This window comes from Nocardia jiangsuensis, assembly GCF_042650385.1.
In the GTDB taxonomy this organism is placed as follows: domain Bacteria; phylum Actinomycetota; class Actinomycetes; order Mycobacteriales; family Mycobacteriaceae; genus Nocardia; species Nocardia jiangsuensis.
The window spans coordinates 154,998-209,881 of record NZ_JBHSAX010000003.1; the positions used below are offsets into that span (position 1 = coordinate 154,998).

57 protein-coding genes and 1 pseudogene (1 of these 58 only partly in view) are annotated in these 54,884 nt (G+C 73.0%); 22 read left to right on the forward strand and 36 right to left on the reverse strand.

Annotated elements, in window-relative coordinates:
* Positions 1–15: 15 nt before the first annotated feature.
* Positions 16–603, reverse strand: coding sequence for a DUF3558 family protein (locus ACFO0B_RS02565; protein WP_378610639.1), 588 nt, complete (start codon positions 601–603; stop codon positions 16–18).
* A 116-nt stretch (positions 604–719) separates the two neighbouring features.
* Between ACFO0B_RS02565 and ACFO0B_RS02570 the strand changes: the two genes are divergently transcribed.
* The gene (locus ACFO0B_RS02570) at positions 720–920 is read left to right on the forward strand and encodes a hypothetical protein (RefSeq protein ID WP_378610640.1); all 201 of its coding nucleotides are present in this window, start codon (positions 720–722) and stop codon (positions 918–920) included.
* A 3-nt stretch (positions 921–923) separates the two neighbouring features.
* Here ACFO0B_RS02570 and ACFO0B_RS02575 read toward each other — a convergent pair whose 3' ends face one another.
* Positions 924–2,012 (reverse strand): GGDEF domain-containing protein, encoded by a 1,089-nt coding sequence (locus tag ACFO0B_RS02575; RefSeq protein ID WP_378610641.1) that lies wholly within the window; start codon positions 2,010–2,012, stop codon positions 924–926.
* Positions 2,013–2,151: 139 nt separating this feature from the next.
* On the reverse strand, positions 2,152–2,730 hold the full coding sequence (locus ACFO0B_RS02580) for a dihydrofolate reductase family protein (RefSeq protein WP_378610642.1): 579 nt from the start codon (positions 2,728–2,730) through the stop codon (positions 2,152–2,154).
* 227 nt (positions 2,731–2,957) lie between these two features.
* Between ACFO0B_RS02580 and ACFO0B_RS02585 the strand changes: the two genes are divergently transcribed.
* Positions 2,958–3,446 (forward strand): putative immunity protein, encoded by a 489-nt coding sequence (locus ACFO0B_RS02585; RefSeq protein ID WP_378610643.1) that lies wholly within the window; start codon positions 2,958–2,960, stop codon positions 3,444–3,446.
* A 27-nt stretch (positions 3,447–3,473) separates the two neighbouring features.
* Here the strand turns inward: ACFO0B_RS02585 and ACFO0B_RS02590 are convergent, their stop codons facing one another.
* The gene (locus ACFO0B_RS02590) at positions 3,474–3,899 is read right to left on the reverse strand and encodes a tautomerase family protein (RefSeq protein WP_378610644.1); all 426 of its coding nucleotides are present in this window, start codon (positions 3,897–3,899) and stop codon (positions 3,474–3,476) included.
* Positions 3,900–3,957: 58 nt separating this feature from the next.
* Here ACFO0B_RS02590 and ACFO0B_RS02595 point away from each other — a divergent pair, with 58 nt between their 5' ends.
* The 4 genes from ACFO0B_RS02595 to ACFO0B_RS02610 all read left to right on the forward strand — a co-directional run bounded on the left by ACFO0B_RS02595 (position 3,958) and on the right by ACFO0B_RS02610 (position 8,890).
* The gene (locus ACFO0B_RS02595) at positions 3,958–4,554 is read left to right on the forward strand and encodes a TetR/AcrR family transcriptional regulator (RefSeq protein ID WP_378610645.1); all 597 of its coding nucleotides are present in this window, start codon (positions 3,958–3,960) and stop codon (positions 4,552–4,554) included.
* A 14-nt stretch (positions 4,555–4,568) separates the two neighbouring features.
* Positions 4,569–5,756, forward strand: a complete 1,188-nt coding sequence (locus tag ACFO0B_RS02600; RefSeq protein WP_378610646.1) for a hypothetical protein — start codon at positions 4,569–4,571, stop codon at positions 5,754–5,756.
* A 276-nt stretch (positions 5,757–6,032) separates the two neighbouring features.
* A complete protein-coding gene (locus ACFO0B_RS02605; protein ID WP_378610647.1) occupies positions 6,033–7,703 on the forward strand; it encodes a three-helix bundle dimerization domain-containing protein in 1,671 nt (556 codons plus the stop codon).
* Between the two features lie 17 nt (positions 7,704–7,720).
* Positions 7,721–8,890: a DUF418 domain-containing protein gene (locus tag ACFO0B_RS02610; protein ID WP_378610648.1), complete on the forward strand. Its 1,170-nt coding sequence runs from the start codon at positions 7,721–7,723 to the stop codon at positions 8,888–8,890.
* 155 nt (positions 8,891–9,045) lie between these two features.
* Here ACFO0B_RS02610 and nuoN read toward each other — a convergent pair whose 3' ends face one another.
* The 14 genes from nuoN to ACFO0B_RS02680 form a co-directional block, all read right to left on the reverse strand.
* Positions 9,046–10,668, reverse strand: a complete 1,623-nt coding sequence (gene nuoN, locus ACFO0B_RS02615; RefSeq protein WP_378610649.1) for an NADH-quinone oxidoreductase subunit NuoN — start codon at positions 10,666–10,668, stop codon at positions 9,046–9,048.
* Positions 10,665–12,269: an NADH-quinone oxidoreductase subunit M gene (locus tag ACFO0B_RS02620; protein ID WP_378610650.1), complete on the reverse strand. Its 1,605-nt coding sequence runs from the start codon at positions 12,267–12,269 to the stop codon at positions 10,665–10,667. Before ACFO0B_RS02620 ends, nuoN begins: the two co-directional genes overlap by 4 nt.
* The gene (gene nuoL / locus ACFO0B_RS02625; protein WP_378610651.1) at positions 12,266–14,152 is read right to left on the reverse strand and encodes an NADH-quinone oxidoreductase subunit L; all 1,887 of its coding nucleotides are present in this window, start codon (positions 14,150–14,152) and stop codon (positions 12,266–12,268) included. Before nuoL ends, ACFO0B_RS02620 begins: the two co-directional genes overlap by 4 nt.
* A gap of 1 nt (position 14,153) precedes the next feature.
* Positions 14,154–14,453 carry an NADH-quinone oxidoreductase subunit NuoK gene (gene nuoK, locus ACFO0B_RS02630; RefSeq protein ID WP_233018424.1) on the reverse strand — a complete coding sequence of 100 codons (300 nt, stop codon included), beginning with the start codon at positions 14,451–14,453 and terminating at the stop codon, positions 14,154–14,156.
* Positions 14,450–15,235: an NADH-quinone oxidoreductase subunit J gene (locus tag ACFO0B_RS02635; protein WP_378610652.1), complete on the reverse strand. Its 786-nt coding sequence runs from the start codon at positions 15,233–15,235 to the stop codon at positions 14,450–14,452. The genes nuoK and ACFO0B_RS02635 overlap by 4 nt, the downstream gene beginning before the upstream one ends.
* Positions 15,236–15,326: 91 nt before the next feature.
* Positions 15,327–17,192 carry an NADH-quinone oxidoreductase subunit NuoH gene (nuoH, locus tag ACFO0B_RS02640; protein ID WP_378610653.1) on the reverse strand — a complete coding sequence of 622 codons (1,866 nt, stop codon included), beginning with the start codon at positions 17,190–17,192 and terminating at the stop codon, positions 15,327–15,329.
* Between the two features lie 34 nt (positions 17,193–17,226).
* On the reverse strand, positions 17,227–19,662 hold the full coding sequence (locus tag ACFO0B_RS02645; protein ID WP_378610654.1) for an NADH-quinone oxidoreductase subunit G: 2,436 nt from the start codon (positions 19,660–19,662) through the stop codon (positions 17,227–17,229).
* Positions 19,659–21,023: an NADH-quinone oxidoreductase subunit NuoF gene (gene nuoF, locus ACFO0B_RS02650; protein WP_378610655.1), complete on the reverse strand. Its 1,365-nt coding sequence runs from the start codon at positions 21,021–21,023 to the stop codon at positions 19,659–19,661. The genes ACFO0B_RS02645 and nuoF overlap by 4 nt, the downstream gene beginning before the upstream one ends.
* Before the next feature lie 34 nt (positions 21,024–21,057).
* Positions 21,058–21,774, reverse strand: a complete 717-nt coding sequence (nuoE, locus tag ACFO0B_RS02655; RefSeq protein ID WP_378610656.1) for an NADH-quinone oxidoreductase subunit NuoE — start codon at positions 21,772–21,774, stop codon at positions 21,058–21,060.
* A complete protein-coding gene (gene nuoD, locus ACFO0B_RS02660) occupies positions 21,771–23,048 on the reverse strand; it encodes an NADH dehydrogenase (quinone) subunit D (protein ID WP_378610860.1) in 1,278 nt (425 codons plus the stop codon). The genes nuoE and nuoD overlap by 4 nt, the downstream gene beginning before the upstream one ends.
* 59 nt (positions 23,049–23,107) lie before the next feature.
* Positions 23,108–23,815, reverse strand: coding sequence for an NADH-quinone oxidoreductase subunit C (locus ACFO0B_RS02665; RefSeq protein WP_378610861.1), 708 nt, complete (start codon positions 23,813–23,815; stop codon positions 23,108–23,110).
* A 242-nt stretch (positions 23,816–24,057) separates the two neighbouring features.
* Positions 24,058–24,612 carry a NuoB/complex I 20 kDa subunit family protein gene (locus ACFO0B_RS02670; RefSeq protein ID WP_378610657.1) on the reverse strand — a complete coding sequence of 185 codons (555 nt, stop codon included), beginning with the start codon at positions 24,610–24,612 and terminating at the stop codon, positions 24,058–24,060.
* A 29-nt stretch (positions 24,613–24,641) separates the two neighbouring features.
* Positions 24,642–25,022, reverse strand: a complete 381-nt coding sequence (locus ACFO0B_RS02675) for an NADH-quinone oxidoreductase subunit A (RefSeq protein ID WP_378610658.1) — start codon at positions 25,020–25,022, stop codon at positions 24,642–24,644.
* 500 nt (positions 25,023–25,522) lie between these two features.
* The gene (locus tag ACFO0B_RS02680) at positions 25,523–25,858 is read right to left on the reverse strand and encodes a hypothetical protein (RefSeq protein WP_378610659.1); all 336 of its coding nucleotides are present in this window, start codon (positions 25,856–25,858) and stop codon (positions 25,523–25,525) included.
* Positions 25,859–26,074: 216 nt separating this feature from the next.
* On the opposite strand from ACFO0B_RS02680, the gene ACFO0B_RS02685 reads away from it, so the two are divergent.
* On the forward strand, positions 26,075–27,331 hold the full coding sequence (locus ACFO0B_RS02685) for an FHA domain-containing protein (RefSeq protein WP_378610660.1): 1,257 nt from the start codon (positions 26,075–26,077) through the stop codon (positions 27,329–27,331).
* Positions 27,332–27,433: 102 nt separating this feature from the next.
* A complete protein-coding gene (locus ACFO0B_RS02690) occupies positions 27,434–28,600 on the forward strand; it encodes a thiolase family protein (RefSeq protein WP_378610661.1) in 1,167 nt (388 codons plus the stop codon).
* Here the strand turns inward: ACFO0B_RS02690 and ACFO0B_RS02695 are convergent.
* Positions 28,597–29,562 (reverse strand): helix-turn-helix domain-containing protein, encoded by a 966-nt coding sequence (locus ACFO0B_RS02695; protein WP_378610662.1) that lies wholly within the window; start codon positions 29,560–29,562, stop codon positions 28,597–28,599. The two genes, ACFO0B_RS02690 and ACFO0B_RS02695, sit on opposite strands and share 4 nt — an antisense overlap.
* Positions 29,563–29,733: 171 nt before the next feature.
* Positions 29,734–30,981, reverse strand: coding sequence for a DNA polymerase IV (gene dinB, locus ACFO0B_RS02700; protein WP_378610663.1), 1,248 nt, complete (start codon positions 30,979–30,981; stop codon positions 29,734–29,736).
* 106 nt (positions 30,982–31,087) lie between these two features.
* Here dinB and ACFO0B_RS02705 point away from each other — a divergent pair, with 106 nt between their 5' ends.
* From ACFO0B_RS02705 to ACFO0B_RS02720, 4 genes are all read left to right on the forward strand, one after another.
* Positions 31,088–31,468, forward strand: a complete 381-nt coding sequence (locus ACFO0B_RS02705) for a BlaI/MecI/CopY family transcriptional regulator (protein WP_378610664.1) — start codon at positions 31,088–31,090, stop codon at positions 31,466–31,468.
* A complete protein-coding gene (locus ACFO0B_RS02710) occupies positions 31,465–32,580 on the forward strand; it encodes a winged helix DNA-binding domain-containing protein (protein ID WP_378610665.1) in 1,116 nt (371 codons plus the stop codon). The genes ACFO0B_RS02705 and ACFO0B_RS02710 overlap by 4 nt, the downstream gene beginning before the upstream one ends.
* A gap of 72 nt (positions 32,581–32,652) precedes the next feature.
* The gene (locus ACFO0B_RS02715) at positions 32,653–33,717 is read left to right on the forward strand and encodes an aminotransferase class V-fold PLP-dependent enzyme (protein ID WP_378610666.1); all 1,065 of its coding nucleotides are present in this window, start codon (positions 32,653–32,655) and stop codon (positions 33,715–33,717) included.
* A gap of 9 nt (positions 33,718–33,726) precedes the next feature.
* Positions 33,727–34,116 (forward strand): NUDIX hydrolase, encoded by a 390-nt coding sequence (locus ACFO0B_RS02720; protein ID WP_378610667.1) that lies wholly within the window; start codon positions 33,727–33,729, stop codon positions 34,114–34,116.
* Here the strand turns inward: ACFO0B_RS02720 and ACFO0B_RS02725 are convergent.
* The 4 genes from ACFO0B_RS02725 to ACFO0B_RS02740 are packed head-to-tail and all read right to left on the reverse strand — an operon-like array spanning position 34,113 to position 37,967.
* Complete coding sequence (locus tag ACFO0B_RS02725) at positions 34,113–34,724, reverse strand: GTP-binding protein (protein ID WP_378610668.1); 612 nt, start codon at positions 34,722–34,724, stop codon at positions 34,113–34,115. The two genes, ACFO0B_RS02720 and ACFO0B_RS02725, sit on opposite strands and share 4 nt — an antisense overlap.
* On the reverse strand, positions 34,705–35,079 hold the full coding sequence (locus ACFO0B_RS02730) for a DUF742 domain-containing protein (protein WP_378610669.1): 375 nt from the start codon (positions 35,077–35,079) through the stop codon (positions 34,705–34,707). The genes ACFO0B_RS02725 and ACFO0B_RS02730 overlap by 20 nt, the downstream gene beginning before the upstream one ends.
* Positions 35,080–35,086: 7 nt before the next feature.
* Positions 35,087–35,494 carry a roadblock/LC7 domain-containing protein gene (locus tag ACFO0B_RS02735; RefSeq protein WP_067651593.1) on the reverse strand — a complete coding sequence of 136 codons (408 nt, stop codon included), beginning with the start codon at positions 35,492–35,494 and terminating at the stop codon, positions 35,087–35,089.
* 1 nt (position 35,495) lies between these two features.
* Complete coding sequence (locus ACFO0B_RS02740) at positions 35,496–37,967, reverse strand: nitrate- and nitrite sensing domain-containing protein (protein WP_378610670.1); 2,472 nt, start codon at positions 37,965–37,967, stop codon at positions 35,496–35,498.
* A gap of 170 nt (positions 37,968–38,137) precedes the next feature.
* On the opposite strand from ACFO0B_RS02740, the gene ACFO0B_RS02745 reads away from it, so the two are divergent.
* A complete protein-coding gene (locus ACFO0B_RS02745) occupies positions 38,138–39,691 on the forward strand; it encodes a succinic semialdehyde dehydrogenase (protein WP_378610671.1) in 1,554 nt (517 codons plus the stop codon).
* Here the strand turns inward: ACFO0B_RS02745 and ACFO0B_RS02750 are convergent.
* The 3 genes from ACFO0B_RS02750 to ACFO0B_RS02760 are packed head-to-tail and all read right to left on the reverse strand — an operon-like array spanning position 39,688 to position 41,798.
* Positions 39,688–40,005, reverse strand: coding sequence for a hypothetical protein (locus ACFO0B_RS02750; protein ID WP_378610672.1), 318 nt, complete (start codon positions 40,003–40,005; stop codon positions 39,688–39,690). The two genes, ACFO0B_RS02745 and ACFO0B_RS02750, sit on opposite strands and share 4 nt — an antisense overlap.
* Before the next feature lie 9 nt (positions 40,006–40,014).
* A complete protein-coding gene (locus ACFO0B_RS02755; protein WP_378610673.1) occupies positions 40,015–41,166 on the reverse strand; it encodes an alkaline phosphatase family protein in 1,152 nt (383 codons plus the stop codon).
* 14 nt (positions 41,167–41,180) lie between these two features.
* Positions 41,181–41,798: a TetR/AcrR family transcriptional regulator gene (locus tag ACFO0B_RS02760; RefSeq protein WP_378610674.1), complete on the reverse strand. Its 618-nt coding sequence runs from the start codon at positions 41,796–41,798 to the stop codon at positions 41,181–41,183.
* Between the two features lie 93 nt (positions 41,799–41,891).
* Here ACFO0B_RS02760 and ACFO0B_RS02765 point away from each other — a divergent pair, with 93 nt between their 5' ends.
* Both ACFO0B_RS02765 and ACFO0B_RS02770 read left to right on the forward strand, forming a co-directional pair.
* The gene (locus tag ACFO0B_RS02765) at positions 41,892–42,896 is read left to right on the forward strand and encodes an SDR family oxidoreductase (RefSeq protein ID WP_378610675.1); all 1,005 of its coding nucleotides are present in this window, start codon (positions 41,892–41,894) and stop codon (positions 42,894–42,896) included.
* Complete coding sequence (locus ACFO0B_RS02770) at positions 42,893–43,078, forward strand: hypothetical protein (protein ID WP_378610676.1); 186 nt, start codon at positions 42,893–42,895, stop codon at positions 43,076–43,078. The genes ACFO0B_RS02765 and ACFO0B_RS02770 overlap by 4 nt, the downstream gene beginning before the upstream one ends.
* Positions 43,079–43,388: 310 nt before the next feature.
* Here ACFO0B_RS02770 and ACFO0B_RS02775 read toward each other — a convergent pair whose 3' ends face one another.
* The 3 genes from ACFO0B_RS02775 to ACFO0B_RS02785 all read right to left on the reverse strand — a co-directional run bounded on the left by ACFO0B_RS02775 (position 43,389) and on the right by ACFO0B_RS02785 (position 44,865).
* Entirely contained in the window at positions 43,389–43,895 is a 507-nt protein-coding gene (locus tag ACFO0B_RS02775; protein ID WP_378610677.1) for a class I SAM-dependent methyltransferase, read from the reverse strand.
* Positions 43,896–44,122: 227 nt separating this feature from the next.
* Positions 44,123–44,389 (reverse strand): helix-turn-helix domain-containing protein, encoded by a 267-nt coding sequence (locus tag ACFO0B_RS02780; RefSeq protein WP_378610678.1) that lies wholly within the window; start codon positions 44,387–44,389, stop codon positions 44,123–44,125.
* Positions 44,308–44,865, reverse strand: a complete 558-nt coding sequence (locus ACFO0B_RS02785; protein WP_378610679.1) for a hypothetical protein — start codon at positions 44,863–44,865, stop codon at positions 44,308–44,310. Before ACFO0B_RS02785 ends, ACFO0B_RS02780 begins: the two co-directional genes overlap by 82 nt.
* 200 nt (positions 44,866–45,065) lie before the next feature.
* Here ACFO0B_RS02785 and ACFO0B_RS02790 point away from each other — a divergent pair.
* A pseudogene (locus tag ACFO0B_RS02790) lies at positions 45,066–45,404 on the forward strand (O-methyltransferase); the annotation flags it as partial.
* Positions 45,405–45,614: 210 nt separating this feature from the next.
* Here the strand turns inward: ACFO0B_RS02790 and ACFO0B_RS02795 are convergent.
* Positions 45,615–46,493: an NmrA family NAD(P)-binding protein gene (locus tag ACFO0B_RS02795; RefSeq protein WP_378610680.1), complete on the reverse strand. Its 879-nt coding sequence runs from the start codon at positions 46,491–46,493 to the stop codon at positions 45,615–45,617.
* 212 nt (positions 46,494–46,705) lie between these two features.
* Between ACFO0B_RS02795 and ACFO0B_RS02800 the strand changes: the two genes are divergently transcribed.
* Positions 46,706–47,017 carry a hypothetical protein gene (locus tag ACFO0B_RS02800; RefSeq protein ID WP_378610681.1) on the forward strand — a complete coding sequence of 104 codons (312 nt, stop codon included), beginning with the start codon at positions 46,706–46,708 and terminating at the stop codon, positions 47,015–47,017.
* Between the two features lie 355 nt (positions 47,018–47,372).
* Positions 47,373–48,125: an alanine racemase gene (locus ACFO0B_RS02805; RefSeq protein ID WP_378610862.1), complete on the forward strand. Its 753-nt coding sequence runs from the start codon at positions 47,373–47,375 to the stop codon at positions 48,123–48,125.
* A gap of 106 nt (positions 48,126–48,231) precedes the next feature.
* Here ACFO0B_RS02805 and ACFO0B_RS02810 read toward each other — a convergent pair whose 3' ends face one another.
* The 3 genes from ACFO0B_RS02810 to ACFO0B_RS02820 are packed head-to-tail and all read right to left on the reverse strand — an operon-like array spanning position 48,232 to position 50,769.
* Positions 48,232–49,149 carry an NAD(P)H-dependent flavin oxidoreductase gene (locus tag ACFO0B_RS02810; RefSeq protein ID WP_378610682.1) on the reverse strand — a complete coding sequence of 306 codons (918 nt, stop codon included), beginning with the start codon at positions 49,147–49,149 and terminating at the stop codon, positions 48,232–48,234.
* Positions 49,150–49,165: 16 nt separating this feature from the next.
* Positions 49,166–50,044: a GNAT family N-acetyltransferase gene (locus ACFO0B_RS02815; RefSeq protein ID WP_378610683.1), complete on the reverse strand. Its 879-nt coding sequence runs from the start codon at positions 50,042–50,044 to the stop codon at positions 49,166–49,168.
* A 41-nt stretch (positions 50,045–50,085) separates the two neighbouring features.
* Positions 50,086–50,769 (reverse strand): GNAT family N-acetyltransferase, encoded by a 684-nt coding sequence (locus ACFO0B_RS02820; RefSeq protein WP_378610684.1) that lies wholly within the window; start codon positions 50,767–50,769, stop codon positions 50,086–50,088.
* A 190-nt stretch (positions 50,770–50,959) separates the two neighbouring features.
* Here ACFO0B_RS02820 and msrB point away from each other — a divergent pair, with 190 nt between their 5' ends.
* From msrB to ACFO0B_RS02835, 3 genes are all read left to right on the forward strand, one after another.
* The gene (gene msrB, locus ACFO0B_RS02825; RefSeq protein WP_378610685.1) at positions 50,960–51,415 is read left to right on the forward strand and encodes a peptide-methionine (R)-S-oxide reductase MsrB; all 456 of its coding nucleotides are present in this window, start codon (positions 50,960–50,962) and stop codon (positions 51,413–51,415) included.
* Positions 51,412–51,921: a peptide-methionine (S)-S-oxide reductase MsrA gene (msrA, locus tag ACFO0B_RS02830; protein WP_378610686.1), complete on the forward strand. Its 510-nt coding sequence runs from the start codon at positions 51,412–51,414 to the stop codon at positions 51,919–51,921. The genes msrB and msrA overlap by 4 nt, the downstream gene beginning before the upstream one ends.
* Positions 51,922–52,184: 263 nt before the next feature.
* Positions 52,185–52,727 carry a YaeQ family protein gene (locus tag ACFO0B_RS02835; RefSeq protein WP_378610687.1) on the forward strand — a complete coding sequence of 181 codons (543 nt, stop codon included), beginning with the start codon at positions 52,185–52,187 and terminating at the stop codon, positions 52,725–52,727.
* 145 nt (positions 52,728–52,872) lie between these two features.
* On the opposite strand, the gene ACFO0B_RS02840 is transcribed toward ACFO0B_RS02835, so the two are convergent.
* Both ACFO0B_RS02840 and ACFO0B_RS02845 read right to left on the reverse strand, forming a co-directional pair.
* Positions 52,873–53,313, reverse strand: a complete 441-nt coding sequence (locus ACFO0B_RS02840; protein ID WP_378610688.1) for a nitroreductase family deazaflavin-dependent oxidoreductase — start codon at positions 53,311–53,313, stop codon at positions 52,873–52,875.
* Positions 53,310–53,891 (reverse strand): PadR family transcriptional regulator, encoded by a 582-nt coding sequence (locus ACFO0B_RS02845; protein ID WP_378610689.1) that lies wholly within the window; start codon positions 53,889–53,891, stop codon positions 53,310–53,312. Before ACFO0B_RS02845 ends, ACFO0B_RS02840 begins: the two co-directional genes overlap by 4 nt.
* 179 nt (positions 53,892–54,070) lie before the next feature.
* Here ACFO0B_RS02845 and ACFO0B_RS02850 point away from each other — a divergent pair, with 179 nt between their 5' ends.
* On the forward strand, positions 54,071–54,884 hold the 5' end (the start) of the coding sequence (locus ACFO0B_RS02850) for a cutinase family protein (protein WP_378610690.1). It continues 842 nt past the right edge of the window; 814 of the gene's 1,656 nt are visible here — the first part of the coding sequence; it begins with the start codon at positions 54,071–54,073; the stop codon falls past the right edge of the window.

Below are 54,884 nucleotides of genomic sequence, written 5' to 3' on the forward strand. Positions count from 1 at the left end.
CCCGCGCCGCGGTGCTCAGCGCAGGCGGGCGCTGATGCCGGTCGCGACGGCGATCGTCTCGGCGCAGACATCCCAGTCCACGCCGGTGGCGATGCCGGAGGCGACGATGCCGAGCGCGAACGACCCACCCGACGGGACGGCGACCTCCACCGAGCAGCCGCCGATCCGGCCGTCCGGGCGCGTCTCCGGTTCGAGCACGGCGCGCCGGTCGGCGATGGTGATCGAGGACTCCGCCGGGCCGGGCGCGCGGCGCGCCGGATCGGTGGAATCGGTCGGGCGCGGGGTGAAGCCGATGGTGAACCGGCCCGTCGGGGAGCTCTGCACCGAGAACCAGGCGCAGCGCGGCAGCGACCGCGGCGGGGTGTCGGCGCGGGTCGCGCCGGGGTCGAGGACGAACCGGGCCAGGTCGGCGTCGTCGAGGACCGCGCACGGGTGCTGGGTCAGGTCGGCGACGGTCCACGGTGCGGGCGGCGGCTGCGCGGTGGAGCGGGCGGGCGGCGCTGACACGGGCGGGGTGGATTCGGAGGTGCCGGTCGTGCAGCCCGTCAGCAGTGTGCCTGCCAGCAATGCCGCGAGCGCCCCGCCCCTGGCCCGTTCGTGCATCGTCGCCCTCCGTGCGTCGCCCGGTTACCGCTGCTTCCCGACCATAGACGAACCCGGTGCGGCCCGATCCGCGTCGGCGGCTGATGAGCGCCGTGAGCACACGTTATTGTGGCGCTGTGGAATTCGGTGCCGGCGACGTCGTCTACTTCCCGCGGGGACCGTTCGGCGGCGTCTGCGGCGTCGTGCGCGAGGTCGACGTCCGCCGCGCCCGCCTGCGCCTCGAACTGCACGAAGGCGTCGTGCACCGCGAGGGCGGCGTGCTGCGCGGCCGCAGGCACAGCCTGACCGCCGAGTTCGACGAGGTCGAACTGCTCTGAATCTCAGTGCCGGTGCTCCGGCGGCAGTGTGAGCTCGTCGACGACCACGTGGTTCCCGCCCGCCTGCTTGGCCCGGTACATGGCGGCATCGGCGGCGTGCAGCAGCCGCTCGGGAGTCGGGCGCGGACAGTCCGGGCAGGCGGCGGTGTCGAAGACCGCCACCCCGACGCTGGCGGTCACCTCCACCTCGGTCGAGCCCGGCTCGGCCACCGCGCGGCACAACCGCTCGGCCTCGGCGCGCGCGGCGACCGCGCCGAGCGGGACGGCGACGACGAACTCCTCGCCGCCGGTCCGCGCCACCACCGCTGGCGTCCCCGCCGCCTCGTGCAGCCTGCGCGCGGTGCTGACCAGCACGGTGTCGCCGACCCGGTGCCCCCAGGTGTCGTTGACCTCCTTGAACCGGTCGATGTCGAAGGCGATCACGCAGACGGCGGGGTAGCCGCGCATCAGCCGGGGGAGCCGGATCTCCAGACCGCGGCGGTTGAGCAGTTCGGTGAGCGGATCCGACAATGACTCGGTGCGCAGCAGCCAGTACAGGATCTGCAGCGCGGGCAGCACGCTCACCACAGCCGCGATCAGCAGCAACCCGACAGCGAGCGCCAACCGCACGTCGTGCCCGCCGGTCGCGATCCGCACCGAGAACACGATCACCGACAGCAGCGACCACGCGGTGTGCACCGCCAGCGCCCGCGCACTGTGGAAGAACCCCAGGTAACTGCCGGTGACCACGAGCAGCACCGCACCCATCGCCCCGAACAGCCGATCCGGCACCTGCAGGAACTCCACGGTGAACAGCACGTCCGCGATCCCGATCAGCACCAGCGACTCGGTGCTCCCCGGCCACGGCAGCAACCACCAGCGCAGCGCCCACAGCAGTCCGGCCCCCACCCCGACCGTCGAGGTGACCACCGGATGCGCCGGCCCGATCGGCGTGCCCGCGATCACCGCCCCCATCACCGCGATCGACAGCCCGGCGAGCCCGACCAGCAGCCGGAGCGGGCCCAGCGCCGACCGCGCCGCCAGGGTGTCCACCAGCCACGCGTAGTCGACCGGATCGTTCCACCAGGCCAGCAGCGTCTTGCCGTCGTTCATCCAGCCACCCTCGGTCCGACCGCGCCGTCCACCGTCCCCGTGCCGAGCGTCGGAGTCCAGCGACTCCCGTCAGCTCATGCGCAGCAGTCTAGGCCGGACCCCGGTGATCCGGATCGGACATGGCCCGACGACACCGGAGTCAGCCGTGCCGGGAGGGGCGATAGACGAGCTCCTGGATCCGGCCGTCGAAGGTGCGGCTCTCCAGCAGCTCGAGGTCGAAGTCGGCGACGCCCTCGAAGATCCGCTCGGCCCCGGTCCGCCCGGAGAGTACCGGGAAGATCGTCACCTGGACCCGGTCGATCAGCCCCGCCGCCAGCAGCGACCGGTTCAGCGACAGGCTGCCGTGCGAGCGCAGCGGCACCGCGGACTCCGCTTTGAGCTCGGCCACGACCCGCACGGCGTCGCCCCGGACCAGGGTGGCGTCCGGCCAGTCGCCGGTACCGGGCAGGGTCGTCGAGACCACCGTGGTCGGCATGCTGCGCATGCGGGCGTTCACCGGGTCCAGCTCGGCCGGGTCGATCGGGCCGAGCAGCGCCACGAACTGCCGGAAGGTGTTCGCGCCGAGCACCATGCGCTGGTCCGCGCCGAGCACGGTCGCGCGGTGGGCCAGGAACTCCGGGCCCTCCTTGCTCCAGTAACCGCCCCAGTCGCCGTGCTCGTCGTAGGAGGCGAAGCCGTCCAGGGTGGAGTAGACGTCGAAGGTGTAGGTGGCGGTCATGCGGCGCTCCTCGGATCCGGCGGGCTCGGGGTTCGCCGGTGCAGACGGGGTCCCGGCGCGAAACTCATCGCGGCGCGGCGGACCGCGTGGCGCAGCCGGTCGAGGTAGCCGCACGGCTCGGGGTCGTCGAGCGCGCGCGGCACCCACGGTCGAAGGTCCGCGCCCCATTTTCCCCGCTCGCGCGCACCGAACCGTCAACCAGCCGTTCAACGATACGGTCGAACCACATGGACCTCGACGAACTCCGCGCCGTCACCGCCTACGCCGTCACCTGCGCCGAACCCGCCCTCACCCGCTACGAACACCACCGCCCCGGCGACCCCCGCCCCCGCCTGGCCGTCGAGGCGGCCCGCGCATTCGCCGAGGGCGGGCCCCGCACCAGGCAGCTCCGGGACGCGGCCTGGGCGGCACAGCGGGCCTACCGGGAAGCCCGCGACACCGGACAGCCCGCCGCGAGCGAAGCCGCCCGAGCCGCCGTGGCGGCGGCGAGCGCCGCCTACCTGCACCCGATCGCGAAAGCCACCCAGGTCTGGCACATCCTCGGCGCGGCCGCCTTCGCCGCGCACGCCGCCGAACTCGACGGCTCCGAAGAACCACCGGCCGTCGCACCCGCCCCGGCGGTGATCACCGTGCTGCGCCGCTACCCGCCCGCCCCGCCCGGACGCGGCCGCGCGGGCGCGCTGCTCCGCGAACTGGATCGCAGGCTGCGGCCCTGACCGGCCGCACCCGGCGAACCCGGCCGGTCAGGCGCGCTGCTGGGCAGCCGCCGCCTTCAGATCCGCGTAGCGGATGACGGTCCCCGCCGCGCCCCAGGTGCCCTCCGGCTGCTCGCGCACCAGCACCCACACCCGCGGCGCGTCATCGGCGGGCAACCCCGCCGCGGCCAGCACATCGGCGGTGGCCTGCTGGACCAGCCCCGCCCGGCGGCGATCCGAGAGCGCGCCCTCGGGAACGGTGACATCCACCCGGAAGCGCGGCAGGTCGTCGCCGAGCGCCCCGAAATCGCTCCCCGGGACCTCCTGGATCTGCGCCCACGCCTGCGCGCGGAAGAAGTCGGTGTCCGGCGCGCCCTCCCAGTGCAGCAGCGTCGCGGCGAGGGTGTCGCGCAGCCCGCGGCGGGCGCGCTCGTCGAGGACACCGGCGGGCAGGGTCAGCTGGATGAACGGCATGTCGAACTCCTTATGACGACTGTTATATCCCTGGGAACGGTACGCTATGACAGTCGTTATGAGCAAGGAGGTAGCTGTGCCCGAACAGCGCGACCGGATGGTGGCGGGCGCGGCGGACATGCTGCGCCGCCGCGGCTACAACGCCACCAGCGTGCGGGAACTCGCCAAACACACCGGCGCCCCGCTCGGCTCGACCTACCACTACTTCCCTGGCGGCAAGGCGCAGCTGGCCGCGGAGGCGGTCCGCCTCGCCGACGGGCTCATCGCCCGCACCCTCACCCGCGAACTCGCGGCGGGCCCGATCGCCGGGCTGCGCGCCTTCGTCGCCACCTGGCGCGGCATCGTGCTGGACAGCGACTTCCAGGCGGGCTGCCCGGTGCTCGCCGTCGCGGTCGAGGAGCACCCCGACCTCGACGCCGAACCCCGCCACGCCGCCGCGGCCGCCTTCGCCCGCTGGACCGACCTGCTCGCCGCCGCGCTGCGCGAGCACGGCGCCACCATCGAGGACGCGGCCCGCACCGCGGCGCTCGTGGTGGCCGCCATCGAGGGCAGCGTCGCGGTGTGCCGGGCCCAGCGTGCCATCGACCCCCTCGATCGGATCGCCGACGCGCTCGAAGCCGCCGTCCGCGCTGTCCTCCCCGCCGCGCCCGCCTAGCTACGATGCGCCCTGTGGCATCGAGCATGTGCAACTATCCGGGCTGCCACCGGCCCGTCACCCGCAGCGGCGGCCCCGGCAGGCCGTCGGAGTACTGCGACCACCCCGACCACACCCGCTGGCGGGCCTGGCGTGAGCGGCAGCGCCAGCTGGAGAGCGCCACCGAAGACGCGCCCGCTGTCACTGTGACGGATGGTGCGCCGGTGACGGCGGCTCGGCTGCGCGCCGACGAACTGCTCGGGCAGTTCCGGACCCTCGCCGAGCAGCTCAGCACCACGCTCGGCGCCGCGGCCACCGAACTCGGCACCCTGGCCGACCCCTCGGTCGCCGAAGCCCAGGTGCAGGCCGCCCAGGCCGAGGCCGGCCGCCGGATCGCCGAGGCCGAGGTCGCCGCCGCCGACGCCGAGCAGCGGCGCCGCACCGCCGTGGAGGCGCGCGCGGCCGCCGAAGCCGCCGCCGACGACGCCGCGGCCGCCGCCGAACGCGCGGAGGCGGCGGTGGCCGCGGCCGACGCCGCCCGCGCCGAGGCACTCGCCGGGGTCGGGCGGATCACCGCGCAGGCCGCCGAGGACGTCTTCGCCGCGCGCAGCGGCGCCGACGAGCGGATCGCCGCCGCCCGCGCCGAACTCGACACCGCCCGCGAGCACATCGAATCCGAAGCACACCAGCGCGTCTCGGCGGCCGAGGAGCACGCCGCCGCCGAGATCCAGCGGGTCCGCACCGAGGCCGTCGACCGGATCGGCGCCGCCGCCGCCGACACCGCGCGCGCCGACCAGCGCGCCGCCGACGCCGAACGCGCCGCGCAGCGCGCCGAGGAGATCGCCGCCGAGCGCGGCGAAGCGCTCGCCGGCGCGCGCCGGGACGTGGAGCGGCTGCGCGCCGAACTCGACGCCGCTCGCGCCGAAACCAGGACGGTACGAACCGAACTCGACTCGGCACGTGCCGAGACCGGGTCCGTGCGCTCCGACCTCGACGCCGCTCGCGCCGAAACCGGCGCCGTGCGAGCCGAACTCGCCGAGACCCGGCGGACGGCGGCGGAGCAGCTGACCGAGCTGCGCCGGGAATCAGCGGCCGCGCTCGCCAAGGCCGAGGCCGACGCGGCCCGCCGCGCGCAGGCCCTGAACGAGGCCCGCGCCCAGACCCTGGCCAGGGCCGAACGAGCCGAGCAGCAGCTCGACGCACTGCTCGCCCAGCCGCGCTGAGCGGGTAACGCGGCCCGAACGCCGATCGTCGCCCGGGCGGAGAACAGGTGAAATCTTCGCTGCGACATCCTCGTTCGCCGCGCGGTCGCCGCCGCCCGGGTTCCGCTGCGGACCAGCGCTTTCCGCCGTGGCGGGCACCGCGAAACAGGTGTCCGCGCAACGCATTCGACCCTCCGGCGATGCACGCCCCCGACACCTGCCGGTAGTAGGGTTCCCGCGGCGCGGCGGCAGGGGCGGCCTCGCGCGGGCGAATTCGGGCGAGGTGAGGAGACTGTGGTGGGTGACGAGGCGGACGGCGGAAACCGCGAGGAACAGGCGATCCGGCGGGTGACGGACACGCTGGCGGAGAACTTCGCGGACACGCACGCCGCCGATCGGATCGAACGCACCGTGCAGTCGGTGCGCGCCCGGTTCGCCGGGCACCCCGTGCGCGAGTTCGTCCCGATCCTCATCGAGCGCGTCGCGCGCCGCGAACTCGAGCAGCTCCCCGCCGCGGAGCGGGTGACCGTCGCCCCGGAGCCGGTGTCGACGGAGAGACCGAGCGGCGAGGAACATGCCGTCGGCTCCGCTGTGCACAGCGGCGCCGAGACCGCCATCGCGGCCGTGCAGGCCGAGTCGCACCCGGATGCCGCCGGAGCGACAGCGAACGTCACATCGGCACCGGGAACGGGACCCGCAGGCCCGGAGCAGCACCCCGCCGGCGGCAACGGAATCCGCAAGGACCCCGCCGACACCCCCACCCCGGCGAACGGCACCGGCGAACCCCGCACCGGCCCCCGGCACGCGGCCCCGGAGATCCCGTTCATCACGATCCCCGCCACCCCCGACGAGCACCTCAGCTTCTTCGGCGTCGCCCGCAAGTGGGCCGTCGAACGCCCGGTCGTCCCCCTGGTCGTCGGCCTCGTCCTGGTCCTCACCGCGGTACTCGGCGTCGCCGCCACCCGGCCCGGCGACGACACCCCGGCCCCGGTCGCCGGGACCACCCCGGTCACCGTGCGCGGCCTCGTCGGCTCGGAGAAAGCGGAGTTCTTCGCCGACCCCCGGGTCGCGGAGGTCTTCTCCCGCCACGGCCTGACCGTCCAGGTGGAACCGGCAGGCTCCCGCCGGATCGCCACCCTGGACCTCGACGGCTACGAGTTCGTCTTCCCCTCCAGCGCGACGGCAGCGGATCGCATCCAGCGCGAACAGAACATCGCGACGACCTACACCCCCTTCTCCTCGCCCATGGCCGTCGCCACCTTCACCCCGATCGTGGAGGCGCTCACCGCGGCGGGCGTGATCCGCCCCGGCCCGATCCCGACCCTGGACATCGCCCGCTACCTGCAACTGGTGCGCGACAACGTCGAATGGGAGCGGCTCCCGGGCAACACCACCTACCCCGTGCGCAAGAACGTCCTCGTCTCCACCACCGACCCGCGCACCTCGAACTCCGCCGCCATGTACCTGGCCGTCGCCGGCTTCGTCGCCAACGACAACGCCGTCGTCGCCGACGCGGACGCCGAGCGCCGGGTCCTGCCGCTGCTCGGCAGGCTCTTCGCCGGCCAGGGCCGCACCGAGGGCACCAGCGAGGGGCCGTTCCGCGAATACCTCGCCGCCGGAATGGGTCCCGCGCCCCTGGTGTGGATCTACGAATCCCAGTTCGTGGAGGCCGCGGTCGCGGGGCAGACGAAACCGGGCATGGTGCTCGCCTACCCCTCGCCGACCGTGCTCTCCCAGCACACGGTGATCCCGCTCGGCGAGGCAGGGGACCGGGTCGGCGAACTGCTCAGCACCGACCCCGACCTGCAGCGCCTCGCCGCCGAACACGGCTTTCGCACCGGCGGTTTCGCCGCCGTCGCCGAGCGGCACCGGATCCCGGTCGCGGCCGACCTGATCGACGTCGTCGACACCCCGACCTCGGAGACGCTGGAGCGCATGATCGACGGAGTCGCCGCCACCTACCGGTGAGCACCTAGAGTTCGATCGTGATCGACACGACGGCGCGCAGCACGGTGCTCGACACCGTGCGCGGGTTCGCGCTCTTCGGCATCTGCGTGACGAATATGAATGTGGCGAGCGCGTTCTGGTCGATCGGCGGCACCCCCGACGACTGGTACCCGCTGTTCGACGGCACCGCCGACCACCTCACCGACGCCACCGTGATCGCGTTCTTCTCCGGCCGCTTCTACCTGCTGTTCGCGTTCCTGTTCGGGTACGCGTTCACGCTGCAGATCGCGGCCGCCGAGCGCGCCGGGGTGGCGCCGGCGCCGCGGCTGGTGCGGCGCTGCCTCGCGCTGCTGACGCTCGGCGTGCTGCACGTCGAGCTGCTCTGGCTCAACGACATCCTCACCCTGTTCGGGGTGCTCGGGCTGCTGCTGGTCGCGCTGCGCGGGATCGGGGACCGCACCGCGGTGATCCTGGCGGGCGCACTGCTGGTGGCGTGGACCGCGCTCTGGCTGCTGCCCGACAACGACACGCGGGACGTCTACTCCGCGCTCGACCTGCCCGGCTACGCCCAGCGGTACGCCGGCTCGTTCTCCTCGACGCTCGCCGCCCAGACCGAGCTGGCGCCGTTCTTCCTGATCCTGGTCTGGGTGGCGCAGGCTGTTCCGTCCTTCGCCATGCTCCTGCTCGGCCTGGTAGCGGGGCGGCGCGGGCTGCTCACCGACACCGCGAGGCTGCGGCGCCGGGCCCCGTGGGTGCTCGTCGGCGGCCTGGCGGTGGGTGTGCCGGTCTCGGCGGTGACGTTCGTGAACCATCTGGGCTGGTGGGATGCGCCCGACTACTGGGGCAGTGTGCAGGGGGCAGTCGATCCGCTGATGGCCGCCGCCTACCTGGCGGGCATCGCGCTGCTCGCGACCAGCCGCTCCGGCGCGCGGGTGACCGCGATCCTCGCGCCCGCCGGGCGGATGGCCGCCAGCAACTACATCGCCCAGTCGGTGCTGCTCATGCTGGTGCTCACCGGATACGGGTTCGCGCTCGCCGACGAGCTGCCGCCGCTCGCGGTACTCGGGGTCTCGGTGCTGATCGTGGCGGCGCTCTACACGGCGAGCAGCCGGTGGCTGGCGCAGCACCCGTACGGCCCGGTCGAGTGGCTGCTGCGCGCGGTCACCTACAACACGCTGGCACCCTGGCGGATCGATCAGGGGGCGTGACAAGTCACGGCTGTCGCGCGCCGACCATCGGCCCTACCGTGAGTGGATCAGCGCGCCGAAGGAATCCCCGATGGACACATACCAGCCCCCCGTTCTGTTGCAGTACCAGTTGCTCTGGCTGCTGGCCGCCCTGGCGCTGCTCCTGTCCTGACCTCTCAGCGCACGAACACCGCCGCCCGCTCGGCGAGCTCGAGCAGCGGCTGCGGGAACACCCCGAGCAGCAGCGTGGCGACCGAGCCCACCGCCACCACCGCGGTGGTCGGCGCGGGGGTGATGACGGACGGCCCGTCCGCGGGCGGATCGGTGAAGAACATCATCACGATCACCCGCACGTAGAAGAACGCCGCCACCGCGCTGCACAGCACGCCGACGATCACCAGCACCGCCGCGTCCGCCCCGGCCGCCGCCCCGAACACCGCGAACTTGGCGACGAAGCCACTGGTGAGCGGGATTCCGGCGAAGGAGAGCAGGAGCAGTGCGAAGGCGCCGGCCAGCCACGGGTTGCGCCGGCCGAGCCCGGCCCAGTCGGCCAGCGCGGTCGCCTCCGACCCGTCGGGGGCGCGCACCAGCGCCACCGCGGCGAAGGCGGCGAGCGTGCCGAGGCCGTAGACGGCCAGGTAGAACAGCAGCGCCGCGGTGCCCGCGTCGTCGGCGGCGACCACGCCGGTGAGCAGGAAACCGGCGTGCGCCACCGACGAATACGCCAGCATCCGCTTCACATCGGTCTGGGTGACCGCCATGACCGCGCCCAGCACCATGGTCGCGATGCACACCGCCGCCAGCACCGGACGCCAGTCGTCGCGCAGCGACGGCACCGCGACCGTGAGCACCCGCACCAGCGCGCCGATCGCCGCGATCTTGGTCGCCGCCGCCATGAACGCCGTCACCGGCGTCGGCGCACCCTGGTAGACGTCGGGCACCCACGCCTGGAACGGCACCGCCCCCACCTTGAACAGCAACCCCACCGCCAGCATGCCGACCCCGAGCAGCGCCAGCAGCGGCTCCCCGGACTGCCCGGCCAGCGCGTCGCCGATCCCGCTCAACCGCACCGTGCCCGCCGCCCCGTACAGCAGCGCCACCCCGTACAGGAAGAACGCCGACGAGAAGGCGCCCAGCAGGAAATATTTCAGCGCCGCCTCCTGCGAGAGCAGCCGCCGATACCGGGCCAGCCCGCACAGCAGATACAGCGGCAGCGAGAGCACCTCGAGCGCGACGAACATGGTCAGCAGGTCGTTCGAGGCCGGGAAGAGCAGCAGCCCGCCCACCGCGAGCAGCAGCAGCGGGAACACCTCGGTGGCGGCGATCCCGGCGCGCGCGGCCGCGTCCTCGTCGGCCCCGCCCGGTACCGCCGCGGCCTGCGGGGTGAAGGCGTCCACCCGGCGCGCGGCGTGCTGGGCGGCCGCCGCGCTCCAGGTGCCCGGCCCCGAGCGGGCCCGGCCGGGCGCGGGGAAGCCGCGCTCGGCGGCGAAAACCACCCCGAGCAGCGCGACCACCAGGATCGCGCCCTGCAGGAACAGCGTGACCCCGTCCACCGCGACCGCGCCCGCCACCGCCGTCGCCGAGGTGCCCGCCAGCAGCAGCACCGCCACGAACGCCGCCACCAGCGCGGACAGCGCCAGCACCAGATGCAGGGTGTAGCGCGACCTGCGCGGCGCGAACGCCTCCACCAGCACCCCGAGCACCCCGGCCGCGAAGACCAGCAGCATGGGGGAGAGCAGCCCGTACTCGATACTCGGCGCGGGCAGCGCGGCGGCGAGAGACATCGTCGGAGAGCTCATTTCGGTTCCTTCCCGGCATTCGCCGACGGAACAGCGGGCACCGGGTCCTGCACGCCGACCGAGGTCAGCGTCTGCTGGACCGCGGGATCCACCAGCTCCAGCACCGGCTTCGGATACACGCCGAGGACGAGCAGCGCGGCCAGCAGCGGCGCCACCACCAGCAGCTCGCGCGGCACCAGATCCGGCAGCGTCGCGTTCTCCTCCCGCACCGGCCCGGTCATCAGCCGCTGGTACAGCCACAGGATGTAGATCGCGGCCAGCACCAGCGCACCCGCCGCCACGATCGCCGCCACCTGGTAGCGGGTGAAGGTGCCGACCAGGACCAGGAACTCGCTGACGAACGGCGCCAGCCCGGGCAGCGACAGCGTCGCCAGCCCGGCCACGAAGAAGCTGCCCGCCAGCACCGGAGCCACCTTCTGCACCCCGCCGTAGTCGGCGATCAGCGTGCTGCCCCGCCGCGACACCAGGAACCCGGCCACCAGGAACAGTGCCGCCGTGGAGATCCCGTGGTTCACCATGTAGAGCGTGGCGCCGGTCTGGGCCTGCCCGGTCATGGCGAAGATGCCGAGGATGATGAAACCGAAGTGCGAGATCGAGGTGTAGGCGATGAGCCGCATGATGTCGGTCTGCCCGATCGCCAGCAGCGCCCCGTACAGGATGCCGACCACCGCCAGGGTGACGATCACCGGCGCGTAGGAGCGCGCGGAGTCCGGGAACAGCGGCAGGCTGTAGCGCAGCATGCCGAAGGTGCCGACCTTGTCCACCACCGCCATCATCAGCACCGCGCCCGCCGGGGTCGCGGCCACCGCCGCGCCGGGCAGCCAGGTGTGCAGCGGCCACAGCGGCGCCTTCACCGCGAAGGCGAACAGGAAGCCGAGGAACAGCGCGTCCAGCACCGGCGCCGCCGCGCCGAGCTGCCCGTTCGCCGCCGCCTCCGCCACGATCCGCATGTCGAAGGTGCCGCCGCCGTCCACGCCCAGCCCCTCGCGCGCGGTGAGCACGTACAGCCCGATCACCGCCGCCAGCATCACCAGCCCGCCGAACAGGTTGTACAGCAGGAACTTCACCGCCGCTCGCGAACGCTGCTGGCGCGCCTGCTCGTCGCCGGTGCGCGGGCCGAAACCGCCGATCAGGAAGTACATCGGGATCAGCATGGCCTCGAAGAACACGTAGAACAGCAGGATGTCCAGCGAGGTGAAGGAGAGCAGCACCATCGCCTCGACCACCAGCATCAGCGCCACATAGGTGTGCGCGGCGCGCGGCCCCGCCCCCGCGGCGCGGCCGTCGTGCCAGCCCGCGAGCAGCAGCAACGGCATGAGCGCGGCGGTGAGCAGCACCAGCACCAGCGCGATGCCGTCCACGCCCAGGGTGTAGCCGGCACCGAAGGCCGGGATCCACTCGTGCTCCTCGACGAACTGGTAGCGGCCCGCGCCCGGCTCGAAACCCACCGCCACCCCGGCCGCCACCGCCAGCGTGAGCAGCGCCGCGCCGAGCGCGACGTAGCGCGCCGCGGCCGGGCGCGCGGCAGGCATCACCGCAGCCAGCAGCGCACCTCCGGCCGGGACCAGCCAGAGCACCGTCAACCAGGGGATATCGTTCACCAGATCCTCACCGCCAGCAGGGCTGCGGCCACCAGGGCCGCGCCGGTGAACATGGACAGCGCGTAGGAGCGCACGAAACCGGTCTGCGCGCGCCGCAACCGGGCCGAGAGCCCGCCGATCCCGGCCGCGGTGCTGTTCACCACGCCGTCGATCCCGCGGGCGTCGACGAAGACCAGCGACCGGGTCAGGTGCTGCCCGGGCCGCATGAACGCCGCCTCGTTCACCGCGTCGCCGTAGAGGTCACGCCGCGCCGCGGTGGTCAGCGCCGACACCGGCTCCGGTGCGGTGCGCGGCACCGGGCGCCGCCCGTAGCGCCGCACCGTCACCGCGACGCCGACGGCGACCGTGGCCAGCGCCAGCAGCGTCACCACCCAGGCCGGGATCGTGTGCTCGCCGTGCGCCTCGCCGACCACCGGGGCCAGCCAGGTCTGCAAGCCGGAGCCGATCACCAGCAGCCCGCCCGCGCCGACCGAGCCGAACGCCAGCACGATCATCGGCCCGGTCATCGAGGCAGGCGCCTCGTGCGGGTGCGCGTCCTCGGCCCAGCGGCGCTCACCGAAGAAGGTGAGCAGCATGACCCTGGTCATGTAGAACGCGGTCAGCCCGGCGCCGAGCAGCGTGACCGCGCCGAGCGCGAGCCCGGCCGCGCCCGGCTCGGCGAAGGCCGCCTCGATGATCTTGTCCTTGGAGAAGAACCCGGCGAACGGCGGCACCCCGATGATCGCCAGGTAGCCGAGCCCGAAGGTGGCGAAGGTGATCGGCAGCGCCGCCCGCAGCGCGCCGTAGCGGCGCATGTCGGTCTCGTCGTTCATGGCGTGCATGACCGACCCGGCGCCGAGGAACAGCCCCGCCTTGAAGAAACCGTGCGTGAGCAGGTGCAGGATGGCGAAGGCGTACCCGGCCGGGCCGAGCCCCGCGGCCAGCACCATGTAGCCGATCTGGCTCATGGTGGAGGCGGCCAGCGCCTTCTTGATGTCGTCCTTGGCGCAGCCGATGATCGCGCCGAAGAGCAGCGTCACCGCCCCGACCAGCACCACCGCCAGCCTGGCGCCCGCGGAGAGGTCGTAGACGGCGTGGCAGCGGGCGATCAGGTAGACGCCCGCGGTGACCATGGTGGCGGCGTGGATGAGCGCCGAGACCGGGGTCGGGCCCTCCATGGCGTCGCCGAGCCAGGACTGCAGCGGCACCTGCGCCGACTTGCCGCACGCCGCCAGCAGGAGCAGCAGCCCCAGCGCCAGCACCGTCCCCTCGCTCGCGCCCGGCACCCCGGCGAAGACGGTGCCGAAGTCGACCGAGCCGAAGGTGGCGAACATGACCATCATCGCGATCGCCAGGCCGGTGTCGCCGACCCGGTTCACCACGAACGCCTTCTTCGCCGCGGTCGCGGCCGACGGCTTGTGGAACCAGAACCCGATCAGCAGGTACGAGGCCAGCCCGACACCCTCCCAGCCCAGGTACAGCACCAGGAAGTTGTCCGCGAGCACCAGCAGCAGCATGGCGCCGAGGAACAGGTTCAGGAAGCCGAAGAAGCGGCGGCGGCCCGGGTCGTCCTTCATGTAGCCGGTCGAGTAGATGTGGATCAGTGAGCCGACGCCGGTGATCAGCAGCACGAAGCACATCGAGAGCTGGTCCAGGCGCAGCGCCAGATCCACCTGCAGGCCGTCCGCCGGGACCCAGGAGTACAGGTCGGCGGCGATCGCGCGGTCGGCCGTGGCCCGGCCGAGCATGGCCACGAACGCCGCCGCGGCCAGCGCGAAGGCGGCCAGCGCGGTCGCGCAGCCGAGCCAGTGGCCCCAGCGGTCGGCGCGGCGGCCGAGCAGCAGCAGGACGGCCGCGCCTGCCAGCGGCAGCGCGGGCAGCAGCCAGAGCGTCACGGTATCCATGTCAGAACCGCAGCAGACTGGCGTCGTCGACCGAGGTCGAGCGGCGGGCACGGAAGATGGTCATGATGATCGCCAGCCCCACCACCACCTCGGCCGCGGCCACCACCATGGTGAAGAAGGCGAAGACCTGGCCCTCCAGGTTCGCGTGCAGGCGGGCGAAGGTCACGAACGCCAGGTTCACCGCGTTCAGCATGAGCTCGACGCACATGAACACCACGATCGCGTTGCGCCGCAGCAGCACTCCCGCGGCGCCGATGGTGAACAGCAGCGCCGACAGGAACAGGTAGTTCGCGGGGTTCACCGGTTCTCCTCCTCGTCGAGCACCGTCGGATCGGTGAGCGCCTTGTCCTTGCGCTGCCGCAGGATCGTGCTCACCGACTGCTCGGCGAACGAGCCGTCCGGCAGCCGGGCCGGGACATCGACGGCGTTGTGCCTGGCGTATACGCCGGGGGTGGGCTGCGGGGTCGGGCGCATGCCGCCGCCGTGGAAGCGGCGCCGGGCCAGCTCGCGCTGGTTCAGCCGCGGGCCGAACCGCTCGCGGTGTGCCAGCACCATGGCGCCGATGGTCGCGGTGATCAGCAGCGCGCCGGTCAGCTCGAAGGCCCACACGTAGCGCAGGAAGATCAGCTCGGCCAGCTCCGCGATCACGTCCCGGCCCGGGAAACCGGTGGCCGGGAGGGAGATCTCGGCCGCGTGGATGCCGCGGGAGAGCCCGGCCACGAACAGCGCGCCGAAGCCGAGTCCGACCACCGTCGCCGCCACCCGCTGCCCGCGCAGCGTCTCGGTGAGCGACTCCGCGGAGTCGACGCCGACCAGCATGAGCACGAACAGGAACAGCATCATCACCGCGCCGGTGTAGACCACGATCTGCACCACGCCGAGGAACAGCGCGTCCTGCGCGATGTAGAAGATGGCCAGGATGATCATCGTCGCCGCCAGGCAGAGCGCCGAGTGCACCGCCTTGCGGGCGAAGACCATGCCGAGCGCGCCCAGGATCGCCACCGGGGCCAGGATCCAGAACTGCACCGCCTCACCGGTTCCGGTGGACGGGAGGTCCGCGGCCAGGGTCGACAGCGCACTCATCGGGCACCTCCGGGACAGGCGGCAGCGGCACGGTCGCGGCGCGGACTCCGCGCGGCCCGGCGCGGTGCCGCAGCGAGCTCGAAACCGGTTCTCATCGGGCACCTCCGGTGCTCGTGGCGGCGACCGGCTCGGGGGCGGTGACCGGCTCCACGGTGGTGACCGGTGCCGCCGCCACCCCGGCCGCGGGGCCGGGATCGGGCAGGTCGCCGGTGACGCCCGCGCGGTAATAGTCGCCCTCGTCGGTGCCCGGCACCATGGCGTGCGGCGGCGCCTGCATACCCGGCTCCAGCGGGGCGAGCAGCTTGTCCTTCTCGTAGATGAGCGCCGCGCGGTTGTCGTCGGTGAGCTCGTAGTCGTTGATCATGGTCAGCGCCCGGGTCGGGCAGGCCTCCACGCACAGCCCGCAGCCGATGCAGCGCAGGTAGTTGATCTGGTAGACCCGCCCGTACCGCTCACCGGGGGAGAACCGCTCGCCCTCGGTGTTGTCGGCGCCCTCGACGAAGATCGCGTCCGCCGGGCAGGCCCACGCGCACAGCTCGCAGCCCACGCACTTCTCCAGCCCGTCCGGGTGCCGGTTCAACTGGTGCCGCCCGTGGTAGCGGGGCGCGGTCGGCACCTTCTGCTCCGGGTAGAACTCGGTGATCGGCTTCTTGAACATCGTCGCCGCCGTCACCGCGAACCCGGCCAGCGGCTCCAGCAGCCCGCCGGTCGCGGCGTCGGCGTGGGTCAGCCCCGCGGGCACCGGCGGGGTCGGGAACCCCAGGTACACCGCGCCGTGCCGCCCGGACTCCGGTGGCGGCGGCCCGGTCTCGGCCGGTTCGTCCGGGATCGTCGGCGCCCGGCCCGCGCGCAGGAACAGCGCGATCATGCCCGCGGTGATCGCCAGGCCGACCAGCACCAGGATCGGGGTCTCGACCGGATACCCCTCGTTGCCGAGCACCCGGGCCGTCGCCACCACCATCACCCAGAGCAGCGCGGTCGGGATGAGCAGCTTCCAGCCCAGGTTCATGAACTGGTCGTAGCGCAGCCGGGGCAGCGTGCCGCGCAGCCAGACGAAGACGAACAGGAACGCCCACACCTTGAGCGTGAACCACAGCAGCGGCCACCAGCCCGCGTTCGCGCCCTCCCACATGTTCAACGGCCACGGCGCCCGCCAGCCACCCAGGAACAGCGTCGTCGCCAGCGCGGAGACGGTGCCCATGTTCACGTACTCGGCCAGCATGAACATGGCGAACTTCAGCGAGGAGTACTCGGTGTGGAAGCCGCCGACCAGCTCGCCCTCGGCCTCGGGCAGGTCGAACGGGGCCCGGTTGGTCTCGCCGACCATGGCCACGCAGTAGATCAGGAACGAGGGAAGCAGCAGGAAGACATACCAGGTGCCGGTCTGCGCGCCCACGATCCCCGAGGTCGCCATCGTGCCCGAGAGCAGGAACACCGTCGCGAAGCAGAGCGCCATGGCGATCTCGTAGGAGATCACCTGCGCGGTCGAGCGCAATCCGCCCAGCAGCGGATACGTCGAGCCCGACGACCAGCCGGCCAGCACGATCCCGTACACCCCGATAGAGGTGACGGCCAGGATGTAGAGCACCGCCACCGGCATATCGGTGAGCTGCAGCGCGGTGGTGTGCCCGAAGATCGAGACCTCCGGGCCGAACGGGATCACCGCGAAGGCCATGAACGCCGGGATCACCGAGATGATCGGCGCCATGATGAAGATCGGCCGGTCCACCACCGCCGGGATGATGTCCTCCTTCAGCGCCATCTTGGCGCCGTCGGCGATGGACTGCAGGATGCCGAACGGGCCGGTCCGGTTCGGGCCGATCCGCATCTGCATGCGGGCCACGACCTTGCGCTCGGCCAGCACCGCGATCAGCGGGATCATGATGGCGAAGACGAAGACGCCCACCGCTTTCAGCAGCACCAGCCACAGCGGGTCGGTGCCGAAGACGCCGTTCATCGCAGGACTCCTCGCGTAGTGCCGGGCATGGCGCTCATCGGTCCCCCTGGTCGGCCGGGCCGATCGCGACCACGTCGCCGGGGCGGGCGCGCAGCGTCGCGCCGACGGTGCTGCCCGGCGAATTCCAGGGCAGCCAGACCACCCGGTCGGGCAGGTCGGCGATCGCGAGCGGGAGGGTGATCTCACCGTGCGCGGTGCGCACCGTGACCGGTTCGCCCGCTACGGCACCGATCTCGGTGGCGGTGTCGGCGGAGAGCCGCACCACCGCGGGCCGCGCCGAACCGGCGAGCGCGTCCTCCCCGTCCTGCAGGCGGCCACGGTCGAGCAGCATGCGCCAGCCGGTCAGGATCGCCGACCCGGACTCCGGGTGCGGCAGCTCCGGGTGATCGTGCTCGGGCGCCGCGACCGGCGCCCCGGTCCAGCGGCCGAGCCCGGCCAGCTCCGCGCGGGCCGCGGCGACATCGCGCAAACCGATCGGGGTGCGCATCTCCTCGGCCAGCGCGTGCAGCACCCGCAGGTCGGGCAGCGGGGCCGCGGTGCGGCGCACCGTCGACCCGCCCAGCGCCGCCTCGAACGGGCGTGCCCGCCCCTCCCAGTTCCGGAAGGTGCCCGCCTTCTCCGCCACCGATGCCACCGGGAACACCACGTCCGCGAACTCGGTGGCCGCGCTGTGCCGCAGCTCCAGGCTCACCACGAACGACGCCGCCTCCAGCGCCGCGCGCGCCGCCACCGGGTCGGCCAGATCGTCCAGGTCGACACCACCGAGCACCAGGGCGCGCAATTCGCTCGCGGCGCCCAGGATCCCGGCGGTGTCGCGCCCCGCCGACACCGGCAGCTCGACCCCGCCCCACGCCGCCGCCACCTGCCCGCGCGCCGCCGGATCCGCCACCGGACGCCCGCCGGGCAGCAGCCCGGGCAGCGCACCCGCCTCCACCGCGCCGCGCTCCCCGGCCCGCCGCGGCACCCACGCCAGCCCCGCGCCGGACTCCGCCGCCAGCCGCGCCACCGCCGAGAGCGCGCCCGGGATCGCGGCCAGCCGCTCACCGGCCATGATCACCGCGCCCGGCTCGCGCAGCAGCCGCGCCGCGGTGCCGAAATCGGTGCGCAGCGCGTCCAGCAGCGCGGGCTCGCCGCCCGGCTCGGTGCGCAGCAGCCTGCCCGACATCCGGGTCAGCCCGCGTGCGGTGAACGGCGCGATCGCGAAGACCGGCAGCCCGCCGGTGCGGGCGGCCTTGCGCAGCCGCAGGTGGACGATCGGCGACTCCTCCTCCGGCTCGAACCCGGCGAGCAGCACGATCGGCGCCCGCTCCAGGCTCGCGTAGTCCACGCCGACCCCGCGTCCGGCCACCAGCGCCGCCAGGAACTCGGCCTCCTCCGCCGAGTGCGGCCGCGCCCGGAAGTCGATGTCGTTGGAGCCGAGCGCGACCCGCGCGAACTTGGCGTAGGCGTAGGCGTCCTCCTCGGTCGCCCGGCCGCCGACCAGCACCCCGGCCGCGCCGCGCGCCTCGCTCAACCCGGTCGCGGCGATCGCCAGCGCCTCGGACCAGGAGGCGGGGGCCAGCTCGCCGTCGGCGCCGCGGACCAGCGGGGTGGTGATCCGGTCGCGCTCGGTGGCGTAGGCGAAGGCCCAACGGCCCTTGTCGCAGTTCCACTCCTCGTTGACCTGCGGATCGTCCCCGGCCAGGCGGCGCAGCACCTTCCCGCGCCGGTGGTCGGTGCGCTGCGCGCACCCCGACGCGCAGTGCTCGCACACGCTCGGGCTCGACACCAGGTCGAACGGGCGCGCCCGGAACCGGTAGGCGGTGCCGGTGAGCGCGCCCACCGGGCAGATCTGCACGGTGTTGCCGGAGAAGTAGGAGTCCAGCGGCTCCGACTCCGCGGTGCCGACCTGCTGCAGCGCACCGCGATCCATCAGCTCGATGAACGGGTCGCCCGCCACCTGCTGGGCGAAACGGGTGCAGCGCGCGCACAGCACGCAGCGCTCCCGGTCCAGCAGCACCGCGGTGGAGAGCGGGATCGGTTTGGGGTAGGTGCGTTTCACGCCGTCGAAGCGGGACTCGGTGCGCCCCGACGACATGGCCTGGTTCTGCAGCGGGCACTCGCCGCCCTTGTCGCAGACCGGGCAGTCCAGCGGGTGGTTGATGAGCAGCAGCTCCATCACGCCCTCCTGGGCGCGGCCCGCCGCCGCCGAGGTGAGCTGGGTGCGCACCACCATGCCGTCGGCCACCGCGACGGTGCAGGACGCCACCGGTTTGCGCTGCCCCTCCACCTCCACCAGGCACTGCCTGCACGCGCCGACCGGGTCCAGCAGCGGATGGTCGCAGAAACGCGGGATCTGGATGCCGACCAGTTCCGCGGCGCGGATCAGCAGCGTGCCCGCCGGCACGCTGATCTCGGTGTCGTCGATGGTCAGCGTCACCAGGTCGGTGACGGCCTGCTCGCGGCCGGTGCCTGGCACGGTGGCGGTCATGGCGTCTCCTGCTGTGCTGTCGGTTCGGCGTCCGTTCCCGCTTTCTGCCAGCCGCCGTCCGCCCACGCCGTGCACGCGGCGGGGTCGAACGGGCAGGCGCCGCGGCGCAGGTGCTCCAGGTACTCCGCGCGGAAGTACTTCAGCGAGGACAGGATCGGGCTCGCCGCGCCGTCGCCGAGCGCGCAGAACGACTTGCCGTTGATGCTGTCGCAGAGATCGAGCAGCGTGTCCAGGTCGGTTTCGGTGCCGTCCCCGGTCTCCAGCCGGCGCAGCAGCTGGACCAGCCAGTACGTGCCCTCCCGGCACGGGGTGCACTTGCCGCAGGACTCGTGCGCGTAGAACTCGGTCCAGCGCAGCACCGCGCGCACCACGCAGGTGGTCTCGTCGAAGATCTGCAGCGCCTTGGTGCCGAGCATGGAGCCCGCCGCGGCGACGTTCTCGTAGTCCAGCGGGACGTCGAGGTGGTCGTCGGTGAACAGCGGCGTCGACGAGCCGCCCGGGGTCCAGAACTTCACCCGGTGCCCCGCCCGCACGCCGCCCGCGTAGCCGAGCAGCTCGCGCAGCGTGATCCCCAGCGGCGCCTCGTACTGGCCCGGCCTGGCCACGTGGCCGGAGAGCGAGTACAGGGTGAACCCGGGAGACTTGTCGCTGCCGATCGAGCGGAACCAGTCGACGCCGTTGCGGATGATCGGCGGGACGCTCGCGATCGACTCCACGTTGTTGACCACCGTCGGGCGGGCGTAGAGCCCGGCGACCGCGGGGAACGGCGGGCGCAGCCGGGGCTGGCCGCGCCTGCCCTCCAGGGAGTCCAGCAGCGCCGTCTCCTCGCCGCAGATGTAGGCGCCCGCACCCGCGTGCACGATCAGCTCCAGGTCGTAGCCCGAGCCGAGGATGTCCCGGCCCAGGTAGCCGGCGGCGTAGGCCTGGGCGGTGGCGGCCTGGAGCCGGCGCAGCACCGGGACCACCTCGCCGCGCACGTAGATGAAGGCGTGGCTCGCGCGGATGGCGTAGGCGGCGATGATCGCGCCCTCGACCAGGGCGTGCGGGGTCGCCATCATGAGCGGGATGTCCTTGCAGGTTCCCGGCTCCGACTCGTCGGCGTTGACCACCAGGTAGTGCGGGGGAACGGTGCCGTCCGGGCCCGGCCCCTGCGGGATGAAGCTCCACTTGGTGCCGGTGGGGAAGCCCGCGCCGCCGCGGCCGCGCAGCCCGGAGTCCTTGACCAGCTGGATGACCGCGTCCGGGGCCATCGAGAGCGCGGTGCGCAGGGCGTCGTAGCCGCCGTGCCCGTGGTAGGTGTCCAGCGTCCAGGAGCGGGGGGAGTCCCAGTGCTCGCTCAGCACCGGGGTCAGCGTGGTCATGCCGGACACTCCTCGACAGCGGCGGGGTGGGCGGTCACCGGGACTCCTCCGCGCCGCCGGGCGGCTCGGGTGCGGCCATGCCCTGCTCGCGGGCGACATGGAGACCCGCGAGGGTCGGCTCACCGGCCATGCCGTCCAGGGCGCCGGGGCGCTCGTCCGGGAAGCCGGCGAGGATGCGCGCGGTGTCGCGGAAGCGGCAGAGCGGGGCGCCGCGGGTCGGCACCACCTGGTCGCCCGCGCGCAGCGCGTCAACCAGCGCCTGCGCCGAATCCGGGGTCTGGTTGTCGAAGAACTCCCAGTTCACCATGACCACCGGCGCGTAGTCGCAGGCCGCGTTGCACTCGATGTGCTCGAGCGTGACCGCCCCGTCGGCGGTGGTCTGCCCGTGCTCGATCCCCAGGTGCTCGCGCAGCCGAGCCGCGATGGCGTCCCCGCCGAGCACCGCGCAGAGCGTGTTGGTGCACACCCCGACGTGGTAGTCGCCGGTCGGCGTACGCCGGTACATGGAGTAGAAGGTCGCCACCGCGGTCACCTCGGCCGCGGTCAGCCCGAGCAGCTGCGCGCAGAAATCGATGCCGGTGGCCGAGACGAACCCCTCCTCGGCCTGCACCAGGTGCAGCAGCGGCAGCAGCGCCGAGCGCGGGTGCGGGTAGCGGGCGACGATCACCTCGGCGTCGCGGGCGAGCCGCGCGCGCACCGCCTCCGGGTACGGGTCGGGGCGGGTGGATAGCCGCAGCAGGATCTCGGTCATCGGTCCACCCCGCCCATCACCGGGTCGATGCTGGCGACCGCGGCGATCACATCCGCCACCAGCCCGCCCTCGCACATCGCCGCGACCGCCTGCAGATTCGTGAACGAGGGGTCGCGGTAGTGCACCCGGTACGGCCGGGTCCCGCCGTCGGAGACCATGTGCACCCCGAGCTCGCCGCGCGGCGACTCCACCGCCGAGTACACCTGCCCCGCCGGTACCCGGACCCCCTCGGTGACCAGCTTGAAGTGGTGGATCAGCCCCTCCATCGACGACCCCATGATCTTCCCGATGTGCTGCGGCGAATTGCCGAGCCCGTCCGGCCCGACGGCCAGATCGGCCGGCCACGCGATCTTCCGGTCGTCCACCATCACCGGCCCCGGCCGCAGCCGGTCCAGGCACTGCTCGACGATCTTGAGCGACTCCTTCATCTCCTCCACCCGGATCAGGTAGCGGCCGTAGCAGTCGCAGCCGGCGGCGGTCGGGATGTCGAATTCGTAGCTCTCGTACCCGCAGTACGGGTGCGCGCGGCGCAGATCGTGCGGCAGCCCGGCCGAGCGCAGCACCGGGCCGGTGATGCCGAGCGCCATGCAGCCGGTCAGGTCCAGGTAGCCGACGCCCTTGGTGCGCGCCTTCCAGATCGGGTTGCTGCTGAGCAGCAGCTCCAGCTCGCGCAGCCGCTTCGGCAGCAGCGTGAGCAGGTCGCGCACCTTGGTGACGGCCTCGTCCGGGAAGTCCTGGGCCAGCCCGCCGGGGCGGATGTAGGCGTGGTTCATCCGCAGGCCGGTGGCCGTCTCGAAGACGTCGAGGATGAGCTCGCGCTCCCGGAAACCGAAGAGCATGGCGGTGAGCGCACCCAGCTCCATGCCGCCGGTGGCCAGCGCCACCAGGTGCGAGGAGATCCGGTTCAGCTCCATCAGCAGCACCCGGACCACGGTGGCGCGCTCCGGGATCGCCTCGGTGATGTCGAGCAGCCGCTCCACGCCGAGGCAGTAGGCGGTCTCGTTGAAGAACGGGGAGAGGTAGTCCATCCGGGTCACGAAGGTGACGCCCTGGGTCCAGGTGCGGAACTCCAGGTTCTTCTCGATCCCGGTGTGCAGGTAGCCGATGCCGCAGCGCGCCTCCACCACGGTCTCGCCCTCGATCTCCAGGATCAGCCGGAGCACGCCGTGCGTGGAGGGGTGCTGCGGCCCCATGTTCACCACGATGCGTTCCTCGGCGACGCTCTCCAGCACGGCGCCGACCTGATCCCAGTCCTGCCCGGCCAGGGTCACCATCGGGGGCTCGGCCTCGGGCCTGGCGTGCTTCGGGCGGTTGTCGATATCGGTGTGGTTCATCAGCTGTAGGCCCTCCGCTGGTCGGGCGGCGGGATGCGCGCGCCCTTGTACTCGACCGGGATCCCGCCGAGCGGGTAGTCCTTGCGCTGCGGGTGCCCCCGCCAGTCGTCCGGCATGGTGATGCGGGTCAGCGAGGGATGCCCGTCGAAGACGATGCCGAAGAAGTCGTAGGTCTCGCGCTCGTGCCAGTCGGTGGTCGGGTAGATCTCGAACAGCGACGGGATGTGCGGGTCGGCGTCCGGCGCCGCGACCTCGACCCGCAGCCGGTAGCCGTGCGTGATCGACGACAGCTGGTAGACCGCGTGCAGCTCGCGGCCCGCGTCGTCGGGGTAGTGCACGCCGTTCACGCCCAGGCACAGCTCGAAGCGCAGCCCCTCGTCGTCGCGCAGTGCCCGCGCCACCAGCGGCAGGTGCGCGCGGTGCACGTGCAGGGTGAGCTCGCCGCGGAAGACGATCACCTTCTCCAGCGCCTGCTCCAGCGCCACCGGGCCGAGCGCCGCGCGCAGCGTCGCGATCGCGCCGTCGAACCAGCCGCCGTAGGGGGGCTGCGTGCCGCCGGGCAGGCTCACCGGGCGGACCAGCCCGCCGTAGCCGGAGGTGTCGCCGGTGCCGCGGACGCCGAACATGCCGTGCCGCACGCCGATCACCTCGGGGTCGCCCGGTTCGGGAACGGTCCCCTCGGGGCCCGCGGTCGCGGCGGCGTCGATGCCGCCGGGGGTCGGGTCGGCACCCGCCGACAGGGTGGCGGAGCCGCGGCCGGTCGCACCGGATGCGGTGGCCGCGGGTTCGGCGGAACCGGGCGGCGTGCCGGCCGGGGTGGCGGAACCGGCCGGAGCGCCCGCGGTCTTCGCGGCATCGGGGCCGTCCGGTCCGGCGCCGGGGGAGACCCGGTCGCTCGCGGGCTTCGCGTCGTCCCGCCCGCCCGCATCCGATTCCGAGCGTGGCGCGTTCATCGGAGCAACCCCTCCATCCGGATGGTCGGCGTCGAGGCCAGCGCCGCCGCCTCGGCCGCCTCGACCGCTTCCGCGCGGTTCACCCCGAGCGGGGTCTGCTGGATCTTGGCGTGCAGCGCCAGGATCGCGTTCAGCAGCATCTCCGGGCGCGGCGGGCAGCCGGGCAGGTAGATGTCCACCGGGACCACGTGGTCCACGCCCTGCACGATGGCGTAGTTGTTGAACATGCCGCCCGAGGAGGCGCAGACCCCCATCGCCAGCACCCATTTCGGCTCGGTCATCTGGTCGTAGACCTGGCGCAGCACCGGCGCCATCTTCTGGCTCACCCGCCCCGCAACGATCATCAGATCCGCCTGCCGCGGCGACGCCCGGAACGCCTCCATCCCGAACCGGGCGATGTCGAACTTGCCGCCGCCGGTCGCCATCATCTCGATCGCGCAGCAGGCCAGCCCGAAGGTGGCGGGCCAGAGCGACCCCTTGCGCATGTACCCGGCCAGATCCTCGACGGTGCTCAGCAGGAACCCGCTCGGCAGTTTCTCTTCCAGACCCATGGTGTGTCCTCGGTTGTCGGGTGCGCCGCTCAGTCCCAGCTGAGCCCGCCGCGGCGCCATTCGTAGGCGTAGGCCACCGAGACGTTCAGCACGAACAGCGCCATCGCCGCCAGCCCGAACACCCCGAGCGCGTCGAAGTGCACCGCCCACGGGTAGAGGAAGACGATCTCGATGTCGAAAATGATGAAGAGCATGGCGGTCAGGTAGTACTTCACCGGGAAGCGCTGGCCCGCAGCCGTTCCCGGACCGCCGCCGACCGCGTGCGGGGTCGGCTCGATCCCGCACTCGTACGGCTCGAGCTTGGCCCGGTTGAAGCGTTTCGGGCCGATCACGGCGGCGAGCCCGATCGAGAAGATCGCGAAGCCGGCGGCGAGGCCGCCGAGAATCAGGGCGGGCAATTCGGTGTTCACGACGGCACTTCCCCTCCTCGAGAGCTGGGGTCGGCGGCGGGAACCGCCCGGCGGCTCGGGCGGGCGGGACCGCGGGCCGTTTCCGGCGCGCGGGCGCCCGACGAGGTCGGGTCCGGGGGCCGGGCTCGCCCGCTATGCGGGGCACCACGTCTCTGTGAGCTAGGGCACAGAGTACAACCGGGGGGCGGTGTCCGGTTCGGTTCCCGGGGTGCGGTTTGATCGAATTCGAGACTGTGATTCATGAGCGGGGCGGGGGTAATGTCGCGCGCTCCGCAAGGTTGGGGCTTGATCGTCATCGACGGAGTCGAGAGGTCGGTCGCCGGGCGACCCGTCCGGGTCGATCATGTCGATCACACATGAATGGGTGGCTGGACGTTCGCTGTCGCGCAAGCACGACAGGGCGCAGATCCGCGGCAGCCTCGGCCCGAGCAAGAATCGGTCGAGCGCGAAGCGGGCGATATCAGCGCGTGCGCGCAGGACCGCCGGCTCCGAAAGCCGGGCTACGCGGCGTGACGTCCCCGGAGAACCGCGACGATGGCATCGACCAACCGGAACGCATCGATCGGATGCGGCACCGCCGCTTCGGCGCGCGACCAGGTGGCCAACCACGCATCGTCGGCCCGCCCGGTCAGCACGAGCACCGGCGGACAATCGGAGATCTCGTCCTTGAGCTGCTTCGCCAGCCCGAGCCCCCCGATCGGCGCCGACTCCCCGTCCAGAATCGCCAGATCCACTTCCCCGGCATCGACCCGCTCCAGCACGACGGCCCCGGTCGCCACCTCGAGATACGAGAACTCGGGTAGCTCACCCGAGGGCCGGCGGCCGACGGCCGTCATCACCTGTTCCCTGGTGTCGGCATCGTTGCTGTAGACCAGGACCCGAAGCGGGCGAGCGATAGCGTCCACGCCGGGAATGGTACGTCCGGCCGCGCCGCACGCGTGGCAGGTTCGCCCGGATCGCCCGGCGCGCCGGGTGCGAACCCCGCCCGTGCTCTAGCATTTGCTCAGAACAGCTCCGGCCCCGGCCGGACCGTCGTCGGCGAGGGGGCGCGCATGCGGGGCCTCGCGAGAACCGCGCAGGTGGAGGTCGTGCCGGGGCGGCACATCGTGGCTGTCGCGGACGGTGTCGTCGCGGTGGTCGCGCACCGCGCGGAGACCCCGGTGACCGCGATCTCGCGGGCGTGGCGGCACACCGGCGCGGTACTCGATCTGATCGCCACCGCCACCGCCGACGACCGGGAGAACCCGGGCCGCGCCTTCGCTCGGCTCGCCACCACCTGGCTCATGGGGCTCCCCGACGGGGAGGGCGTCGAGTTCGGCGTGCTCACCCCGGTCGGCGCCGGGGTCGCGGTGTTCCTGCACGGCGGGGTGCGCGCGGTGCTCGACGCCGAGCGCCGCACCGAGATCCTGCGCGGCCGCGACGCCGGGTTCACCGTCGACCGGCTGGTCACCCCGGCCCCCGCGGTCGGCATCGGGCTCTACGTCGACGAGCCCGAGCGAGAGGTCGAGAACCTGCCGGTGCGCGGGGTGTTCGGGCTCGGCGGCGGCACCGTCCCCGGCGCCGCCGCGGTGCTCTGGACCGACGGCGACGGGCACGGCCCCGCCCTGCTCCGGCCGACCGAGGCCAGGCCCCGCACCGGCGTCGTGCTGGACAAGCACCTCCGGCCGGAAGCCGCGAACGCCCCGACCGAGCGCCCCGGCCCGCCCCGCGACCCTCGCCGCACCACCACCCCGCGCCCCCTGATCCCCGCCGACCTCGAGGACACCGTCGTCCCGAGCGCCGCCGACGCGGTGCGCGACCCCGCCCCGCCCGCACCCACCGCCGACCGCATCGGCGGCGTTGTCGTCCAGGGCTTCCCGTGCCCGCGCAGGCACCTCAACGACCCGCGGGTCTCCTACTGCGCGGTCTGCGGACTCTCCATGGACCACCCCGGCCGCAGCCTCACCGAGGGCCTGCGCCCCCCGCTCGGCATCCTGCTCCTCGACGACGGCCAGACCCTGGTCCTCGACGGCGACCTGGTCCTCGGCCGTGAACCCGAACACCACGAGGCCGTCGCCGCGCGCGGCGCCAGACCCATCCGGATCGCCGACCCCTCCGGCGGCATGTCGCGGGCGCACGCCGAGATCCGGCTCATCGCCTGGGATGTCACCGTGGTCGACGGCGGCTCCACCAACGGCACCCACCTGCGCGCCGCCGGCCACCACGAGTGGACCCGCGCCGTCCCCGGCCACCCCATGACGCTCGCCCCGGGCACCCAGCTGCTGCTCGGCGGCCGGGTCTGCACCTTCGACTCCCCGCATCAGTCCTGAGCACCCTTCCGCACCGGCGGCCGTGGCGCGTACAGTGCCGGTAAGTTAATCGGCATTCGCGTATTCTGATCGGAACGCAGTGCCTCGGAGCGAGGAGCCGCCATGACGTCCGCTGTCATCGTCGACATTGTCCGCACCCCATCCGGGAAGGGGAAAGCCGGAGGCGGGCTGGCCGACGTGCATCCGGCCACGCTGCTGGCCGGCGTGCTCGCCACGCTGATCGAGCGGACCGGCATCGACCCGGCGCTGATCGACGATGTGATCGGCGGTTGCGTCACCCAGTCGGGCGAGCAGGCGTTCAACATCACCCGCACCGCCGCGCTCGCCGCCGGGCTGCCCGAGTCGGTGCCCGCCACCACGGTCGACCGGCAGTGCGGCTCCAGCCAGCAGGCCGCGCACTTCGCCGCGCAGGGCGTCATCGCCGGCGCCTACGACATCGCCATCGCCTGCGGCGTCGAGTCCATGAGCCGCGCGCCCATGTTCTCCAACGCCCAGGGCGGGGACGCCAACGGCGCCCCGCTCGCGCACCGCTACCCGGAGGGGCTGATCCAGCAGGGCACCGCCGCCGAGATCCTGGCCGCGCGCTGGAAACTGGACCGCGACACCCTCGACGCCTTCGCCGCCCGCTCGCACCGCCTCGCCGCCGAGACCGCCGCGGCCGGTGGCTTCGACAACGAACTCGTCGCCGCGGGCACGCTCACCGCCGACGAGACCGTCCGCCCCGGCACGACCGCCGAGAAGCTGGCCGGGCTCCGCCCCGCCTTCGTGAACGACGAGCACAAGGCACGCTTCCCCGAGATCGAGTGGTCGATCACCCCCGGCAACTCCTCGCCGCTCACCGACGGCGCCTCGGCCGCGCTGATCATGAGCGAGGAGAAGGCGAACGCGCTCGGGCTGCGCCCGCGCGCCCGCTTCCACTCCTTCGCCGTGACCGGCGACGACCCGCTGCTCATGCTGACCGCCGTCATCCCGGCCACCCGCAAGGTGCTCGGCCGCGCCGGGCTCGGCATCGACGACATCGACGCCTACGAGGTGAACGAGGCATTCGCCCCGGTCCCGCTGGTGTGGCAGCACGACCTCGCCGCCGACCCGGCCAGGCTGAACCCGCGCGGCGGCGCCATCGCCCTCGGCCATCCGCTCGGCGCCTCCGGCACCCGCATCCTGGCCACCCTGGTGAACCACCTGGAGCAGACCGGCGGCCGCTACGGCCTGCAGACCATGTGCGAGGCGGGCGGGCTGGCCAACGCCACCGTCATCGAAAGGCTCTAGGCGCGCCGAGCCCGGCCGGACCGCGGCACACGTTCGCCGAGCAGTTCCGCCCGGAACTCAGCGGGGGAGCGGCCGTACTGCTCCCGATACGCCTCGCGGAACCGGCGCAGGCTGGGGAAGCCGGTCTCGCGCGCGAGCTCGGTGAGGTCGACGGGCAGCGCTTCGCACAGCCGCCGGTGGGCCCGGGCGAGCCGCGCACTCCGCAGCACCACCCCCGGTGCCGGGTATCCGGCCTGTTCGAAGGCGCGGTACAGGGTCCGCTCGGCCATGCCGACCCGGCTCGCGATGGCGGCCGGGGTGAGCTCGCGGTCGTCGGCGTGCTCCACGATCAGGGCCATGGCCTGCTCGACCTGCTCCGCGAGGCGGCCGGTGGTGATCGCGGGGTGCGGGTTGAGCGCGCCGTCCAGCTGGGCCAACACGGTGGTGTAGGCGATGCTGAAGTCCGCGGCGGTCCAGCCGTCGGCCTCGTCGAGCCACCGCGCCTGGGCGACGAGCCCCCGCACCAGCGGGCGCCGGTCGTCCAGTGCCAGCGGCGCCTTCGCGGCGCGGGTGGCGTCCACCATGCCCTCGGGCACGGTGAGGATCAGCGCGCTGATCTCCTCGTCGTGCGTGATGGCGAGCGGGCTGCCCCAGTGGAAGAACGCCACCCTCCCCGGCTGCATGAACTCGCGCGCGTCGCCCTGCTCGATCCGGAACCGCCCGCGCAGCGGGATGAGCAGGCGATGGCTGTTCTCGCCGTCGCCCCGGCGGATGTGCCGCGCCGAGCGCCGGTACCCGATCGCTCCGGTGCTGAACCGGACCGTCTGCAACCTGCCGACATCGCGTGCCGATGCCTCCGACCGGAACTCGTCGGCGGGAAAGCTCAGCCCGATCGATCCCTGCCTGGCCTCCACATAGGTGACCCAGGAGCCGGTCGGATCCTCGACATCGGCGGCGAACTCCTCCGCGCAGTACTCCGCCACCCCGCCGCCCCTTCCCGCACCGTGCCCTCGGCGAAGAATCTACCGGTCGGTCTCGCGTGCGGTAAACGACCGCCATCCGGCAGGAAAAGGGTCGCGGCACCCCAGCGACGGCCCCTACGGTCGACAGGGCGGGCGGCCGGAGTGGAGGAGGGGGCTACTTCGGCCCCCTCCTCAGTCCGGCAGGATCGGCACCGAGACACCCTCGCCGCGGTGCAGCAGCGCCGCCCTGGTGACGGCGGCGCTGCCGAAGCGGCGGCGCAGGTCGTCCAGGGTGGCGTCCAGGGTGTGGCCGGCGCGGGGTTCGAAGGGCAGCGCGAGTTGCACCGTCTCGGCGTCGCCGAGGTTGGTGAGCGCGACCCCGATCAGGGTGATGCCGCGGTCGGCGATCAGCGGGGCGGCGGCGCGCAGCAGCAGCCGGGCCGCGTGCAGCAGCACCGCGCCGTCGTCGGTGGCCTCGGGCAGCGTGTGCGAGCGGGTGGCCCGGGAGAAGTCGGTGAAGCGCAGCCGGAGCACGACCGTCCGGCACACCCGGTTCGCCCCGCGCAGCCTGCGGCCCAACCGGTCGGTGAGGCCGTGCAGGTAGGCCTCGACCTCCTCCGGCGGGCGCGGGCGCGAGCCGAGCGCGCGCTGCGCCCCGATCGAGCGGCGCCTGCGACCGGTCTCGACCCGGCGCGGATCGCGCGCCATGGACAGGGCGAACAGGTGCCGCGCGGCGGCCGGGCCGAGAATGCCGCGCAGCCCGCGCTCGCCGAGCTCGGCCAGGTCGCCGACCCGGGTGATCCGGTGCTCGTGCAGGGTGCGGGCGGTCACCGCGCCGACGCCCCAGAGCCGCTCGACCGGCAGCGGGTGCAGGAACTCCAGCTCGCCCCCGGGCGGCACCTCGCGCAGCCCGTCCGGCTTGGCCACCGCGCTGGCCACCTTGGCCAGGAACTTGGTCCGCGCGATCCCCACCGAGATCGGCAGCCCCACCTCGCCCGCCACCCTGGCCCGCAGCCGCTCCGCGATGCCGACCGGCTCGCCCGCGATCCGGCGCAACCCGCCCACGTCGAGAAACGCCTCGTCGATCGAGATGCCCTCGACCACCGGCGTGGTGTCGTGGAAGATCTCGAACACCCGCCTGCTCGCCTCGGCGTACGCCGCCATCCGGGGCGGGACGGTGATCGCCTCCGGGCAGAGCCCGCGCGCCTGCGCGCCGCCCATCGGGGTCCGGATGCCGCGCGCCTTGGCCTCGTAGCTCGCGGCCAGCACCACCCCGCCGCCCACGATCACCGGCCTGCCGCGCAGCGCGGGATCGTCGCGCTGCTCCACCGAGGCGTAGAAGGAGTCCAGGTCGGCGTGCAGGATCGACGCCTCGGCCCGGGTACCGATCCGCGGCCGTGGCGTCGCCGGGGGAGTACCGCCGTCGCCGGACACGAACATATGTTCGCATACTGGGTGGTCTGGTGTCCGGTATGCGGGCGGATCCGGCGGCACTGCCCGGTACTCTGATCCGGCACTGGAGCGGCCCGGCGGGAGGAGAACAGCGGTGCGGGGTCTCGGCGAGCTGGAGGCGGTCGTCATGGATCGGCTCTGGGATCGGGATACCGAGTCGACCACGGTCAGGGAGCTCCACGAGGAGCTCGCCGGCGAGCGCGACATCGCCTACACCACCGTCATGTCGACCATGGACAACCTGCACCGCAAGGGCTGGCTGGCCAGGGAGCGCGCGGGCAAGGCCTACCGCTACTGGCCCGCGCTCACCCGCGAGGAGCACAGCGCCAGGGTGATGGCCGACGCGCTCGGCTCCGGCGGCCGCGCCGACCTGGTCTTCAGCCACTTCGTCGAGCTGATCGGCGCCGAGCAGAGCGCCGGGCTGCGGGCCGCGCTGCGCGGGCTCGCCGCGCGCCGGACGCCGGGAGTGTCGTGAGCGGGACGGTGCTGCGGCTGAGCGCCGAGCAGGTGTTCGCGTGGCGGTTGCGCAGGCAGTTCCTGGTCGAGCCCGCAGCGTCCGCGGTCGAGGTCGTGCGGCGGCTGGCCGGGGTGCAGGCCCAGGTCGCCTCGGCCGCGGAGCTCGCGGTCGCGCTGCGCTCCGCGGAGCCCGCCGCCGACGCGGTGGCATCGGCGCTGGGCGCGCGGAAGGTGCTGCGCACCTGGGCCATGCGCGGGACGCTGCACGTGCTCACCGCCGAGCAGGCGGCCGCCGCGCTCGCGCTCGTCGCCTCGGCGCGCACCTGGGAGAAGCCGGTGTGGACGCGCACCTTCGGCGCGACGCCGGAGCAGATCACCGCGCTCGGCGCCGCCCTCACCGAGATCCTGGCCGATGCCGCGCTCTCCCGGGCGGAGCTGGTCGCCGCGGTGGCCGCCAGGCCCGGGCTCGCGCACCTGGACGAGCAGCTGCGCTCCGGCTGGGGTGCGGTGCTCAAACCCCTGGCCTGGCAGGGGATCCTGTGCCACGGGCCGGCGCAGGGGAGCCGGGTCACCTTCACCAGCCCGGCGCGGGCGGTCACCGGCTGGCCGGGGCTGCCCGAGCCGGACGCGGCAGCGGCCACCCTCATCCCCGCCTACCTCGGCGCCTACGGCCCGGCCACGCCCGAGGCCTTCGACGCCTGGCTCAGCCGGAACTCGCTGCGCAAGACCGTGCTCCGGCGCTGGTTCGCCGAGCTCGGCACCGCGCTCACCCCCGTCGAGGTGGACGGGCGCGGCTGCTTCGCCCGCACCGAGGACCTGGACGAGCTCGCCGCCGCGCGGCCGGTCCGCGAGGTGCTCCTGCTCGGCGGCTTCGACCAGTACGTGCTCGGCCCCGGCACCACCGACACCGCGCTGGTGCCCGCCGCGCACCGGGCCGCGGTCAGCCGCCCCGGCGGGTGGATCTCGCCGGTGCTGGTGCGGGACGGGCGGGTCACCGGGACCTGGGAGCGCGACGGCGACGACATCGTCGTCACCCCGTTCGAGAAGGCGCCGACGGCGAAGCAGCTCGCGGCCGCCGCCGCGCGGCTCGCGACCGCCACCGGCGCGACGCTGCGGGCGCGCATCGGCTGAGGCCCGAAATCGGTCCAGCGCCGCAGCGGTGGTTATGGACCCGCACCCGGCCCCGCCCCGACACTGGGCATCATGACGCCCGCCGATCCGCTGGCTCCCGGTGAGTACGCCCCGGAGGTCACCTACCTGAACACCGCCTCGCACGGGCTGCTGCCCGCCCGCGGCCGGGCCGTACTGGAGACGGTGCAGGCCGGTTGGAGTTCCGGGCGCAGCACCCCTGGCAACTACGACCATCTCGTCCCCGAGCTGCGCGCGAGCTTCGCCCGGCTGCTCACCGGCGCCACCGCCGACGACATCGCGATCGGCGGCAACGTCGCCGGGCTGATCGGCCGGGTGGCCGCCGCACTGCCCGCCGGTGCCGAAGTGCTGGTCGCCGCCGGCGATTTCGCCTCGGTGCCGAACCCGTTCCGCTTCCGCGGCGACCTGGCGGTGCGCGCGGTTCCGCTGGAGAAGCTGGCCGTCGAGGTGCGCGCGGAGACCGCGCTGATCGCGGTGAGCCTCACCCAGTCCGCCGACGGCCGCACCGTCGACCCCGCCGAACTCCGCGCCGCCGCGCACGCGAACGGCGCCCGCCTGCTGGTCGACGCCACCCAGGCCGCCGGCTGGCTGCCGCTGCGCTTCGCCGACGCCGACTTCTGGGTCTGCGCCACCTTCAAGTGGCTGCTCGGCGCCCGCTCGGTGAGCCTGCTCGGCGTGCAGCCGGAGGCGCTGGACGGCGCGGTACCGCTCGGCGCGGGCTGGTACGCAGGCGCCGACCGCTGGGGCGACATGTACGGCTCCGGCCCGCTCGCCGCGACCGCGCACCGCCTCGACGACACCCCCGACTGGCTCGGCGTCACCGCCTCCGTCGCCGGGCTCGGGCTGGTGCACGAACTCGGGGTCGCGGCGATCGGCGCGCACGACCGGACGCTGGCCGCGGCCTTCCGGTCCGGGCTCGCCGAGCTCGGACTCGACGCGGTGCCCGGTGATTCGCCCATCGTCACCGTCCCCGGCGGCGGCGCGCACGCCGACGCGCTCGCCGCGGGCGGCGTCGTGGTCTCCGCGCGCGGCGGCGGGCTGCGGGTGTCGTTCCACCTCTACAACACCGGCGCCGACGTCGCGCGGGCGCTCGCCGTACTCCGCGAGGCGGGCCGCTAGGCTGCACCGGTGACGCAGCTGATCGACACCGTGGCCTGGATTCTGGTGCGCGAGGGCAGGGTGCTGTGCGCGCGGCCGCGCGGCAAGGACGTCTTCTACGTGCCGGGCGGCAAGCGCGAGCCGGGGGAGAGCGACGAGCAGACGCTGCTGCGCGAGATCGACGAGGAGCTCACCGTCGCGCTGCTGCCGGAGAGCCTGCGGCACATCGGCACCTACCAGGCCGCCGACGGCGCCGCGCTGGTGCGGATGGCCTGCTACACCGCCGCGTACCGCGGCACCATCACCGCGAGCGCGGAGATCGCCGAGGTGGCCTGGTTCGGCTACGCCGACCGGCCGCGGGTGCCGCCGGTCGACCAGCTCCTCTTCGACGAGCTGGCCGCCGGGGGCGAACTCCGCTAGCTCGGGACCGGCGCCCGGTTCGCCCGCGCGATCAGGTGCTCGACGAGCGTCAGCAGCACCGTCTTCGACGACTGCCTGCTCCGCGCGTCGCACAGCAGCACCGGGGTGCCCGGGTCGAGGTCGAGCGCGTCGCGCACCTCGTCCTCGCTGTAGCTGGGCGCACCGTCGAAGCAGTTCACGCCGACGATGAACGGCAGCCCGCGCCGCTCGAAGTAGTCGATGGCGGCGAACGAGTTGCCGAGCCGACGGGTGTCGGCCAGCACGACGGCGCCGAGCGCGCCGCGGGCCAGTTCGTCCCAGAGGAACCAGAACCGGTCCTGCCCCGGCGTACCGAACAGGTAGAGCACCAGATCCCGGTCGATCGAGATACGGCCGAAGTCGAGCGCCACCGTGGTGGTCGACTTCTGCTCCACGCCGGACAGATCGTCCACCCCGGTGCTGACCTCGGTGATCAGCTCCTCGGTGCGCAGCGGCGCGATCTCGCTGATCGCGGAGACCATCGTCGTCTTACCGACGCCGAACCCTCCCGCGATCAGGATCTTGACGGAGGCCGCCAGGTTCGGGACACCGGCGCCCTGCCGATTCGGGTCAAATTCTTCGGATTCCATCCAGCACCGCTCGCAAAATGTTGATGTCGCCGGGCCCGGTGTCGGCTTGCACCGGCGCCCGGAATATCAGGTGGTTCTCGCTGATCAGATCACCGACGAGGATCTTCGTCACAGCCAGGGGTAGCTTCAGTGTTGCAGAGACCTCGGCCACGGATTGCGGAACCGCGCACAGGCGAACGATTTCCGCGTATTCGGGCTCGACCCGGCGCAGGATCGGGGCCGGGTGGGTGACCACCACGACCGTCAGCATGTCCAGGTCGTGGGCCGCCCCCATGGTGCGGCCCCGAGTGAGTGCGTAGGGCCGGACCAGCGGGCCGGCCGCGTCGTCGAACCAGTGCTCGCCCTGTCGTGTCATCGTGGTCCTAGAGCTCGGCCAATCTATGGCGCGGTGTGGTCGACAGGTAGTTGCCGACCCGCTGGACGGTGAGGTTCATCTCGTAGGCGACCATACCGAGATTCGCGGAATCGTTCGCCTGGAGCGCGAGACACGCGTTGCTCCCCGCCGAGGTCACGAACAGAACGGCCCGGTCGAGCTCGATCATGGCCTGGCGGACTCCGCCACCCTCGAAGCGGGCCCCCGCGCTGCGCGCGAGGCCGTAGAGCGTGGACGACATGGCGGCGAAGTGCTCGGCGTCCTCCTGGGTCAGCGCGTTCGAGCGGCCGAGCAGGAGACCGTCGGTGGAGAGCACCACCACGTGCCTGACACCGGCGAGTCGGTCGACGAGGTCGTCGAGAAGCCAGTTGAGATCGCCGGGGTTGGGAGAGTTCACCTCAGCCTTCCTGTCTGTCGTTGCCGGACGCGTCACCGCTGAGCGGCTTGCGGCCCTGTCGGGTTCCGTTCTCGATGGCCGAGATCAGATCTCGGGCCTGGTCCGCGGTGAGCCGAGGGCGTTCCGGCGCACGGGTCTGCGTCGTCGGCTCCGGGTCGCGTTCGAGCTGCGGGTTCAGATTTGCCTGCCGGTTGCGGCGCGGCAGCGCCGGCCTGCCGTCCTGCAGCAGCGGCTGGGCAGCGGGGGGCTGCGAGACCGCAGGCCGGGACGGCGAGGGGGTGTTCGGGTTGTACGGCTGCGGCCGCTCGCCGGTGTAGGAGGGCTGCTCCGGGGGCCGGTAGGGCTGCGACTCGACCGGCGGGCGGAAGGACTGCGTCTCCATCGGCGGATCGGCGACCAGCGTGGCGGCCGGGAGCGGGGCGTTCGCCGCCGACTCCACGTGCCGCACCGGCGGTTCCAGCGCGGGCACGGGGGCCGCGTGGCCGACGGCGGGGGCGGAGGTGGCCTGGCCGTCCGGCACCGCGCCCGCGAGCAGCGCGGAGGGAATCAGCACGATGGCCCTGATCCCGCCGTAGTCGGACTCGGCCAGCTTGACCGCGATGTCGTGCCGCACCGCCAGCCGGGCGACCACGAAGAGCCCGAGCCGGGAGTCGCCCGACAGCGAGGCGACGCCGAAGTCCGGCGGGTCGGCCATCATCTGGTTGGTGCGCACGATCTCACCGGTGGGCATGCCCATGCCCTGGTCCTCGATCTCGACGACGACGCCGCGCCCGACGACGTTGCCGGTGACCTCGACCCGCGACTGCGGCGGGGAGAAGGTGGTGGCGTTGTCGACCAGCTCGGCGAGCAGGTGCACGAGGTCGGCGACGACGCCGCCGAGGACATGCACCTGGGGCATCCGCGCGACCCGGACCCGGGAGTAGTCCAGCGTCTCACCGACCGCGGAGCGCACCAGGTCGATCATGGCGACCGGGTTGCGCCACTGCCGCCCGACCTGGCCGCCGCCGAGGATGATCAGGTTCTCGGCGTTGCGGCGCTCGCGGGTGGCCAGGTGGTCGAGGCGGAACAGGGTGTCCAGCAGCGCCGGATCCTCCTGCTTGCGCTCGGCCTCGTCCAGGATCTCCAGCTGCCGGTGCACCACGACCTGGCTGCGGTGCGCGATGTTGAGGAACACCGACTTCACGCCCTCGCGGGTACGGGCCTCGGCCACGGCGGCGTTGACCGCCGCGCTGGCGGCGTGCTCGAAGGCCTTGGCGACCTCGCCGATCTCGTCGGTGCCGAAGTCGAGCTCGGGCATCTCCGCGGCCGGATCCACCGGCTCGTTGTTCTCCAGCTTGCGCATCATCTCCGGCAGCGTCACGTCGGCCAGGGTGAGCGTCTCGGAGCGGAGCCGCTTGAGGCGGCGGATGATCCGGTTGGCCAGCAGCACCGAGACGCCGATGGCGAGCAGGCTGATCGTGCCGACGCCGATCCCGGCGAGCAGCGCGTTCTCCGAGTCCTCGTCGGCCTTGTTCTCGGCGATGCCGTTGGTGCGCGCGCTCTGCGCGATCCACATGTCGACCAGCTGCCGGTTCACGTCCGCGGCGGCGGCCTGCCACTCGGCGTTCGGCATCGGCAGCGGCGGCAGCGCGGAGGCCCGCGCCGAGGAGCTCGTGGTGCCGGAGGCGCCGGCCTCGGCAGCGGCGGCGGCGCGGGTGACCGCGCGCCAGCCGATGACGTTCTCCACCACGTCCAGCTTCTGCCAGGAGACGCTGTTGGTGAGCGCGGCCGCCACCTCCTTCTGCTCGGGATCGACATCCCGGCTCAGGTTGCCGATCTCGATGCGGTAGTAGCCGACCTGGCGGGCGAACTCCTCGACCGGAACCGCGGGCGCCTCCTGCCCGGACTCCAGCGCCACGGCGAGCGCGGTGGCCCGCGACATGGCCTCGGCCGACTTCAGGATCTGCATGGCCTCGGCCAGCTCCACGCCGATCTCGGCGTCCGGCGCGAGCTGCTGGGAGATCTGCGACCCCAGGACGATGCCGTCGATCACCTGGTTGAAGAAGTTGTAGGCGTCCGCGGCGGGCAGCTGGCCCGCGTCGATGGCGGTGCGCAGCTGGGAGAGGTACTTCATCATCGCGTCGATGCCGCCGACGTCGCCGAGGTCGTCCTCGACCGCGCCGAGCGAGGTCTTCGCCGATTCCAACGAGCGCGCCGCGCCGTCGAGTTGCGCGCGGGCGGCCGCCAGGCCGGTCGCGGCCTCGGCATTGCCGGTGAGCCGGGCCATCGAGGCCAGCCGCTCGGCCTGCGCGCCTTCGACGAGGTCGCGGGTGCCCGCCAGGGCGGCCTGCGTCTGAACCGCCCACTCGTGGGTCCGGTTGGACTCCGACACCAGGTACGACGTCGTCCCGACACCGACCGCCAGCAGTGACAGACTCGGGACGAGCGCGATTGCCAACACTCTGGTGCGGACACCGAGTCTCGCAGTGAACATCGGCTAAAACTAGCCAGTTACCTACTCGTAGTCCGATTCTGTCCCGCTGAACGGGACTGGAGTTGACAATCGGTGACGAACTGGTCGACCTGCTTTCGGCGAATGGGCAGCGGGCCCGGCGGGGCGTAGATTCTGGTTGTCCGGGGTTACCGACTAGTAGGAGGCCGACGATGCCCGCTCCCGCGCCCGCCGTGTTCACCCGCCTCAGCGCACTCGCCGCGATCGACGATGTCGACGCCCGCGGCACCCGCGTCATCCCGGAGACCTTCACCGGCGAGCCGCTCGGCACCGTCCCGGTCGGCACCGCCGCCGACGTCGAGGCGGCCTTCGGCACCGCGCGCGCCGCGCAGCCCCGCTGGGCGGCCAGGGACGCCGCCGAGCGCGCCGCCGTGCTCGACCGGTTCCGCGGGCTGCTGGTCCGGCACCGCGACGAGCTCATGGACATCGTCCAGGCCGAGACCGGGAAGGCGCGCTGGGCGGCCCAGGAGGAGATCATGGGCATGCTCTTCGCGGCCCGCTGGTTCACCCGCAACGCGCCCGCGCTGCTGCGCCCGCAGTCGGTGCCGGGCGCCTTCCCGCTGCTGAACCGGGCCAGCGTGCGGACCCAGCCCAAGGGCGTCGTCGGCGTGATCGCGCCCTGGAACTACCCGATGCTGCTCTCGGTCGGCGACGCGATCCCCGCGCTGCTCGCGGGCAATGCCGTGGTGGTCAAGCCGGACAGCCAGACCCCGTTCTCCGCGCTGGCCGCCGCCGACCTGCTCTACCGGGCCGGGCTGCCGCGCGGGCTGCTGCAGGTGGTGCCGGGGCCGGGCACCGAGGTCGGCACCGCCATCGCCGACTCCTGCGACTACCTCATGTTCACCGGGTCGTCGGCCACCGGCCGCACCCTGGCCGAGCGGGCCGGGCGCCGGTTGATCGGCTTCTCCGCCGAGCTCGGCGGCAAGAACCCCATGATCGTCGCGCGCGGCGCGAACCTGGACCGCGCCGCGAAGGCCGCGGTGCGCGCCTGCTTCTCCAATGCCGGGCAGCTCTGCATCTCGATCGAGCGGCTCTACGTGGAGCGCTCGATCGCCGACGAGTTCACCGAGAAGTTCCTGCGCGCGGTCGGCACCGCCCGGCTCGGCGCCGGCTACGGCTACACCGCCGACATCGGCTCGCTCATCTCGGCCGCGCAGCTGGAGACGGTGACCAAGCACGTCGCCGACGCCACCTCCAAGGGCGCCACCGTCCTGGCCGGCGGCAAGGCCCGCCCGGATATCGGGCCACTGTTCTTCGAGCCGACCGTGCTCGCCGACGTCACCGACGAGATGGAGTGCGGCCGGAGCGAGACCTTCGGCCCGCTGGTCTCGATCTACCCGGTGGAGAGCGTGGACGAAGCGGTCCGGCTGGCCAACGACACCGAGTACGGGCTCAATGCCAGTGTCTGGGCGCGCACCAAGGCCGACGGCGAGCGGATCGCCGCCCGGCTGCGGGCCGGAACGGTGTGCGTGGACGAGGGGTACGCGCCGGCCTGGGGTACCACCGGCGCGCCGATGGGCGGCATGGGCACTTCCGGGGTCGGCCGCAGGCACGGCGCCGACGGGCTGCTCAAGTACACCGAGCCGCAGACCGTCGTGGTGACCCGGTTCCTGAACCTGGACACTCCACCGCTGGTGCCCACCGCGGTCTGGCAGCGGGTGCTGATGAGCATCACGCGCGGGCTGCGGTTCCTGCCCGGTCGCTAGCGCTGCAGGAAGATCCCGGCGACGTCGGCGTTCCGGATCGGGGTCTCGACGTTGCGCTGGGCCCCGCAGAGCAGGTCGACCGAGATCATGGTGGCGTCGACCGCGGTGCCGGAGGGCTGGGCGTCGGTCTTCTGCTGCTCCTGCACGAACTTGGTGATCGTCGTGCGCTTGGTGTCCTGATCCTGGCGGATGTACTCGCTGCACGGGGTGTCGCCACCCTTGTTCAGGAAGCGCTCCACATCGGTGCAACCGGTCAGGGTGAGCGCGAGCGCGGCGGCCGCGAGCGCGCCGCGGGCGGCCGGGATGGTCTGCATGCGGTGAGCCTAGAGCGCCGTGGCCGCCGCGAGCGGAATCTCCAGCTCCGCCGCGGTGAGCGAGCCGTGGTGGCCGAGCATGGCCGACTGGATCGGCTCCGCGCCGGTGCGCACCACGCCCCTGGTGCCCGTCGCGACCACGACCAGGTCGCCGATCCGGGGCCGCACCGCGTCGGCCACCACCGGCCCGAACCAGCCGCGCTCGATCACCTCGTCCCTGGTCAGCACGGTGAAATCCGCGCCGAGGGTCGCGCTCCAGGCCGCGGCGACGTCGGCGGTGGCGCCGTCCGCGGTGTAGACGTACCTGACCCGGGGCTCACCGGCCAGCAGCGCGACCCCGTCGCGCAGCGCGGGCTCGGTGTCGGCGTCCACGCTGCCGGTGTGCGCGATCATGCCGTGGTCGGCGGTGACCAGCAGCGCCGAGCGCGGCGGCAGCCGCTCGGCGATCTCGGCCACGATCCGGTCGGTGTGCGCGAGCTCCCCGCGCCAGGCCCGCGAGCCCGGCCCGCGCAGGTGCCCGGTGGTGTCCAGGTCGGCGTGGTAGGCGTAGACCAGCGCGCGCGGCCCCGCCTCCAGCGCCGTGAGCACCCCGTCCACCAGGTCGCCGACCGACACCTCCAGCCGGAATTCGCAGCCGCGCAGCACCGCCCGGCTCAACCCGGAGCCGTTCTGGTAGCCGGGCGCCACCTGGGTCACGGTGACCCCGTGCGCCGCCGCCCGCTCGAAAGCCGTTGCGTGCGGCTGGAATTCCTCCGGCGGGAGCGCCTTCAGCAGGTCGGTCCTCGCGCCCTCGCCGTGCAGGGTCCAGCGCAGCGTGCTCACCGCGCGGTCGAAGCCGGGCACCCGGATGAGGTAACCGACCAGGCCGTGTTCGCCGGGCGGTAGCCCGGTGCCGAAGGAGGCCAGGCTGGTCGCGGTGGTGCTGGGGAAGCCCGCGGTGAGGGTGCGGCGGGGCAGCGCGGTCAGGGCCGGGGCGTCGGCGGCGTGCTCGGCGAGCTGGTGGCTGCCGAGGCCGTCGACCAGCAGCACGCAGATCCGGTCGATGGCGGGATCGAGGCCGAGTGTCAGCGCGTCGGTCTCGCCGGGCACGCCGAGCGCGGCGAGGACCGAGGGCAGCAGGTCGGCCAGGGCGCCTGCGCCGTAGCGGGGGGTCAGCAGCACGGCGCCGACTGTAGTCAGCCCGCGGCCGGGGAGGCCAGCGCGGTGAAGCTGCGCAGGATCTCGGCGACCAGCTCGTCGGCGCTGGTACCGAGCTGATCGCTGCGCTTGGCGAGCTGCCCGTCCAGCCAGAGCGCGGCGAGGCCGTGCGCCAGCGCCCAGAAGGTGACCGCCAAGGTCTCCGCGCCGCGCTCGGGCAACGCTCCGGCCGCGACACACTCCGCGATGGTGCCGGTGAGCACGGCGAAGGCGGCGTCACCGGCCACCGTGGCGTCCGGGTGCTTCTCCGGCTGGGAGAGCTCGGGGCGGAACATGAGCCGGAAGTGTGCCGGGTGCTCGCGGGAGAAGCGGACGTAGGCGCTCGCCAGCGCGGTGAGCGCGGCCAGCGGATCGGGCGCGGCGGCGCGCGCGGCGGAGAGCTCGTCCGCCAGCAGCTGGAAACCCTGCACCGAGAGCGCGGAGAGCAGCGCCGAGCGGTCGGGGAAGTGGTGGTAGGGCGCGCCTGTGCTCACCCCGGCCTCGCGCGCGACCCGGCGCAGGCTCACCGCGGCCAGCCCCTCCGACTCCAGTAGCCGCAGGCAGGCCGCCATCAGGGCATCGCGGAGCGCTCCGTGGTGATAGGTGGTCCGCCGCACCCGATCAGCGTAGTGGACAGCCCGTCTGAGCGATGCTTAGATTAATTGAGCGGCGCTCAGATCGACGCCGCCAGCGTACCGGAGGAGACCCCGATGACCCCCCGCATCCTCGTCACCGGCGCGACCGGATTCGTCGCCGGACACTGCATCGCCGAACTCCTGCGCACCGGGTACGCGGTCCGCGCCACCGTGCGCGACGCGGCCGCCACCGGTAAGCGTGCACACCTGACCGCGCTCGGCGGCGATCTCGAGTTCGCCGAGGCCGACCTGCTCGCCGACACCGGCTGGGCCGAGGCGATGACCGGAGTCGAGGGCGTACTGCACGTCGCCTCGCCGTTCCCCTCCGCGCCGCCGAAGCACGAGGACGACCTCATCCGCCCCGCCGTCGACGGCACGCTGCGGGTGCTGCGCCACGCCGCGGCCGCCGGGGTGCGCCGGGTGGTGCAGACCTCGTCCACCGCCGCCATCGTCTACGGCCACGGCGACGACGGGGTGCGCACCGAGGCCGACTGGACCGTGGTCGAGAAGGCGACCGCCTACCCGAAGAGCAAGGTGCTCGCCGAGCGCGCCGCCTGGGATTTCGCCGCCGCGCACCCGGACGGCCCCGAGCTGGTCGTACTCAACCCGGGCATGATCCTCGGCCCGCTGCTCGGCGCCGCCACCAGCACCTCGCACGAACCGGTTCGCAGGCTGCTGACCCGCGAGATGCCCGGCATGCCGAAGGTCACCTGGGTTCCGGTCGACGTCCGCGACCTCGCCGTCGCGCACCGGCTCGCCCTGGAGACCCCCGCCGCTGCGGGCAACCGCTACATCTGCGCAGGCGACTCGCTCTCCTTCGCCGAGATCGCGCGGGTGCTCGACGAGGAGTTCGGCTCGCGCGGCTACCGCATCCCGAACCGGACCATCCCGGACCTGGTGGTGCGCACCGTCGCGCTCTTCGACCGCGGTGTGCGGCTCACGGTTCCGAATCTCGGTATCCGCGAGCGGGTCAGTGCGGACAGGGCCCGTAGCGAGCTGGGTTGGAGCATGCGGCCGGTGCGCGAGTCCATCGTCGACACCGCCGAGAGCCTGATCCGCGCCGGGGTGGTGCCCGCGTGATCACCACTATCGTGCTGACCGCGGTCGGAGTGCTGCGCCGGTCGCGGATCGGTGACGAGCCATCGCAGGTCGCGAAAGTATCTGCGCAGCAGAGCGGTTCGGTCCGCAACCCGGGACGGGTTTACGCGCCGGCAGCCTCCGCGGTGGCATTGCCCGCCGCGGCGCCGGCGTTCACCTGCTGATGCCCCACGGGCCCACCGGTGGCGTGCGAGCTCCCGCTCACGACCGGTGTGCTGCGGACCCGGATCGCACGGCTCTCGTCGGCTCGACCACGTCGCGGTGAGGAGGGTGACGGCGCTGTAGGGCCGATCGCCGGGATTTCGGGGGTCCGGTTGCGGCCCGGAGGCTCCGGCGTGCATCCGGGGGGGGCAACCGGTCGAGCCGGGCTGCTGCGGTCAGGATCGACTCCACGTACCTGGTGTCCCATCCGTGGTTTTCGAAGAATGCGAGACCGTCGGCAGGCAGGAAGGTCCAGGGCGCGTGGCGCAGGAGTTACTGGTGCCGGTCGGCCATCAGCGCGGCCACGACCGCGGTGCTGAAGTCCAGGCACCAGCCCGCCACGCCGGGATGGCGCAGGGTCTCGGCCAGGTCGACGACTTCCGGTGGGGTGAGGTACATGACCAGACCTTCGGTGATCACCGGGGCGCGGTGGCTGTTGCCGAGCGTCGCCTCGAGGAAGGTGGTCAGCGCTGCGGTGTCGGTGACATCCAGGCCGACTCGTCGCAGTCGGCATCGGGGTTCGGCGTGTGCGAGCAGAGCGGTCTTCTCGGCGATCAGCGGGGGTAGGTCGAGCTCGATCCACTGCAGATCGGTCGGGAGCGCCATTCGGTAGGGGCGGGCGTCGAGCCCGGCGCCGAGGTTGATCACCACATCGCATTCCGCAGCGAGGCTCGCGGTGACCTGATCGTCGATGAGCTTGGTGCGGGTGATGAGGAACCAGTCGTCGGCGATGGCCTGCGCGGTAGCAGCCGCGATCTCCCGTCCCCGCGCTCCGGCCAAACCGGCCGCGGAGCGTCGTCGTGGTCACCGAGGGGCCGTGGCGGGTGGTCGCCTACTTCCACGTCACCGAGGTCAGGAACGCGACAGCCCGCGACCCGCGCCCGGTGCGCCCGGGATCGCCGCCGATCCTCTGATTCGCTCGCACCCGTAACCCAGGGTCGCGACCCGGCCGGGTCGTGCGGCTGTATTCCGCGGGGGCTGCACGATCTCGCCGGACACGAGCACGATCAAGCCGCGGCCCAGCTGCGGTAGAGCGAGGGAGGCACTCCGCACGCCGTGGGCCACGCGCGACAGAAGTGCGCGGAGTCGAAGAACCCGGCGTCGTGGGCAATTCGCGTCATGGAGTCGCCGGTGTTGCGAAGGCGGTACCCGGCCGTCGTGATCCGGACTGCCCGGCGCAGCGCGCGAAAGGTCACCTGCTCGGCCGTGAGCGCGCGCTGCAGCGAACGACGGCGGCACCCAGCGCCTCGACGACGTCGTCCACACTCGCCCACGGGGTGTCGTAGAGCCGGGTGAGCACGTCCCGGACCGCGTCGGCGCTCCCGCCGAGGTTGTCCTGCAGCGTGAGCAGCCGCCGCGGTTCGTCGGGCGCGCGATTGCGGGTCAGCCAGCCGAAGGCGAGCGCCATGATCGCCGCGCTCCGCTCGTCACCGGAGCTGCGCTCGAGCCGTGAGCCGTCCAGGCGCGAGACGACGCCGAGCGGCGCCGCGTCGTTGAACGCGTTGAATCGCGACACCACGGCCGCCCGCTCCGGCGCGCATCGCAGCAGTTCGACGACCGGATTCACATCCAGCGGCGCCCAGGTCGCCAGACCGGTCGCACAGACCGAAGAGCGCTGCGCGGCAGCGACATACGCTTCGTGCTCGACGAACCCGTCCACGGCCGTGCGCACACTGCGCGCGAAGGCAACCCGGGCACCACCGGTCGGCGGCGCCGCGCACGTGCTCAGCAGGTGATAGCTCTCGGCCACCTCGCGAGCCTGACGGTGGCGCGACCGTACAAGGCGTACCGCGACGCGGCGGGCAGCCTCGAACCATGACCATCAACCGGATCCAGAAACTGCTGGACACCCTCTACGCGGACACGCTGCGCGTCGATCCCGAAGTGCGAGCCCGCCACCGTCTCGCCGAAGGCAGCCCCGGCTTCTACGCGGCGATGCGGGAGCCGTACATGCCGGTCACGCCGGACTTCGGCCGCCTGCTCTACCTGCTCGTCGCCTGCCGGCGGCCGTCACTGGTCGTGGAGTTCGGGACCTCGTTCGGCGTCTCCACCCTGTTCATCGCCGCCGCGCTGCGCGACAACGGCGCGGGCCGCGTCATCACCACCGAGCTGGAGTCGGGCAAGGTGGCGCGGGCACGGGCGAACCTTCGTGCCGCGCAGTTGGACTCGCACGTAGAGTTCCGCGTCGGCGACGCCCGCGAGACCCTGCGCGACCTTCCCGCCGACTCCGTCGACCTGCTGTTCCTCGACGGAGAGAAATCGCTCTACCTCGCGCCGCTGCGGCAACTGGAACCCGCGCTGCGCCCGGGGACCCTTATCGTCGGCGACAACGTCGACTTCGCCGGTGCCCGCGAGTTCCGCGATCCCACCCCGGGCTATCTACGCGCGACCTTCTCGACCGAAACGCTCGGCACCAGGCGCGACCACCAGGTGCTCATGCGCAGCGGACCCGACGCGCGACGTCGTGCGATCGCGCCGTGCTGCTGCACGTCCAGGTGCTCACGCAGCGACCCCGGTGAACGCGCCGAGGTGCTCGGCCAGCACCGTGGCCGGGTCGGTGGCCGGGCGGCCGAGCAGCTCGCCGACGGTGCCGGTGATGCGGGCGTGCAGCCCGGCCTCGACGCTGCGATCGATACCGAGCGCGACCTCGGCGTAGTAGCCCGGCACCCCGCGCGCCGTCATCGCTTCGCGCATGACCGCGGGCGTTGTCGGTGTGTAGGCGATCTCGCGGCCGAGCAGGCCGGTGAGCGTCGTCGCGATCTCGGGGAGGGTGAGCGCACGCGGTCCGGTCAGCTCGTAGGCGGGGCCGCGCAGCCCGGGGTCGAGGACGAGGGCGGTGGCGACGGCGGAGATGTCGGCGGGGGCGATCATGGCGATGCGGCCGGTGGGGGAGGTGCCCGCCCAGCGGCCGGTCGCCGCGACCGAGGGGGCGGCGGTGCGCAGCAGGTTGGTGGTGAAGTAGGCCGGGCGCAGGATCGTGTGCGGCACCCCGCTGTCGGTGAGGTGCGCTTCGATCTCGGCGTGCCAGCGGCCGACCGGATTGGGCGCGTCGGGGGCGGTGTCGATGGTCGAAAGCTTGATCAGGTGCCCGAGCCCGGCCCGCACCGCCGCATCGATCACCGCCTGCTCCAGCTCGGTCTGGCGCGGGTCGGTGCCCACCGACAGGAAGGCCACCTCGACGCCGTCGAAAGCGGTTGCCAGCAGCGCCGGATCGTCCAGCGGGCCGACCCGCAGGTCGATGCCGGTGAGCCCGTCCAGCGCCTGCTCGGCGCGGGCACGGTCACGGGCCAGCGCCCGGATCGGCACCCCGGCCGCGCGCAGGCCGCGGGCGAGACCGGAGGCGACCTGCCCGGTCACGGCGGGAATCAGAACGGTCATGGAAACCCCTCATTTGGCTATAGTTGACTGAAGTCAGCTGGAGCGTAAACCGTCACGCGGTCTTCCGGCAACCGGCCGCACTGTGATCGAGCGGTGCTGACACCCGACGCATTCGACGACAACGAGAAGGCGAGGTTCGCGGCCACGCGCACCGACGCCGCATGCCGAGCCGAATCGATCCCCGATGATCCGTCGAGCGGATACGCGCTCTGGTGCTGTTCGAGGAGCCCGCACCGGGAAGCTCCTACTCGGCAGGCAACCGAACCGATGCGGCGGTCGCCGGCGCCTTCATCGACTGGTACGTCAGCGCCGGTGTGCTCGACGGCGCCCGCAAGGCGCGCTTCGCCGAGGACCTGCACGGGGCCGCGATCACGGCGAGAACCCGCGACGACGGGCGCCTGGTGATCACCTCCTGTGTCATCCACGAGGTGCCCGAGGGGCGGTGGGCCCAGAACGGGGCCATCCGCCGCCTGCCCGAGATCGCCTCCCTCGGCAGCCTCCAGCAGCTGGCCGCCATCCGGTGACGATCAACCGCGCAGACACTCTGGCACAGGCCATGATCGGCAGGCCCGGATCGCGATACCGCGTGCCGACACCCGCCCTGATGCTGGACGAGGCCGTGCTCGACGCCAATATCGCCGCGATGGCCGAGCGTGTGCGCGGCCGAGTCGCCCTGCGCCCGCACGCCGAGACCCACAAGAGTGCCTGGATCGCCCGCAAGCAGATCGCGCACGGCGCGGTAGGCGTGTGCTGCGCGAAACCGGGGGAGGGTGCGGGGCGTACTGCTCACCCCTCCGCTGGTCGACACCACCGCACCGGCTCGATCGTGCGAGGTGGCGGGAGCCGATCCGGACCTGGTGTGCGTGATGGATCATCCCGATCCGGCCACCGCCCTCGCCGCGGAAAGCCGACCGCCGCCATCTCCAGGTCTCGGTCCTGATCGACGTCGATGTGGGCCTCATGCGCGCCGGCGTCGCCTCTACCGGTCAGGCGGTCGCACTGGCGGAGCACATCGCGGGCTATCCCTCGCTCACCCTGGCCGGTGTGCAGGGCTACGGCGGACACTGGCAGCACATCGCGGGCTATCCGACCCGCCGGGACGCGGTGCGCGCCGGGATGCTCCGGCTCACCGCCGTCGTCACCGCGCTGCGCGAGGCCGGCCATCGCGTCGAACTCGTCACCGGCGGCGGAACCGGCACCGTCGCAGCCGATCTCGAGAGGGACGTGCTCACCGAACTGCAGCCCGGCTCCTACGTGTTCAAGGACGCTCAGTACGCCGACGCGCTGGCCGACGACGCCGACGGCGCGTTCGGCACCAGTCTCCGGGTGTCGAGTCAAGTGGTGAGCGTGAACGCCGCCTCGATCGTCACCGTCGACGCCGGGTTGAAGGCCTTCGCCACCGAGGGTCCGGCACCACGTCCTGCTCCCGGCCGCTTCGCCGGCTCTGCCTACGCGTTCTTCGGAGACGAGCACGGCGCGGTGAGCCGCCCGCCGGGAATCGAGGTTCGCCTCGGCGAGCGGGTCGAACTCGTGACACCGCACTGCGATCCCACCGTCGACCGATACGACAGCTACCACGTCGTCTCCGTGACGGCCATCATCGCAATCGACGCCGCCCGCGCCAGCCGATAACCCCGGCTTGCCGACCGGTGCAGTGACGTGGGCAAAGGCTCAGGCCCTCCGGCGCCGCCCGGATCGTGCCTCGCGCGGGTGGCGTGAACGGCAGGGTGCGCGCCTCTCATCCCGCCGTCGCGCTGAGCGATCCGAGGATCTCGGCGGCGGTCTCCACCCGGGTGATCGCCCCCACGCCGCGGCCCGCGTCCACCGGCGCGGTCGCCGGATCGGCGGCGCGCGAGCGGAGTTCGACGCGGGCGGCATGGTCGGTGCGGAGGTCGTCCTCGTGCCCGGCCCAGCGGTCGGTGGCGGGGTCGCGCAGCACGCGGGACGGGAATCGGGCAGGCCAGGGGAGACCGGCCGCGATGTCATAGGTGCTGGTCAGGACGGTGTCGTCGGCGGTGGCGGCGATCAGGGCGCGCCGGCCGGGTTCGGGAAGCAGCGATTCGGCGCAGGCCGCGAAGCGGGTGCCGATCCACGCCCCGGACGCCCCGGCAGTCAGGACCGCCGCGAGGTCGGCCGCGGTGGCGATCCCGCCTGCCGCCAGAACCGGGATCGGGACGGCGGCGAGCACCTCGTCCAGCAGCGGCCGCAGCTCGGGGGCGGCCGTCCCGTGGCCGCCGCCCGCCGCACCCCGCGCCACCAGGACGTCGACTCCGGCATCGTGCGCACGCTTCGCCTCGTCGGCGGAGTACACCTGGGTGGCGGTGCGGATGCCGTGCGCGCGGGCCGCCGCCACCCAGGACAGGTCGGTGCCGAAGCTCACCGAGAGCAGCCGCGGCCGCGCGGCGAGCGCCTGCTCGAGCAACTCCGGTTCGGCGCGGAGTACCCAGTCGACGACGCCGATGCCGACACCCTCGCCCGCAGCCGCCAGCTCGGTGCGCAGCGCCGCCGCCGAACCGGCGCTGCCCATGCCGATCATCCCGAGACCACCGGCCGCGTGCACCGCCGCGGCCAGCCGGCCACCCGCCACCCCGCCCATGGGGGCATTGACCACTGGAACGCGTAACCCGAGTTCGCGCGCCCACGCCGTCGTCCGCATGGATTCAGTGTGCGCGCTACACCAGGACCAGCTCGACCATGTCGATCACCGGCCGGTAGCCGATGCGCTGGTAGATCTTGTTCGAGGTGGGATTGGCGAGGTCGGTGAAGAGGCAGACCCTGGCACCGGCCGCGGCGAGCACGCGGGATGCCTCGGCGACGGCGGCCGATGCCCAGCCGCGGCCGCGCTGCTCGGGCGGGGTGTAGACCGGGCCGATCCGAGCCACGCCGGAGGCCGGGGGGTTGACGCCGGTCAGGTGCACCGGTTGCCCGTCGTGCTCCCAGAACCGGAGCCTGCCCTTCTCGATCCGGTAGCCGATGTCGTCCGCGACCGGCTCGCCGCGCTCCTCGTCCGGCCCGTGCCCGGACTCGGCGGCGATATCGGCGTTGAACGCGCCGAGCCACCTCCCGGCGAGCTCCGCCTCCTCCGGCCGCGCGGCCCGCAGCGCGCCCGGCACGCCGAGCGGTGGTTCCAGGGTGCCGAGCTCGAAGAGCCGGGTCCGCACCCGGGTCTCGACCCTGCCGCGCCCCGCCAGCCGGGCCAGCTCGGTGAGCAGATCGGCGGCGACCGGCAGGACGCCGTGCGCGGCGGTGAGCTGCTCGCCGCGCGCGTGCAGTACCCGCGCGAGCTCGAGCGTGGCCGCGGCGGGCATGGGGAGCAGGTAGGCGGGGCGGCGGCCGAACGTCGCGGTGCGCATCGCGGCCCCGACCACCTCGGTTCCGTTCCGGACGGTCAGGAACCACTGGTCGTCCGGGAGCGGGACACCGTCGGCGCGCTGCGTCACCTGACGGTCGGCGAGCGTGGCCACCACCGTGGTCAGGACCGGGTCGGTGGCCAGGTAGGACCCCGCCGAGGCGAGGAAGGCGGCGGCGTCCGGGGTGAACTGCAGCTCCATGCGTCGACGGTAGCGAGCGGTACGGGCTCGGCGCCAAGGGTTTACAGGCGCCAGCTGTCCACGGTGGTGGCCCACAGGTCGTGGTCGCGGCGCTGCCCGCCCACGGTCAGGTAGCCGGCCATGGTCCCCTCGCGGACGAACCCGAGCCGCGCCGCGAACCGCGCCGCGCGCTCGTTCTGCACGCTCACCGGCGCCGCGACCCGGACCAGCCCGAGCGGGCCGAAGGCGTGCGCGAGCACCAGCCGCCCCGCGACCAGCGCGGTGCCCGGCTCGGCCAGCCCGGCATCCACCCAGATCCCGGCCTCGCCGCGCCGGTCGTGCTCCTCGACCCGCAGTTCGCACTGCCCGGCGAACCGCCCGTCGACCTCGATCACCACGCTCAGCAGCGTGCCGAGCCGGGCACCCCAGCGCGCGGTCAGCCAGTGCTCGGCCCAGGCGCGGTCGGTGTGCTGGGAGCCCCAGCCGCGGCCGGTGCTCACCCAGAACGGCTCGATCGCCTCCCGGTTGCGCAGCCGCGCCCTGCGCCAAGCCGGTGCGTCGGTGAGCCGGGGCGGCCGCACGTGCACGGTGCTGCCGCACGGCGCGACCTCGGTGACGTCCAGTGCGAGCCCGGCGCTGCCCGCCGCCTGCGCGAGGCGGCGCAGCGGCCGCAGATGGAACCGGGCGATCGATACCGCGACGCCGGGATCGGCCAGCACCCGGAGCCTGCCCGCCGCCTCGCTCACGCGCCGCGCGCGGCCCCGATGCCGCGGTGCCGTGTCCGGTATGACCTGTTCAGCGCGGGTTCTCCGGAGTCGGGGCACGGCGTCGGCGCAGTCACGCCCGCCACAGTAGCCGCGTGCGGGCGGGCCGGGAACGACGGGACTTTTCCCGGCCCGCCCGCGGTTGTAGGGGAAGTCTGAACGAGGAGGTCGTGTGGCACAGGAGTACAACCGCAACCCCGCGGCACTGTCGGCGCTCTCGCCGGAGCAGTACCGTGTGACCCAGGAGAACGGCACCGAGCGTGCGTTCACCGGCGAGTACTGGGACAACCACGAGCCCGGGCTCTACGTGGACGTCGTCTCCGGTGAGCCGCTGTTCGCGTCGGTCGACAAGTTCGAGAGCGGGAGCGGGTGGCCGAGTTTCACCCGACCGATCGACGCGCACAACGTCGTCGAGAAGAAGGACTTCAGCCACCTGATGATCCGCACCGAGGTGCGCTCGGCGCACGGCGACAGCCACCTCGGCCATCTGTTCACCGACGGCCCTCGCGACGAGGGCGGTCTGCGGTACTGCATCAACTCGGCGGCGCTGCGCTTCGTCCACCTCGATCAGCTCGAGGCGGAGGGATACGGGCAGTACACCGCTCTGTTCACGAAGGAGGAGGCGTGACCGACACGCGTAGGGCGATTCTGGCAGGCGGGTGCTTCTGGGGCATGGAGGACCTGGTCCGCAGGCAGCCGGGGGTGCTGTCGACCCGCGTCGGCTACACCGGCGGCCGCAACGACCACCCCACCTACCGCAACCACCCCGGCCACGCCGAGGCGCTGGAGATCGTCTACGACCCGGCGCAGACCGACTACCGGGCGCTGCTGGAGTTCTTCTTCCAGATCCACGATCCGTCCACGAAGGACCGGCAGGGCAACGACATCGGCACCAGCTACCGGTCGGCCATCTTCTACCTGGACGACGACCAGAAGCAGGTCGCGCTGGACACCATCGCCGACGTGGACGCCTCCGGGCTCTGGCCGGGCAAGGTCGTCACCGAGGTGACGCAGGCGAGCGAGTTCTGGGAGGCCGAGCCGGAGCACCAGGACTACCTGATCCGCTACCCGAACGGCTACACCTGCCACTTCCCGCGTCCGGGCTGGAAGCTGCCCAAGCGCGCGAACGCCTGATCCGGTAGGCACGGCGGCGGCCTCGGCGACCACGCCGGGGCCGTTTCGCGTGTCGGGGGGCGAGCAGGTCGCGTCCGGCCGGGGTGCGCGCGTGGTCGACCCGCGGCGCGGCGGTGCCGTCGTCGAAGCGGGCGACCGCTCCAGTGCGCGCAGGGTGCGGGTGAGCACGGTGTAGCTGATCCCCCGCGCACTCGTAAGTGCGTACTCCCGGGAGTACCGAGGTGTGCGAGCAGGTGCTCGGCACCGGCTAGGCTGCTGCGTTCATGGCACTGAGCGCGACCCTGCACACCTTCGCGGTGCACCTGGCCGATGTCGACCGCGGCGTCTACGAGGAGTGGGAGACGCGCGTGGCGCGGCATCCTTCGGAGACCGCCGAGTTCATGATCACCCGGCTGCTCGCCTACTGCCTGGAGTACCGGGAGGGGATCGCGTTCAGCGACGGCGGCGTCTCCTCCACCGACGAACCCGCCGTGCTCGCCCGCGACCACACCGGCCGGATCACCGCCTGGATCGAGGTCGGCGCCCCGGACGCCGAGCGGGTGCACCGGGGCAGCAAACTCGCCGAGCGGGTCGCCGTCTACACCCACCGCGACCCGGTCAAGGTGCTCGCCCAGCTCACCGGTAAGAAGGTGCACCGGGCGGCGGAGATCCCGATCCGCGCCCTCGACCGCGAGTTCGTCGACACCGCGGCCGGGTTGGTGCAGCGGCGCAACACGCTGAGCGTCTCGGTGACCGAGGACGTGCTCTACGTCGAGCTGAACGGCACCGACCTGAGCTCGCCGGTCACCGACCACCGGATCGAGTGAGGGGTCGTCGATCGCCGAATCAGGCGGCGGGCGAGCGGGCCGCGACGCCTACGGTTTCGCGCAGCGTGAACGGCGCGCTACCACGCACGGGGGAGTACACCGGACGGCTGCGCCCCGGTCTTCTTCGACTGAGCCGCAGCGACTTTCAGGCCGGGTCGATCCGGAACGGCGCGAGCCGATCGGCGGCGGCCTCCAGTTCATCGGCCGAGCCGGTCCGCACCACGCCGGCGTCCAGCATCATCGCCACCCCGCGCGGCACCTGCTCGGCGAAGGCGCGCAGGATCGGCCCGCGCTCGGCGACCGGGATCTCCACCATGCGCGCGGTGCGGGTGCGGCGCCCGCTGCGCAGCTCGACGGTGTCCGCGGCGCGCACGTTGTGCGCCCACGCCGAGCCGGGGATGCCGCTCAGCACGTACTCGGCGCCGTCCACCCGGAACGGGGTCACCGGGGTGCTGCGCGGCTGCCCGCTCTTGCGGCCCCGCACCGTCAGCACGGTGACCGGGCCCAGCGCGATGCCCACCCGCTGCAACCCCTTGACGACGACATTGAAGAACCGCACCTTGCGGGGCAGCGCGACCTGATTCATTCTTCCTCCAGCTCCGGCCAGGCGAGCGCGCCCGACTCCAGTTCGGTGACGATGCCGTCCAGCCACGCCAGTTCGGCGCGCCGCACGGCCTGGGCGTACTCGGCTTCGAGCAGCACCGCGCGCGGGACCGCGGCGGCCGTGGCCACACCCAGATCGGCGTCGACATCCGCGATCCGGGCGGTGAGCGCCGCCGCCCGGCGGCGCAGCAGCGCCACCACCTCGGGGGCGGGCAGGTGCAGGGCGTGCGCGAGCCCGGCCGGGAACACCGGGAACTCCTCCGCCTGCTCGGCCAGGTACTCGCGCAGCTGCTCGGTGAGCTGCACCCGGCCCGCCGCGGTGATGGCGTAGACGGTGCGCTCCGGGCGGGCGCCGTTGCGATCCGAGCCCACCGCCTCGATCAGTCCGATGCCGTCGAGGCGGGCGATGGCGTCGTAGAGCGAGCCACCGCGCAGCCGCACCACGTCGCCGACGTGGCGCTGGCGGATCAGCGCCTGCATCTCGTACGGGTGCCGCGGGCACTCGGCGAGCAGGCTCAGCACCGCGAGGGTGAGCGGGGTGCGGGCGGCGCGGGGCGGCATCAACGGCCCTTCGGTCGAAGTCGAATAACCGAGTTCGACTATACGGGTGTGAGCAGCGTGCCGGAAGATCATCCGAGAACCACCCGTAACACCAACCCCTCGGATACCGACGTGCCTGGTGACATACGGCCCGTCGGGGGGCCAGTCCGTCCGCTTGTCGATCAGGAACGGATACCGGGATGCCTCTCAGGGATTTCTTCGCGCGCCACCGCATCGCCACCGCGGTGATCGCACCCGCCACGCTCGGCGTGGTCGCCATCGTGGCGGCCACCTGGGCCATCAGCGCGCCGGGGCGCGACGACGCCACCCAGCTCACCAGCTCGGTGACCGAGTGCCACGACATGGTGACCATCTCGGTCGCGGGCCGCAACGACGCGCCCGCCGAGGACAGCACGAAACTGCTGGTCGACGCCGACGGCAAGCCGCTGCCCGCCGCGCTCGCCGGTGACCACAACAGCGAATGGGTCGACCCGGTGGTCAACGCGCCCGACGGTGCCGTCGACCCGGACTCCTACGCCGCCGTCTACATCGCCTACCCCGCGGACATGTCCAGCTACGAGGACGCGGTCGAGACCGGGGTGGCGAACACCAAGCAGGTCATGACCGAGATCAGCGCCGCCTGCCCGGACACCCGCTTCGCCATCGTCGGCTACAGCGAGGGCGCCGACGTGGTGCGCCGGGTCGCCATGGAGATCGGCAACCAGCAGCCGGGCGCCGACGGCGAGTACGGCATCGTGAACCCGGACGACGTGGTCGGCGTGGTGATCCTCGCCGACTCCGGCCGCTCGCCCGGCGACGGCCCGTTCATCGGCGCGGACAACGCCTGCAGCAACCCCGACGGCTTCGACCAGAAGTACCAGGGCGCGACCTGCACCCCGGCCTCCGGGCAGGGCGCGGTCGCGGGCACCCTCGGCGGCTTCGGCGCGCTCGACGGCAAGATAGCCTCGTTCTGCTCGGACGGCGACCTGACCTGCGCCGCCCCGGAGAACATCT

Bases quoted from the DNA above. Each gene is read 5' to 3' on its own strand.
- ACFO0B_RS02565 (WP_378610639.1), bottom strand. From the start codon at position 603: ATGCACGAACGGGCCAGGGGCGGGGCGCTCGCGGCATTGCTGGCAGGC.
- ACFO0B_RS02575 (WP_378610641.1), bottom strand. From the start codon at position 2,012: ATGAACGACGGCAAGACGCTGCTGGCCTGGTGGAACGATCCGGTCGAC.
- ACFO0B_RS02580 (WP_378610642.1), bottom strand. From the start codon at position 2,730: ATGACCGCCACCTACACCTTCGACGTCTACTCCACCCTGGACGGCTTC.
- ACFO0B_RS02585 (WP_378610643.1), top strand. From the start codon at position 2,958: ATGGACCTCGACGAACTCCGCGCCGTCACCGCCTACGCCGTCACCTGC.
- ACFO0B_RS02590 (WP_378610644.1), bottom strand. From the start codon at position 3,899: ATGCCGTTCATCCAGCTGACCCTGCCCGCCGGTGTCCTCGACGAGCGC.
- ACFO0B_RS02595 (WP_378610645.1), top strand. From the start codon at position 3,958: ATGAGCAAGGAGGTAGCTGTGCCCGAACAGCGCGACCGGATGGTGGCG.
- nuoN (WP_378610649.1), bottom strand. From the start codon at position 10,668: ATGAGCTCTCCGACGATGTCTCTCGCCGCCGCGCTGCCCGCGCCGAGT.
- nuoL (WP_378610651.1), bottom strand. From the start codon at position 14,152: ATGGATACCGTGACGCTCTGGCTGCTGCCCGCGCTGCCGCTGGCAGGC.
- ACFO0B_RS02635 (WP_378610652.1), bottom strand. From the start codon at position 15,235: ATGAGTGCGCTGTCGACCCTGGCCGCGGACCTCCCGTCCACCGGAACC.
- nuoH (WP_378610653.1), bottom strand. From the start codon at position 17,192: ATGAACGGCGTCTTCGGCACCGACCCGCTGTGGCTGGTGCTGCTGAAA.
- ACFO0B_RS02645 (WP_378610654.1), bottom strand. From the start codon at position 19,662: ATGACCGCCACCGTGCCAGGCACCGGCCGCGAGCAGGCCGTCACCGAC.
- nuoF (WP_378610655.1), bottom strand. From the start codon at position 21,023: ATGACCACGCTGACCCCGGTGCTGAGCGAGCACTGGGACTCCCCCCGC.
- nuoE (WP_378610656.1), bottom strand. From the start codon at position 21,774: ATGACCGAGATCCTGCTGCGGCTATCCACCCGCCCCGACCCGTACCCG.
- nuoD (WP_378610860.1), bottom strand. From the start codon at position 23,048: ATGGTGACCCTGGCCGGGCAGGACTGGGATCAGGTCGGCGCCGTGCTG.
- ACFO0B_RS02670 (WP_378610657.1), bottom strand. From the start codon at position 24,612: ATGGGTCTGGAAGAGAAACTGCCGAGCGGGTTCCTGCTGAGCACCGTC.
- ACFO0B_RS02680 (WP_378610659.1), bottom strand. From the start codon at position 25,858: ATGACGGCCGTCGGCCGCCGGCCCTCGGGTGAGCTACCCGAGTTCTCG.
- ACFO0B_RS02685 (WP_378610660.1), top strand. From the start codon at position 26,075: ATGCGGGGCCTCGCGAGAACCGCGCAGGTGGAGGTCGTGCCGGGGCGG.
- ACFO0B_RS02690 (WP_378610661.1), top strand. From the start codon at position 27,434: ATGACGTCCGCTGTCATCGTCGACATTGTCCGCACCCCATCCGGGAAG.
- dinB (WP_378610663.1), bottom strand. From the start codon at position 30,981: ATGTTCGTGTCCGGCGACGGCGGTACTCCCCCGGCGACGCCACGGCCG.
- ACFO0B_RS02715 (WP_378610666.1), top strand. From the start codon at position 32,653: ATGACGCCCGCCGATCCGCTGGCTCCCGGTGAGTACGCCCCGGAGGTC.
- ACFO0B_RS02725 (WP_378610668.1), bottom strand. From the start codon at position 34,724: ATGGAATCCGAAGAATTTGACCCGAATCGGCAGGGCGCCGGTGTCCCG.
- ACFO0B_RS02730 (WP_378610669.1), bottom strand. From the start codon at position 35,079: ATGACACGACAGGGCGAGCACTGGTTCGACGACGCGGCCGGCCCGCTG.
- ACFO0B_RS02740 (WP_378610670.1), bottom strand. From the start codon at position 37,967: ATGTTCACTGCGAGACTCGGTGTCCGCACCAGAGTGTTGGCAATCGCG.
- ACFO0B_RS02745 (WP_378610671.1), top strand. From the start codon at position 38,138: ATGCCCGCTCCCGCGCCCGCCGTGTTCACCCGCCTCAGCGCACTCGCC.
- ACFO0B_RS02750 (WP_378610672.1), bottom strand. From the start codon at position 40,005: ATGCAGACCATCCCGGCCGCCCGCGGCGCGCTCGCGGCCGCCGCGCTC.
- ACFO0B_RS02765 (WP_378610675.1), top strand. From the start codon at position 41,892: ATGACCCCCCGCATCCTCGTCACCGGCGCGACCGGATTCGTCGCCGGA.
- ACFO0B_RS02795 (WP_378610680.1), bottom strand. From the start codon at position 46,493: ATGACCGTTCTGATTCCCGCCGTGACCGGGCAGGTCGCCTCCGGTCTC.
- ACFO0B_RS02810 (WP_378610682.1), bottom strand. From the start codon at position 49,149: ATGCGGACGACGGCGTGGGCGCGCGAACTCGGGTTACGCGTTCCAGTG.
- ACFO0B_RS02815 (WP_378610683.1), bottom strand. From the start codon at position 50,044: ATGGAGCTGCAGTTCACCCCGGACGCCGCCGCCTTCCTCGCCTCGGCG.
- ACFO0B_RS02835 (WP_378610687.1), top strand. From the start codon at position 52,185: ATGGCACTGAGCGCGACCCTGCACACCTTCGCGGTGCACCTGGCCGAT.
- ACFO0B_RS02840 (WP_378610688.1), bottom strand. From the start codon at position 53,313: ATGAATCAGGTCGCGCTGCCCCGCAAGGTGCGGTTCTTCAATGTCGTC.
- ACFO0B_RS02845 (WP_378610689.1), bottom strand. From the start codon at position 53,891: ATGCCGCCCCGCGCCGCCCGCACCCCGCTCACCCTCGCGGTGCTGAGC.